This is a genomic window from Caenimonas soli (assembly GCF_013155545.1).
In the GTDB taxonomy this organism is placed as follows: Bacteria; Pseudomonadota; Gammaproteobacteria; order Burkholderiales; family Burkholderiaceae_C; genus Ramlibacter; species Ramlibacter soli.
The window spans coordinates 1-53,112 of the sequence record NZ_JABJVV010000015.1 but is presented as its reverse complement, the minus strand read 5'-3'; the positions used below and the strand labels follow the sequence as shown (position 1 = coordinate 53,112).

General features: G+C 66.0%; 63 protein-coding genes and 1 pseudogene (1 of these 64 only partly in view). 29 read left to right on the top strand and 35 right to left on the bottom strand.

Translation table 11 applies throughout. The features are described 5' to 3' along the window. On the bottom strand, positions 1–183 hold the 5' portion of the coding sequence (locus HNE04_RS21140; protein ID WP_172223701.1) for a xanthine dehydrogenase family protein molybdopterin-binding subunit. Its footprint begins 2,103 nt before the window's first position; only the first 183 of its 2,286 coding nucleotides appear in the window; the start codon lies at positions 181–183; its stop codon lies beyond the left edge, outside the window. Between the two features lie 80 nt (positions 184–263). Further along, on the bottom strand, positions 264–716 hold the full coding sequence (locus tag HNE04_RS21135) for a (2Fe-2S)-binding protein (RefSeq protein ID WP_172223699.1): 453 nt from the start codon (positions 714–716) through the stop codon (positions 264–266). A gap of 105 nt (positions 717–821) precedes the next feature. Here HNE04_RS21135 and HNE04_RS21130 point away from each other — a divergent pair, with 105 nt between their 5' ends. Continuing rightward, a complete protein-coding gene (locus HNE04_RS21130) occupies positions 822–2,708 on the top strand; it encodes an ATP-binding cassette domain-containing protein (RefSeq protein WP_172223697.1) in 1,887 nt (628 codons plus the stop codon). 85 nt (positions 2,709–2,793) lie between these two features. Next, positions 2,794–4,497 (top strand): phospholipase D-like domain-containing protein, encoded by a 1,704-nt coding sequence (locus tag HNE04_RS21125; protein ID WP_172223695.1) that lies wholly within the window; start codon positions 2,794–2,796, stop codon positions 4,495–4,497. 3 nt (positions 4,498–4,500) lie between these two features. Here the strand turns inward: HNE04_RS21125 and HNE04_RS21120 are convergent, their stop codons facing one another. After that, positions 4,501–5,949, bottom strand: a complete 1,449-nt coding sequence (locus tag HNE04_RS21120; protein WP_172223692.1) for an aminotransferase-like domain-containing protein — start codon at positions 5,947–5,949, stop codon at positions 4,501–4,503. A gap of 129 nt (positions 5,950–6,078) precedes the next feature. Between HNE04_RS21120 and HNE04_RS21115 the strand changes: the two genes are divergently transcribed. The 11 genes from HNE04_RS21115 (at position 6,079) to HNE04_RS21065 (ending at position 13,330) form a co-directional block, all read left to right on the top strand. Further along, positions 6,079–6,693: a LysE family translocator gene (locus tag HNE04_RS21115; protein WP_172223689.1), complete on the top strand. Its 615-nt coding sequence runs from the start codon at positions 6,079–6,081 to the stop codon at positions 6,691–6,693. Continuing rightward, on the top strand, positions 6,690–7,586 hold the full coding sequence (locus HNE04_RS21110) for a DMT family transporter (RefSeq protein WP_172223687.1): 897 nt from the start codon (positions 6,690–6,692) through the stop codon (positions 7,584–7,586). The genes HNE04_RS21115 and HNE04_RS21110 overlap by 4 nt, the downstream gene beginning before the upstream one ends. A 10-nt stretch (positions 7,587–7,596) precedes the next feature. Beyond that, complete coding sequence (locus HNE04_RS21105; protein ID WP_172223684.1) at positions 7,597–7,926, top strand: DHCW motif cupin fold protein; 330 nt, start codon at positions 7,597–7,599, stop codon at positions 7,924–7,926. 27 nt (positions 7,927–7,953) lie between these two features. Next, the gene (locus HNE04_RS21100) at positions 7,954–9,150 is read left to right on the top strand and encodes an aminotransferase-like domain-containing protein (protein ID WP_172223682.1); all 1,197 of its coding nucleotides are present in this window, start codon (positions 7,954–7,956) and stop codon (positions 9,148–9,150) included. Positions 9,151–9,154: 4 nt separating this feature from the next. Next, complete coding sequence (locus HNE04_RS21095) at positions 9,155–9,775, top strand: glutathione S-transferase family protein (RefSeq protein WP_172223679.1); 621 nt, start codon at positions 9,155–9,157, stop codon at positions 9,773–9,775. 9 nt (positions 9,776–9,784) lie between these two features. Next, positions 9,785–10,633: a PhzF family phenazine biosynthesis protein gene (locus HNE04_RS21090; RefSeq protein WP_172223677.1), complete on the top strand. Its 849-nt coding sequence runs from the start codon at positions 9,785–9,787 to the stop codon at positions 10,631–10,633. Continuing rightward, positions 10,630–11,310 carry a VOC family protein gene (locus tag HNE04_RS21085; RefSeq protein ID WP_172223674.1) on the top strand — a complete coding sequence of 227 codons (681 nt, stop codon included), beginning with the start codon at positions 10,630–10,632 and terminating at the stop codon, positions 11,308–11,310. Before HNE04_RS21090 ends, HNE04_RS21085 begins: the two co-directional genes overlap by 4 nt. A gap of 96 nt (positions 11,311–11,406) precedes the next feature. Then, a complete protein-coding gene (locus tag HNE04_RS21080; protein WP_172223671.1) occupies positions 11,407–12,078 on the top strand; it encodes a histidine phosphatase family protein in 672 nt (223 codons plus the stop codon). A 21-nt stretch (positions 12,079–12,099) separates the two neighbouring features. Then, positions 12,100–12,468 carry a thioredoxin family protein gene (locus tag HNE04_RS21075; RefSeq protein ID WP_172223670.1) on the top strand — a complete coding sequence of 123 codons (369 nt, stop codon included), beginning with the start codon at positions 12,100–12,102 and terminating at the stop codon, positions 12,466–12,468. A 150-nt stretch (positions 12,469–12,618) separates the two neighbouring features. Next, positions 12,619–12,861, top strand: coding sequence for a KGG domain-containing protein (locus tag HNE04_RS21070; RefSeq protein WP_172223667.1), 243 nt, complete (start codon positions 12,619–12,621; stop codon positions 12,859–12,861). Between the two features lie 88 nt (positions 12,862–12,949). Then, positions 12,950–13,330 carry a hypothetical protein gene (locus HNE04_RS21065; protein ID WP_172223666.1) on the top strand — a complete coding sequence of 127 codons (381 nt, stop codon included), beginning with the start codon at positions 12,950–12,952 and terminating at the stop codon, positions 13,328–13,330. On the opposite strand, the gene cynS is transcribed toward HNE04_RS21065, so the two are convergent. The 11 genes from cynS to HNE04_RS21010 form a co-directional block, all read right to left on the bottom strand. Continuing rightward, complete coding sequence (gene cynS / locus HNE04_RS21060; RefSeq protein WP_172223663.1) at positions 13,324–13,767, bottom strand: cyanase; 444 nt, start codon at positions 13,765–13,767, stop codon at positions 13,324–13,326. The two genes, HNE04_RS21065 and cynS, sit on opposite strands and share 7 nt — an antisense overlap. An 11-nt stretch (positions 13,768–13,778) precedes the next feature. Next, the gene (locus tag HNE04_RS21055) at positions 13,779–14,657 is read right to left on the bottom strand and encodes an ABC transporter ATP-binding protein (protein WP_407926615.1); all 879 of its coding nucleotides are present in this window, start codon (positions 14,655–14,657) and stop codon (positions 13,779–13,781) included. Position 14,658: 1 nt separating this feature from the next. Continuing rightward, positions 14,659–15,522, bottom strand: coding sequence for a nitrate ABC transporter permease (gene ntrB / locus HNE04_RS21050; RefSeq protein ID WP_172223658.1), 864 nt, complete (start codon positions 15,520–15,522; stop codon positions 14,659–14,661). Between the two features lie 4 nt (positions 15,523–15,526). Next, entirely contained in the window at positions 15,527–16,891 is a 1,365-nt protein-coding gene (locus HNE04_RS21045; RefSeq protein WP_172223655.1) for a CmpA/NrtA family ABC transporter substrate-binding protein, read from the bottom strand. A 116-nt stretch (positions 16,892–17,007) separates the two neighbouring features. After that, complete coding sequence (locus tag HNE04_RS21040; RefSeq protein ID WP_172223653.1) at positions 17,008–17,667, bottom strand: response regulator; 660 nt, start codon at positions 17,665–17,667, stop codon at positions 17,008–17,010. Beyond that, positions 17,664–18,860, bottom strand: coding sequence for a sensor histidine kinase (locus HNE04_RS21035; protein WP_172223651.1), 1,197 nt, complete (start codon positions 18,858–18,860; stop codon positions 17,664–17,666). Before HNE04_RS21035 ends, HNE04_RS21040 begins: the two co-directional genes overlap by 4 nt. Before the next feature lie 45 nt (positions 18,861–18,905). Continuing rightward, the gene (locus tag HNE04_RS21030) at positions 18,906–19,373 is read right to left on the bottom strand and encodes a nuclear transport factor 2 family protein (RefSeq protein WP_172223648.1); all 468 of its coding nucleotides are present in this window, start codon (positions 19,371–19,373) and stop codon (positions 18,906–18,908) included. 364 nt (positions 19,374–19,737) lie between these two features. After that, complete coding sequence (locus HNE04_RS21025) at positions 19,738–20,247, bottom strand: CBS domain-containing protein (RefSeq protein WP_172223646.1); 510 nt, start codon at positions 20,245–20,247, stop codon at positions 19,738–19,740. Between the two features lie 127 nt (positions 20,248–20,374). Continuing rightward, on the bottom strand, positions 20,375–20,527 hold the full coding sequence (locus tag HNE04_RS27885; protein WP_207717667.1) for a hypothetical protein: 153 nt from the start codon (positions 20,525–20,527) through the stop codon (positions 20,375–20,377). A gap of 25 nt (positions 20,528–20,552) precedes the next feature. Beyond that, positions 20,553–21,257 (bottom strand): haloacid dehalogenase type II, encoded by a 705-nt coding sequence (locus HNE04_RS21015; RefSeq protein ID WP_172223643.1) that lies wholly within the window; start codon positions 21,255–21,257, stop codon positions 20,553–20,555. Beyond that, the gene (locus HNE04_RS21010; protein WP_172223641.1) at positions 21,254–22,084 is read right to left on the bottom strand and encodes a creatininase family protein; all 831 of its coding nucleotides are present in this window, start codon (positions 22,082–22,084) and stop codon (positions 21,254–21,256) included. The genes HNE04_RS21015 and HNE04_RS21010 overlap by 4 nt, the downstream gene beginning before the upstream one ends. 77 nt (positions 22,085–22,161) lie before the next feature. Between HNE04_RS21010 and HNE04_RS21005 the strand changes: the two genes are divergently transcribed. Beyond that, positions 22,162–22,971 carry a crotonase/enoyl-CoA hydratase family protein gene (locus tag HNE04_RS21005; protein ID WP_172223638.1) on the top strand — a complete coding sequence of 270 codons (810 nt, stop codon included), beginning with the start codon at positions 22,162–22,164 and terminating at the stop codon, positions 22,969–22,971. Between the two features lie 6 nt (positions 22,972–22,977). Here the strand turns inward: HNE04_RS21005 and HNE04_RS21000 are convergent, their stop codons facing one another. The 3 genes from HNE04_RS21000 to mdeB form a co-directional block, all read right to left on the bottom strand. Beyond that, the gene (locus HNE04_RS21000; RefSeq protein WP_207717675.1) at positions 22,978–23,301 is read right to left on the bottom strand and encodes a VOC family protein; all 324 of its coding nucleotides are present in this window, start codon (positions 23,299–23,301) and stop codon (positions 22,978–22,980) included. Positions 23,302–23,353: 52 nt separating this feature from the next. Next, positions 23,354–24,778, bottom strand: coding sequence for an FAD-binding oxidoreductase (locus HNE04_RS20995; protein ID WP_172223633.1), 1,425 nt, complete (start codon positions 24,776–24,778; stop codon positions 23,354–23,356). Between the two features lie 76 nt (positions 24,779–24,854). Beyond that, positions 24,855–27,470, bottom strand: coding sequence for an alpha-ketoglutarate dehydrogenase (gene mdeB / locus HNE04_RS20990; RefSeq protein WP_172223631.1), 2,616 nt, complete (start codon positions 27,468–27,470; stop codon positions 24,855–24,857). A 119-nt stretch (positions 27,471–27,589) separates the two neighbouring features. Between mdeB and HNE04_RS20985 the strand changes: the two genes are divergently transcribed. Then, positions 27,590–28,060, top strand: coding sequence for an Lrp/AsnC family transcriptional regulator (locus tag HNE04_RS20985; protein WP_172223628.1), 471 nt, complete (start codon positions 27,590–27,592; stop codon positions 28,058–28,060). 22 nt (positions 28,061–28,082) lie between these two features. Further along, positions 28,083–29,360 carry a citrate/2-methylcitrate synthase gene (locus HNE04_RS20980; RefSeq protein WP_172223625.1) on the top strand — a complete coding sequence of 426 codons (1,278 nt, stop codon included), beginning with the start codon at positions 28,083–28,085 and terminating at the stop codon, positions 29,358–29,360. Positions 29,361–29,377: 17 nt separating this feature from the next. Here HNE04_RS20980 and HNE04_RS20975 read toward each other — a convergent pair whose 3' ends face one another. The 5 genes from HNE04_RS20975 to HNE04_RS20955 all read right to left on the bottom strand — a co-directional run bounded on the left by HNE04_RS20975 (position 29,378) and on the right by HNE04_RS20955 (position 33,621). Then, a complete protein-coding gene (locus tag HNE04_RS20975; protein ID WP_172223622.1) occupies positions 29,378–30,481 on the bottom strand; it encodes a 2-hydroxyacid dehydrogenase in 1,104 nt (367 codons plus the stop codon). A gap of 4 nt (positions 30,482–30,485) precedes the next feature. Continuing rightward, complete coding sequence (locus tag HNE04_RS20970; protein WP_172223620.1) at positions 30,486–31,496, bottom strand: Bug family tripartite tricarboxylate transporter substrate binding protein; 1,011 nt, start codon at positions 31,494–31,496, stop codon at positions 30,486–30,488. Positions 31,497–31,538: 42 nt separating this feature from the next. Further along, complete coding sequence (locus tag HNE04_RS20965) at positions 31,539–32,045, bottom strand: cupin domain-containing protein (RefSeq protein WP_172223617.1); 507 nt, start codon at positions 32,043–32,045, stop codon at positions 31,539–31,541. Between the two features lie 342 nt (positions 32,046–32,387). After that, positions 32,388–33,053: a hypothetical protein gene (locus HNE04_RS20960; protein WP_172223615.1), complete on the bottom strand. Its 666-nt coding sequence runs from the start codon at positions 33,051–33,053 to the stop codon at positions 32,388–32,390. A gap of 88 nt (positions 33,054–33,141) precedes the next feature. Then, complete coding sequence (locus tag HNE04_RS20955) at positions 33,142–33,621, bottom strand: SpoIIAA family protein (RefSeq protein ID WP_172223612.1); 480 nt, start codon at positions 33,619–33,621, stop codon at positions 33,142–33,144. Here HNE04_RS20955 and HNE04_RS20950 point away from each other — a divergent pair. Then, entirely contained in the window at positions 33,620–34,063 is a 444-nt protein-coding gene (locus tag HNE04_RS20950; protein WP_172223609.1) for an SRPBCC family protein, read from the top strand. The two genes, HNE04_RS20955 and HNE04_RS20950, sit on opposite strands and share 2 nt — an antisense overlap. On the opposite strand, the gene HNE04_RS20945 is transcribed toward HNE04_RS20950, so the two are convergent. Beyond that, the gene (locus tag HNE04_RS20945; RefSeq protein WP_172223606.1) at positions 34,060–34,398 is read right to left on the bottom strand and encodes a hypothetical protein; all 339 of its coding nucleotides are present in this window, start codon (positions 34,396–34,398) and stop codon (positions 34,060–34,062) included. The two genes, HNE04_RS20950 and HNE04_RS20945, sit on opposite strands and share 4 nt — an antisense overlap. Before the next feature lie 196 nt (positions 34,399–34,594). Here HNE04_RS20945 and HNE04_RS20940 point away from each other — a divergent pair, with 196 nt between their 5' ends. The 4 genes from HNE04_RS20940 (at position 34,595) to HNE04_RS20925 (ending at position 39,018) form a co-directional block, all read left to right on the top strand. After that, positions 34,595–34,753: a DUF3309 family protein gene (locus HNE04_RS20940; RefSeq protein ID WP_172223604.1), complete on the top strand. Its 159-nt coding sequence runs from the start codon at positions 34,595–34,597 to the stop codon at positions 34,751–34,753. Positions 34,754–34,776: 23 nt separating this feature from the next. Then, positions 34,777–35,286, top strand: a complete 510-nt coding sequence (locus HNE04_RS20935) for a hypothetical protein (RefSeq protein ID WP_172223601.1) — start codon at positions 34,777–34,779, stop codon at positions 35,284–35,286. A 142-nt stretch (positions 35,287–35,428) separates the two neighbouring features. Next, positions 35,429–37,918 (top strand): response regulator, encoded by a 2,490-nt coding sequence (locus HNE04_RS20930; protein ID WP_172223598.1) that lies wholly within the window; start codon positions 35,429–35,431, stop codon positions 37,916–37,918. Then, complete coding sequence (locus tag HNE04_RS20925) at positions 37,915–39,018, top strand: response regulator (protein ID WP_172223595.1); 1,104 nt, start codon at positions 37,915–37,917, stop codon at positions 39,016–39,018. Before HNE04_RS20930 ends, HNE04_RS20925 begins: the two co-directional genes overlap by 4 nt. Here HNE04_RS20925 and HNE04_RS20920 read toward each other — a convergent pair. Further along, positions 38,996–39,427 carry a DoxX family protein gene (locus tag HNE04_RS20920; protein WP_172223592.1) on the bottom strand — a complete coding sequence of 144 codons (432 nt, stop codon included), beginning with the start codon at positions 39,425–39,427 and terminating at the stop codon, positions 38,996–38,998. The genes HNE04_RS20925 and HNE04_RS20920 overlap by 23 nt on opposite strands. Continuing rightward, a complete protein-coding gene (locus tag HNE04_RS20915; protein WP_172223589.1) occupies positions 39,424–39,669 on the bottom strand; it encodes a DUF4287 domain-containing protein in 246 nt (81 codons plus the stop codon). Before HNE04_RS20915 ends, HNE04_RS20920 begins: the two co-directional genes overlap by 4 nt. A gap of 42 nt (positions 39,670–39,711) precedes the next feature. On the opposite strand from HNE04_RS20915, the gene HNE04_RS20910 reads away from it, so the two are divergent. Next, positions 39,712–40,365, top strand: coding sequence for a TetR/AcrR family transcriptional regulator (locus HNE04_RS20910; protein WP_172223586.1), 654 nt, complete (start codon positions 39,712–39,714; stop codon positions 40,363–40,365). A gap of 138 nt (positions 40,366–40,503) precedes the next feature. Beyond that, entirely contained in the window at positions 40,504–40,710 is a 207-nt protein-coding gene (locus tag HNE04_RS20905) for a hypothetical protein (protein WP_172223583.1), read from the top strand. 2 nt (positions 40,711–40,712) lie between these two features. Here the strand turns inward: HNE04_RS20905 and HNE04_RS20900 are convergent, their stop codons facing one another. Next, positions 40,713–41,450 (bottom strand): metallophosphoesterase family protein, encoded by a 738-nt coding sequence (locus HNE04_RS20900; protein ID WP_172223580.1) that lies wholly within the window; start codon positions 41,448–41,450, stop codon positions 40,713–40,715. A gap of 128 nt (positions 41,451–41,578) precedes the next feature. On the opposite strand from HNE04_RS20900, the gene HNE04_RS20895 reads away from it, so the two are divergent. Next, positions 41,579–42,463 (top strand): nucleotidyltransferase, encoded by an 885-nt coding sequence (locus tag HNE04_RS20895; RefSeq protein WP_172223578.1) that lies wholly within the window; start codon positions 41,579–41,581, stop codon positions 42,461–42,463. Positions 42,464–42,632: 169 nt separating this feature from the next. After that, the gene (locus HNE04_RS20890) at positions 42,633–42,839 is read left to right on the top strand and encodes a hypothetical protein (protein WP_172223575.1); all 207 of its coding nucleotides are present in this window, start codon (positions 42,633–42,635) and stop codon (positions 42,837–42,839) included. Positions 42,840–42,858: 19 nt separating this feature from the next. On the opposite strand, the gene HNE04_RS20885 is transcribed toward HNE04_RS20890, so the two are convergent. From HNE04_RS20885 to HNE04_RS20880, 3 genes are all read right to left on the bottom strand, one after another. Continuing rightward, on the bottom strand, positions 42,859–43,629 hold the full coding sequence (locus tag HNE04_RS20885; RefSeq protein ID WP_172223572.1) for a glutathione S-transferase family protein: 771 nt from the start codon (positions 43,627–43,629) through the stop codon (positions 42,859–42,861). Positions 43,630–43,686: 57 nt separating this feature from the next. Further along, on the bottom strand, positions 43,687–43,809 hold the full coding sequence (locus HNE04_RS28340) for a hypothetical protein (RefSeq protein WP_268904932.1): 123 nt from the start codon (positions 43,807–43,809) through the stop codon (positions 43,687–43,689). A 108-nt stretch (positions 43,810–43,917) separates the two neighbouring features. Next, positions 43,918–44,526 (bottom strand): hypothetical protein, encoded by a 609-nt coding sequence (locus tag HNE04_RS20880; RefSeq protein WP_172223570.1) that lies wholly within the window; start codon positions 44,524–44,526, stop codon positions 43,918–43,920. An 89-nt stretch (positions 44,527–44,615) separates the two neighbouring features. Here HNE04_RS20880 and HNE04_RS20875 point away from each other — a divergent pair, with 89 nt between their 5' ends. Beyond that, positions 44,616–44,924 (top strand): GNAT family N-acetyltransferase, encoded by a 309-nt coding sequence (locus HNE04_RS20875; RefSeq protein WP_172223567.1) that lies wholly within the window; start codon positions 44,616–44,618, stop codon positions 44,922–44,924. 3 nt (positions 44,925–44,927) lie between these two features. On the opposite strand, the gene HNE04_RS28335 is transcribed toward HNE04_RS20875, so the two are convergent. From HNE04_RS28335 to HNE04_RS20850, 5 genes are all read right to left on the bottom strand, one after another. Then, entirely contained in the window at positions 44,928–45,320 is a 393-nt protein-coding gene (locus HNE04_RS28335) for a GFA family protein (protein ID WP_172223565.1), read from the bottom strand. Then, a complete protein-coding gene (locus HNE04_RS20865; RefSeq protein ID WP_172223562.1) occupies positions 45,317–45,691 on the bottom strand; it encodes a VanZ family protein in 375 nt (124 codons plus the stop codon). The genes HNE04_RS28335 and HNE04_RS20865 overlap by 4 nt, the downstream gene beginning before the upstream one ends. A 7-nt stretch (positions 45,692–45,698) precedes the next feature. After that, a complete protein-coding gene (locus HNE04_RS20860; protein WP_328700376.1) occupies positions 45,699–46,103 on the bottom strand; it encodes an FKBP-type peptidyl-prolyl cis-trans isomerase in 405 nt (134 codons plus the stop codon). A 75-nt stretch (positions 46,104–46,178) separates the two neighbouring features. Beyond that, positions 46,179–47,771, bottom strand: a complete 1,593-nt coding sequence (locus tag HNE04_RS20855) for a hybrid sensor histidine kinase/response regulator (protein WP_172223556.1) — start codon at positions 47,769–47,771, stop codon at positions 46,179–46,181. A gap of 126 nt (positions 47,772–47,897) precedes the next feature. After that, positions 47,898–49,235, bottom strand: a complete 1,338-nt coding sequence (locus tag HNE04_RS20850; RefSeq protein WP_172223553.1) for a PQQ-dependent sugar dehydrogenase — start codon at positions 49,233–49,235, stop codon at positions 47,898–47,900. Between the two features lie 37 nt (positions 49,236–49,272). On the opposite strand from HNE04_RS20850, the gene HNE04_RS20845 reads away from it, so the two are divergent. Genes HNE04_RS20845 through HNE04_RS20835 form a run of 3 tightly spaced genes read left to right on the top strand, consistent with a single transcriptional unit; the run spans position 49,273 to position 52,800 of the window. Then, positions 49,273–50,013: an alanyl-tRNA editing protein gene (locus HNE04_RS20845; protein ID WP_172223550.1), complete on the top strand. Its 741-nt coding sequence runs from the start codon at positions 49,273–49,275 to the stop codon at positions 50,011–50,013. Between the two features lie 36 nt (positions 50,014–50,049). Continuing rightward, a complete protein-coding gene (locus HNE04_RS20840) occupies positions 50,050–52,182 on the top strand; it encodes a protein-disulfide reductase DsbD family protein (protein WP_172223547.1) in 2,133 nt (710 codons plus the stop codon). A 12-nt stretch (positions 52,183–52,194) separates the two neighbouring features. Further along, a complete protein-coding gene (locus HNE04_RS20835) occupies positions 52,195–52,800 on the top strand; it encodes a thioredoxin family protein (RefSeq protein WP_172223545.1) in 606 nt (201 codons plus the stop codon). Positions 52,801–52,834: 34 nt separating this feature from the next. Here HNE04_RS20835 and HNE04_RS20830 read toward each other — a convergent pair. Continuing rightward, positions 52,835–53,112, bottom strand: a pseudogene (locus HNE04_RS20830) (IS4 family transposase); the annotation flags it as partial.

The window sequence follows — 53,112 nt, the reverse complement described above, 5'->3', positions numbered from 1 at the left end:
CGGCATCGCCAGGACCACCAAGCCGTCCGCGGTGATCTTGATCCAGCCATTGAGCGCGACATCGCCCTCGTTCGGCAGCATCAGGCTTCCAGCGCCCAGCCGCGACCGCTGAGGCATCACCCCCCAACCGACAACCAGCGCACCCGCCGCGCCCGCCGCGAGCAACCAACTACGGCGCGACATGGAGCCCCCACGCTTGTCGCCTTCTGCGCCTGCGCTGCCCCCCAAGGGGGCCTTCGCGCCTTGGGACGGCCCAGCGCCGCTCATGCCTTCGCTCCGGCAGCCCGCTTGATCGCCAGCTTGACGCGCTGATAGGTGCCGCAGCGGCAGATGTTGGTCATCGCCTCAGCGATATCGGCGTCGGTCGGCTTGGGTTTTTTCTCCAGCAGGGCCGCCGCCGCCATCAGCATGCCGCTCTGGCAATAGCCGCATTGGGGCACCTGCTCGGCGATCCAGGCAGCTTGCAGAGGATGAGGCTTGCCGGGCGCGCCCAGCGCTTCGATGGTCTGGATGCGCTTGCCCACCACGGTGGAGACCGGCGTGACGCAAGACCGCACAGCCTGGCCGTCGACGCGGACCGTGCAAGCGCCACAGGCGGCCACGCCGCAGCCGAACTTGGTTCCCGTCATGTTCAACACGTCGCGCAGCACCCACAACAGGGGCATATTGGGGTCGGCTTCGGCCGTCATGGCCTTGCCGTTGATTTGCAGTTCCACTCCGCCTCCTTGGGCTTTTCGCCAGCGTCCGGTCACTATATAGAGGCCCGCGCGGCCGCGATAGAGGAGCCTCTCCAGCGCCTACCCGGATAATCCCGTCCTCCTATGGCATTGATCACCCTTCTCAATTCGCAGCTGGCCTTCGGCCACGTTGCCCTCCTCGACCACACCGATTTCTCGCTGGAGACCGGCGAACGCGTGGGCCTGATCGGGCGCAATGGCGCCGGCAAATCGTCCTTCCTCAAGATCCTGGCCGGCCTGGAAAAGGCCGACGACGGCGTCCTGCAACTCCAGCAGGGCCTTCGCATCGCCTACGTGGCGCAGGAGCCGGTGCTGGATTCAGAAGCGACCGTCTTCCAGGCCACGCTCGCCGGCGTGGCCGACGTGATTGCGCTGATCGACCAATACAGCCACGGCCACGGCGACCTCGACAAGCTGCAGGGCGCCATCGAAGCGCAGGACGGCTGGAACTGGGAGCAGCGCGTCGAGGAGACGCTGCAGCGGTTGCACCTGGACAAGGATGCGGTGATCGGCACGCTCTCGGGCGGAACCAAGAAGCGCGTGGCGCTGGGCCAGGCGCTGGTGCGCCGGCCCGACGTGCTGCTGCTCGATGAACCCACCAACCACCTGGACCTGGACTCCATCGAGTGGCTGGAGAACCTGCTGATCGACTTCAAGGGCAGCGTCGTCACCATCACCCACGACCGCACTTTCCTGGATCGCGTCGCCACCCGCATCGTGGAACTGGACCGCGGCAAGCTGCGTTCGTACCCGGGCAACTTCACCCAGTACCAGCTGCAAAAGGAAGAACAGCTCGCTCAGGAGGCCATCATCACGGCCAAGGCCGACAAGCTGCTGGCGCAGGAAGAAGTCTGGATCCGCAAGGGCGTGGAGGCCCGGCGCACCCGCGCGCAAGGCCGGATCACCCGGCTCGAACGGCTGCGGGCCCGCCGCGCCGCGCGGCGCGACGCGCTGGGCAGCGTCCGGCTGGACGTCGCTTCGGGCCTGCCCAGCGGCAAGATCGTGGCGGAACTCACCCGCGTCAACAAGGCTTTCGGCGACAAGGTGATCGTGCGCGATTTCACCGCCACCATCCTGCGCGGCGACAAGGTCGGCCTGATCGGTCCCAACGGCGCCGGCAAGACCACCTTGCTCAAGCTCATTCTCGGCGAGCTGGCGGCGGACAGCGGCGGCGTGCGCCAGGGCGCGAACCTGCAGGTGGCCTACTTCGACCAGATGCGTGACGCGCTGGACCTGGATGCCACGCTGGAGGACTTCATCAGCCCCGGCAGCGAATGGATCGAGATCGGCAACCAGCGCAAGCACGTCAAGAGCTACCTGGGCGACTTCCTGTTCTCGCCGGCGCGTTCCGGCTCGCCGGTGCGATCGCTGTCCGGCGGCGAGCGCAACCGCCTGCTGCTGGCGCGCTTGTTCGCACGGCCGGCCAACGTGCTGGTGCTGGACGAGCCGACCAATGACCTGGACATCGACACGCTGGAACTGCTGGAAGACCTGCTGCAGAACTACGACGGCACGGTGTTCCTGGTCAGCCACGACCGGGCATTCCTGGACAACGTGGTGACGAGCACCATCGTGTTCGAAGGCGGCGGCCTGTGGCGCGAGTACGAAGGCGGCGTGCAGGACTGGTTGACCCAATCGCGCCGGTCGCAGGCAATGGCGCAGGCCGCTGCCGCGGCAGACGCACGGTCGGCCGCGCCGGCCGCGAGCCTGGCCAAACCCGCCGCGGCGCCCGCGATCGCAGCGCCCAAGAAAAAGCTGAGTTACAGGGAGCAGCGCGAGCTGGAGACCCTTCCCACCCTGATCGAAGCGCTGGAGCAGGAACAAAAGCAGATCCACGAGGAGCTGGCCGACGGGGAACTCTATGGCAACAACCCGGCCCGCGCCGCCCTGCTCGGCGAGCGCAGCGCGCAAATCGACGACCAGCTGATGGCGGCGCTGGAGCGATGGGAAGCACTGGGCAGCACGCCATAGGGGTTTGTCTGGCAGGGATTGGTGGTAACGGCTGACCTTGGGGAGCCCCTCCGGAGCAGCCCCAGGGTTTACAGTGGCCGCATCCATGGAGCCCAACACACCTGCCGCCTGCCTGACTTCACCGCCGCACCTTCGCTGGGTGTTTGTCTTGCGTTGGATGCTGGCCATCAGCCTCTGGAGCTTGATCACCGGCTGCGCGAGCCTGCCGGACAACGTGGAGCGACCGGTATCCAGCGCCTTCAACGCGCCGGACCAGACGCCGCTGGGCCAGTTGGTGCAGCAGCGCAGGACGCAGGAAGGCGCGCGCAGCGACTCGGGCTTCCGGCTGTTGGACAGCGTGGGCGCGGCTTTTTCGAGCCGTCTGGCACTGATCCAGTCGGCCCAGCGCAGCCTGGACTTGCAGTACTACGCCATCCACGCCGACGCCAGCACCGAGATCCTGTTGCAGGGCCTGCGCGACGCGGCGCGGCGCGGCGTGCGTGTCCGGCTGCTGCTCGACGACTTCAATACGGCGGGAGAAGACGCCCAGGTGTTGCGCCTGGCCTTCGAGCCCAACGTGGAAATCCGCTTGTTCAATCCGCTGCCGGGCTCGCGCGCTTCATTGATGGGGCGCGTCATCACCTCATTGAAGGACATGCCCCGCATCCAGAAGCGCATGCACAACAAGCTGTTCATCGCCGACAACGCGATGGGCATCACCGGGGGTCGCAACCTCGGCGACGCCTATTTCGGAACCGACGACAAGAGCAATTTCGTCGACCTGGACGTGCTGGCGATGGGCCGCATCGTGCGCGACATGTCGGCCAGCTTCGACCGCTACTGGAACGACAAACTGGCCTACCCCATGGAGTTGCTGGTGTCGGCCCAGGACCTGGAGGAGTTGCGCAAGCCCCCGCCGGCGCCCGCAGCCGACCCGTCACGGCTGGCCAACAAGCCTGCTCCCAACATTGCGCCTGCGACCTTGACGTCCTCCATCCTTCCCGACATCACGCCCACGGCTGTCGTCAGCGCCGAACCCACGCCCATGGACCTACGCAGGATCCCGCTGGCCTGGGCGCCGGCGCTGTTGATGGAAGACAAGCCGGGCAAGATCGGCCCGGGCGACGACGAGGTGGACGCGGGCGACACCCTGGTCGATGGCCTGTTGCAGCTGATGGATCAGGCCCGCCAGGAAGTGCTGATCATCTCGCCCTACTTCGTGCCGGGCGCGGCGATGATGGAGCAATTCGGGCGCATGCGCGCCAGGGGCGTGCGCATCCGCGTGCTCACGAATTCGCTGGCCTCCAACGACGCGCCGGCGGCCCACGCCGGCTATGCGCGCTACCGCAAGGACCTGGTGGCGATGGGGATCGAGCTGTACGAGATGCGCGCCGACCAGGAGGGGACGGTGGGCGGCATGGGCTCGACCGCCGGCTTCGGTTCCGGCCGCGCGGGCGGCTCCAAGAGCGGCAGCAGCGCTTCACGGGCCAGCCTCCACTCCAAGGCGGTGATCATCGACAAGCGGCTGGCCGTGATCGGCTCCATGAACCTCGATCTGCGATCGCAACTGAAAAACAGCGAGGTGGCGCTTCTGATCCGCAGCACCGCCGTCTCGCAGGAAGCCGCGCGCCAGGTCGATGCCACCATCGCGCAAGGCGCCTACAGGCTCGAGCTCGAGAAGAGCCAGCTGGTCTGGCGCGCGCCCCCAGGCGCCGCGTTCAAGGACGCCCGCAGCGAACCGGAGGCCAGCACCAAGCTGAAACTGCTGGTGATGCTGATCGCCCCCTTCGCTCCCGACGAGATGCTGTAGCCGCTACATCTGGCGGACCAGCTCCGAGTACTTCTTCCAGAACGCCGCATCCTGCGTGGTCGCGAAGTTGATGCGCATCAGGGTGCTGGGTTTGCGCTCCGCGTGAAACAGCGCGCCGGGCGCCAGCAGGTAGCCCTCGTCCAGCATGCGCTGCGCCAGCGCGTCGGTATCCACGCCCGTGTCCACCCAGCCGAACAGCCCGACCGGCTCCGCGGCAAAGGTGCAGCCGGCGTTCAAGGCGAGCTTCACGCTGCGGCTGCGTGCTGCTCCCAGGCGGGTCTTGATGCGCTCGGCATGCCGGCGAAGCTGGCCCTGCTCCATGCACAGGGCCAGAGCCTTCTCCAGCAGGGCCGGCGTGGTCAGCGTGGTCAGCAGTTTGGTATCCAGCAATCGCTCGATCAGCGAGGAATCGGCCGCCAGAAAGCCGACCCGCCAATTCGGCGCCAGTATCTTGGCGAAGCCGCTGACGTGGATGGTCCGCTGCAGGCCGTCGAGCGCACACAGGCGCGTCGCGTGCTCGGGTGCGATATGGCTGTAGGTGTCGTCCTCGACGATGTGGAAGTTGTGCTGGTTGGCCAGCTGCAGCATGCGGTGCGCGCTGCCCGGGGTGAGGCAGTAGCCGGTGGGATTGTGGAACACGCTCACGCTGACATAGAGCTTGGGCTGGTGCACCTCGCAATACTTCGCCATCACCTCCAGATCCGGCCCCTCGGCCCGGCGCGGCACCGGCAGCAGGCGCATGCCCATGGCCGTGAGCCGCGCGAACTCCACCGCCCAGCCCGGCTCCTCCACCATCACGTGATCGCCCGCGCGCAGCAGTGTGCGGCTGACGATGTCCAGCGCATGGGTGGCGCCCACGGTCGTGATGATGTTTTCCGGCGCGGCATGCACGCTCAAGGTCGCCAGCTTGTTGGAAAGCATGCGGCGCAGGCCGCTGTCGCCCATGGGCTCGCCGTACTGCAGTGAAAACTGCTGCAGCGACTTGGTGCTGGTCACCTTGCGCACCGCCGCCGGCATGAAGGTCGATTCCATCCATTCGGGCGGGAACACACCCATGCCGGGCTGGGGTTTGTTGCTGACCTTGTGGAACATGCCGCGGATCAGCGCCGTGGCCTCGATCGGTGCAAAAGCGCGCGGCGTGACGAATCCCGTCGCGGTCGCCCAGGCCGAGACCGGCCGGGCGCCGCTGCCCGGCTCGGGCGCGGCCTGCGCGGGCTCGCTGCGACTCTCGCGCACAAAGAAGCCGCGGTTCTTGCGAGCCTCCACCATGCCTTGCGCCAGCAGCTGGTCGTACGCGGCCACCACCGTCGAGGGACTCACGCCCTGCTGCTGCGCGCATTGCCGCACCGACGGCAGGCGCGCGCCCGGCGCCAGCAGCCGGTCGCGAATGCGCTGGGCGAAGCGCGCCGACAACTGCTCGGTCAGCGATTGCGAAGAGGCTTTCATCAGCATGGGAATGTCCTTCTGTATTGTCGGTCCGGGCAGTACAGATGACCAAACTGATATGGCCAACTGTACTGCTCGTGTATTGGCCTCAAAGATTACAGTGATCCTCATGAACAGGCAAGAGGACCTTCGAACATGAGCGCGGCGGAGCTGTTGGCCCTGCTGGCGTTTGCTACCGCGATGAGTTTCTCGCCGGGGCCCAACACCACCTTGTCCACCGCACTCGCGGCCAATCACGGGCTGCGGCGCGCCCTGCGCTTTTGCCTGGCCGTCCCCACCGGCTGGACGATGCTCATGGTGGCCTGCGGGCTCGGCCTCGGGGCCTTGGTCACCGGCATGCCGGCGCTGAACTGGGCCATCAAGATCGCCGGCGCCGCCTACATGCTGTGGCTCGCCTTCAAGTTATCCGGTTCGGCCCAGCTCACGCAAGTGGACGCAGCCCGGCTCGACGTCACCTTCATCCAGGGCGTGGGCCTGCAGTTCCTCAACATCAAAGCCTGGATGCTCGCGCTCACGCTCACCGCCGGCTGGGTGGTCAACGCGGCCGGCGCGCCGGCGGCCAACCCGGGCGAGCGGCTCGCCATCATCAGCGCCGTCATGGTGGTGTTTGCATTCACCAGCAACTTTATGTATGCACTACTGGGTTCGCTGCTGCGGCAATGGCTGTCGCAAGGCGCGCGCCTGCTCTGGTTCAACCGCGCGCTGGCGCTCGTGCTCACGGCCACCGCGGCCTGGATGCTCACCGTATGAAGCCGCAGGAAACCAGGGGCCTTTGGCTGGGCCTGGCCGGCGTGACCATTTTCGCGCTCACGCTGCCCATGACGCGGCTGGCCGTCGGCACGCCCGAAGCACCGCAGATGTCGGGCGTCTTCATCGCTTTGGGGCGCGCCGTCGTCGCGGCCTTGCTGTCCACCGTCTTCCTGCTGGTCACGCGCGCGCCGCTGCCCCGCCGCGAGGACTGGTTGCCGCTGGCCATCACCTCGGCTGGCGTGGTGTTCGGATTTCCTCTGCTCACTTCGATCGCCATGCGCCACGTCGAGGCCGTGCATGCCAGCGTGATCGTCGGCGTGTTGCCGCTGGCCACCGCAGCGGTGGGCGCCTGGCTGCACCGGCAGCGGCCCTCGGCCGGGTTCTGGGCCTGCGCCGCCCTGGGCAGTGCCCTGGTGGTGGCCTTCGCGGTACTGCGATCCGGACAAAGCGGCCTCGCCATGCAATCCGCCGACTTGCTGCTGCTCGCGGCCATGATCTGCGCCGCCGTCGGCTATGGCTGGGGGGCGCGGCTCTCGCAGCGCATGCGCGCCGAACACGTGATCTGCTGGGCCCTGGTCATCGCGCTGCCGCTCACTGCGCCGGTCGCATTGCTGACCCGCCCGCAACACGCACTGCAGGCGGCGGCCTGGTGGGGCTTCGCCTACGTGGCGGTATTCTCCATGTGGCTTGGATTCTTCGCCTGGTACCGCGGCCTGGCCCTGGGCGGCACCGTCCGCGTCAGCCAGGTGCAACTGATACAGCCCTTCCTGGGAATGCTGTTCGCCGTGCCCCTGCTGGGCGAGTCGCTGGACGCGGTCACACTGGGCTTTGCCGCCGCCGTGATAGCGACAGTCTTCCTGGGCAAGAAGATGCCCGTGCGGGCGGCGGCGTGAAGGCGACCTTATGAAGATGAACGACATTCCCTTTGCCACTTGCGACTGGACGGCCGTCGAGCCGGTAGAAAAATCCGCCGAAGCCGGACAGGCGTCCTGGCGCACACGGCAATTCGGCGATGTTCGCGTGCGCATGGTCGAATACACCCCCGGCTACGTCTCGGATCACTGGTGCGTCAAAGGCCACGTGCTGCTGTGCCTGAAGGGCGAGCTGCACACCGAACTGGCCGACGGCCGCCGCTTCACGTTGACCCCCGGCATGAGCTACCAGGTCGCGGACAATGCCGAGCCGCATCGCTCCACCTCGCCGCAAGGCGCCACACTATTCATCGTCGACTGACGCCAACCCACCACCTCGGAGAGAACCATGAAACTGAACGATCTGCAAATCACGCAATGGGTGATGGCGCGCCGAGCCGAGAAGATGAATCCCTCGGTCATCCGTGAAATCCTCAAGGTCACCGAGCGGCCCGGCATCATCAGCTTCGCCGGCGGCCTGCCCTCGCCCAAGACCTTCCCGGTCAGCGAGTTCGCCGCGGCCTGCGACAAGGTGCTGCGCGAAGACGGTCCCGCCGCGCTGCAATACGCCGCCAGCGAAGGCTATGCGCCGCTGCGCGAGATGGTCGCTGCCATGCTCCCGTGGAAAGCGGACCCGGCACAAATCCTGATCACCACCGGCTCCCAGCAGGGCCTGGACCTGGTCGCCAAGATCCTGATCGACGCGGGCTCGCGCATCCTGGTCGAAACGCCGACCTACCTGGGCGCCCTGCAGGCCTTCACGCCGATGGAACCCGAGGTGGTGAGCGTGGCCAGCGACGACGAGGGCGTGGACATCGAAGACCTCACCGACAAAGCGCAGGCGGCCCGCTTCCTCTACGTGCTGCCCAACTTCCAGAACCCGACCGGGCGCACCATGAGCGAGCAGCGCCGCGCCGCGCTTTCACGCCGCGCTGCCGAACTGGGCCTGCCCATCGTCGAGGACAACCCCTACGGCGACCTGTGGTTCGACGCGCCTCCGCCGCTGCCCCTGACCGCGCGCAATCCCGAAGGCTGCGTCTATCTCGGCTCTTTCTCCAAGGTGCTGGCACCGGGCCTGCGGTTGGGGTTCATGGTGGCCCCGAAATCGCTGTACCCCAAGCTGCTGCAGGCCAAGCAGGCGGCTGACCTGCACAGCCCCAGCTTCAACCAGCGCATGGTCGCCGAGGTGATGAAGGACGGTTTCCTGGATCGCCACGTGCCCACCATCCGCGCGCTTTACAAGTCGCAACGCGACGCGATGCTGGGCGCGCTACAACGCGAGATGCAAGGCTTGGACGTGCAATGGAACACCCCGGACGGCGGGATGTTCCTGTGGGCCCGCCTGCCCGAAGGCGTCAACGCCATCGAGTTGCTGCCCAAGGCGGTGGACAAGGGCGTTGCCTTCGTACCCGGTGCGGCTTTCTATGCCGGACAGTCGGACCCGCGTGCTTTGCGCCTGTCGTTCGTGACGGCCAGCGCCGAGCAGATCAAGATCGGCATCGCGGCCCTCGCTGCCGCGATTCGCGAACAACTTGGCAAGAGGTGAATCGATGCTCAAGATCTGGGGCCGCATCTCGTCCATCAATGTCCGCAAGGTGGTGCTGGCCGCGCAATGGCTGGGAATCCCGTTCGAGCGCACCGACGCCGGCCATGAGTTCGGCGTCGTCAAGACGCCCGAGTACCTGGCCAAGAACCCCAACGCGCTGGTCCCGTTGATCGAAGACGGCGATTTCCAGCTGTGGGAATCGAACGTCATCGTGCGCTACCTATGCGCCAAGCATTCGCCGGGCGAGCTCTATCCGCAGGACCTCGCCGCGCGCTTCGACGCCGAGCGCTGGATGGACTGGCAGCAGACCACGCTCAATCCGGCGGGACGCAATGCCTTCGTGCATCTGATGCGCACCCCGGCCGAGAAGCGCGATGCGCAACTGGTCGCGCAGTCAGCGGCGGCCACGGAGTCGCTGATGACGCTGCTCGACGACCATCTGCCCCACCGCGCCTTCATGGCGGGCGATGCGTTCACCATGGCCGACATCCCGATCGCCTGCGAACTGCATCGCTGGCGCGGCCTGCCGCTGGAGCGGCCGGCTCGGCCCCATCTCGAGCGCTGGTACCAGGGCATCCTGGCCCAGCCGGCCTCGCGCGGCGTGCTCGATCTCCCTCTTTCCTGAAGGCCTCCCATGCAACAACGCAACTTCAAGCAAGTCGATGTGTTCACAGCGACGCCTTATCGCGGCAATCCGCTGGCCGTGGTGCTGGACGGCTCGGGTGTTTCCGACGAGGAAATGCAGCACTTCGCGCGCTGGACCAATCTGTCCGAGACGACTTTCCTGCTGCCACCCGGCAGCGACACGGCCGATTACCGCGTCCGCATCTTCACGCCCGGCGGCGAATTGCCTTTCGCCGGCCACCCCACGCTGGGCAGTTGCCACGCCTGGCTGGAGGCAGGCGGCAAGCCGCGCGGCCGCGACTTCATCGCGCAGGAGTGCAAGGTCGGCCTCGTCAAGATCCGCCGGGACAATGCGCGCCTGGCCTTTGCCGCCCCGCCTCTCAAGCGCAGCGCGCCCAGCCCCGCCGTATTGGCCCAGGTGGCGGCCGCGCTCGGGTTGAAGGCCAGCCAGGTGATCGCCGCCCAGACGCTGGACAACGGGCCGGCGTGGTTGACGCTGCTGGTCGACAGCCCGCAGACCGTGCTCAAGCTGTCGCCCAACCACCTGGAGCTCAAGAACCTCGGCCACAAGGTGGGTGTTGCCGCCGCGTACTCCGGACATGAGCGGGGCACACCGGATCTGGAAGTGCGGGCGTTCGCCGCGCCGATCGGCATCACCGAAGACCCCGTGACCGGCAGCCTGAATGCCAGCCTGGCGGAGTGGCTGATAGCCGAGGGCCACATGCCCGCGCGCTACCTGGCCGCGCAGGGCACCTGCCTCGATCGCGCCGGTCGTGTGTCGATCGAGCGCGACGACAGCGGGCAGGTCTGGGTCGGCGGGGCCTCGGTCACCTGCATTTCCGGAAGCGTCGCGTTGTGAAGCCAGCCTGCCGCATCGACCACCTGGTGGTGGCGGCACGCACCCTGGATCAAGGTGTGCAGTGGTGCGAGGCCACGCTCGGCGTGACGCCGCGCGCCGGCGGCGAGCATCCGCTGATGGGGACGCACAACCGGCTGCTGCTTATCGCGACGGCTCAGTACCCCCGCGCCTACCTCGAGATCATCGCCATCAACCCGGCTGCACCGGCGCCCGGGCGCCGTCGCTGGTTCGACCTGGACGACCCGGCCCTGCAGCACGCCGTGCAGCAGCAGCCGCGGCTCGTGCATTTCGTAGCGAGCACGGGCGATGCGGGGGCAGGCCTGAGGGCATTGCGCCGGCTGGGCATAGAGCGCGGCCCGCTGGTCCAGGCAGAGCGAGCCACGCCCGAAGGAATGTTGCGCTGGCAGATCAGCGTGCGCCGCGATGGCCAGCGCCTGTTCTATGGCGGCCTGCCCACGCTGATCCAGTGGGGCGACGCGCATCCGGCCGACGCCATGCCCGACGCCGGCCTGGCGCTGCAGTCGTTGCACGTCTGCCATCCGCGGCTTCCCGACCTACAGGCCGCGCACAGCGCCATCGGCCTGCAAGGCGTGGGCGCAGACCAAGGGGCGCCCAACCTCGTCGCCACCCTGGCCACGCCCAAGGGCGCTGTGGTGCTGGAATCCGCAGGCACCTGAGCACGCTTGCGAATTGCTGACACGGCAGCGGCTGGAGAGCCCCTGACCGTCGCACGGGCGACTTCGAGGCGCGGCCACGACGGCCAGAATGACCGCATGGGAACTCTTTATCTGGTTCGGCACGGCCAAGCATCCTTTGGCGCCGACGACTACGACCATCTCAGCGACCTCGGCCATAAGCAGAGCATCCGCCTGGGCGAATACTTCGCGCAAAAAGGCATCCACTTCGACGGCCTGATCGCCGGCACACTGCGCCGGCACAAGCAGACGATGGCGGGCATCCTCCAAGGCATGAAGCGCGAGGGCGAACATTTGTCATGGGAAGGCCTGAACGAGTACGACAGCGATGCCGTGATCGCCACCATCCATCCGCACAAGCTGGAAAAGCCCACCTCGCCCGAGATGTACCGCCATCACTTCCGGCTGCTGCGCGACGGGCTCGCGCAATGGATGGCGGGCGTGGTCAGCCCCAAGGGCATGCCCAGCTACAACGACTTCGTCCATGGCGTGTCGAGCGCGCTCGATCACGTGCGCGCCAATCACTACGGCAAGAACGTGCTGGTCGTCACCAGCGGCGGCCCGATCGCAACGGCCGTGGGCTACGTGCTGGGCACCGGGGCCGACGCCACCATCGAGTTGAACCTGCGCATGCGCAACAGCTCGATCACCGAGTTCGCCTTCACGCCCAAGCGCCACATGCTGGTCAGCTTCAACGCCATTCCCCATCTGGAACACCCGGACTACGCGAAGTGGGTCACCTACTCCTGAGGTGATTGCTAAACTGGCGGAATGAAATCCTCCGCCGACGCCGCATCCCACTGGTGGGTGATCTGCCTGTGCGCCGAATGGTGCGGTGTCTGCCGCGAGTGGCGCGAGGCCTTCACGCAAGCCGCCGCCGCGCACCCCGAGCTGCGCTTTGCCTGGGTCGATGTCGAAGACGAGGCCGATGCGATGGGCGATGTGGACATCGAGACCTTTCCCACGGTGTTGATCGCGCGCGAAGGTGAGCCGCTTTTCTACGGGCCGGTGCTGCCCTCCGGCTCGCAATTCACGCGGCTGATCGCGAGCCTGCAGGACACCCCTGCCAGCGCTGCCGTATCGGTTGAAGCCGCCCCGCTGCTCGAGCGCCTCGCAGCATCGGTGCTACCGAAACGATAGCAACCAATCGTAACTGGGCAAGGCTTAGTCCTACACTGCCCTGCTTTCCTTCCTGACGAGTGTCTTTGCGATATGCACGCTCAATGTGGGCATGGCCGGCACAGTTGCTGGTCATGATTTTTTCCCCACCGTATTTTCAGGAGTTTGATCATGGCACCTAACGATCAGGGCAACCCAACCAAGAAGCAGGGCAGTTCCAATCGAGGCTTTGCCTCGATGGATCCGCAGCGTCAGCGCGAGATCGCCAGTGAAGGCGGTCGTGCCGCCCATGAGAAGGGCACCGCCCATGAGTTCACCTCCGAGGAAGCCCGGGAAGCCGGCCGCAAGGGCGGACAGGCGCGCAGCCAGAGCAACCGCTCGAATCGCGCCAGCAGCGCCGGCGGCAATCGCTGAGCTTGTCCTACAGGTGCGCGGCATCACCGCGCACGCTAGCGCAGGCGGTCGCAACGCAAGCTCCGCAATTCATAAACGGAGACTCTCCATGAATTGCTACCAACGTTTCGGCGCATGCGCCATTGCACTGGCCCTCGCTCCCGCTGCCTGGTCGGCGGGCAACAAGGCCTTGTCGCAAGCGCAGCAGCAATACAAACAGGAACGCGCCCATTGCCTGAGCGGCCAGTCGCATCAGGATCGGGCCACTTGCCTGAAGGAAGCCGGAGCTGCCTACGAGGAAGCTCGGCGCGGCGCACTGGCCGGCGGTAGCGCCTCGGCCAGCTTTTCACAGAACGCCACCGCGCGCTGCGAGGCGCAACCGCCAGCCGACCGCGAAGCCTGTGTCCAGCGCGTGATGGGCGTCGGGTCGACGGAAGGCAGCGTCAAGGGCGGCGGCATCATCCGCCAGACCGAGACCAAGACTCAATAACTCTTGTAGGGCAGGAATTTGCCCGAGAGCACCACACTCACCCGGTCGCCCTTGGGGTCCGGCTCGCGGGTGATGTCCATCGAGAAATCGATGGCGCTCATGATCCCGTCGCCGAACTCCTCGTGGATCAGCTCCTTGATGGTGGTGCCGTACACATTGACGATCTCGTACCAGCGGTAGATCAGCGGATCGCTGGGCACCTGCGTGGGCAGCGACCCCTTGTACGGGACGACCTGGAGCCACTTCTGCTCTTCTTCCGACAGGCCGAAGATCTCCCCCAGCACCTTCGCCTGCTCGTTGTTGAGCGTCATCTGCCCCAGGCAGGCGGCCGTGGTCCATTCCTTGGACAGGCCGACCTTCCTGGCCACGTCGGCCCATTGGATGCCCTTGGACACCTTCGTGGCGATGATCTTCTCGGTGACGTCGTTGCGATTCATGGGTTGGCTCCTTATGGGTTGGATTCGTGGCCGGCAAGGGCCCGGGTGACAAGGAAATCGACGATGTGGTTGCGCAGCTCGTAGTAGCCGGGCAAGTGATGCAGCTCGGCACGCTTGCGCGTCTGGGGCAGGGTGTTGCTCACGACTTCGGCAATGCCGCCCGGTGTGTAGCCAGTGGCGTTTTCGCGCCCGTTGCTCATCAGGAGGATGCGGTCGGCCAGGAGGATGGCTTCGTCCACGTCGTGCGTGATCATGAACACCGTCTGGTGCGTCTGGCGCACGATGCCCATCAGTTCGTCCTGGATCGTGCCGCGGGTGAGCGCGTCGAGAGCGCCGAAGGGCTCGTCCAGCAGGAGCATCTTGGGCTGGATCGCGAAGGCGCGGGCGATGCCCACGCGCTGCTTCATGCCGCCCGACAGCTGCGATGGCTTCTTGTCGAGGGCGGGCGTGAGCCCCACCATCGCGACGAACTTCTCGACATGCTCGGCCACCTGCGCGCGAGTCCAGTCGGGCCAGCGCGACTCGACCGCGAAGGCGATGTTTCTGCGCACCGTCAGCCAGGGCATGAGCGCATGGCTCTGGAACACCACGCCGCGCTCCAGGCTGGGTCCGGCGACCTCGCGGCCGTCCATGAAGACGTGGCCGCCGGAAGCCTGGTCCAGGCCCGCCAGCACATTGAGGATGGTGGTCTTGCCGCAGCCCGAGTGGCCGATGATGCAGACGAACTCGCCCTTGTCCAGGGTGAAGGAGACATCCGCGAAAACCGGTTTACCGGGGACGAAGGATTTGGAAAGACCTTCGATTTTCAGGAAGCCTCGATGTTCGCTCGCGTCACGTGGACCCCGGATCAAGTCCGGGGTGACAGAGAGGCCCGGGACGGCAGTACCCACCTCATTCAACATAGGTCACCCATTTCTGGAACTGCGCGAACGCCAGGTCCAGCAGCATGCCCACGATGCCGATCACCAGGATCGCGAAGATCACATTGGTGAGCGACAGGTTGTTCCACTCATTCCACACGAAGTAGCCGATACCCGTGCCGCCCACCAGCATCTCGGCCGCCACGATCACCAGCCAGGCGATGCCCATGCTGATTCGCATTCCGGTAAGGATGGTGGGCGCAGCGGCCGGCAGGATCACGCGGAAGGCCTTGCGAAGGGGCGTCACCTCCAGCGTGCTGGCGACGTTCAGCCATTCGCGCTTGACCGAGGCCACGCCAAAGGCGGTGTTGATCAGCATGGGCCAGACCGAGCAGATGAAGATCACGAACACGCCCGAGATCGACGAGTCCTTGATGGTGTAGAGCGCCAGCGGCATCCAGGCCAGCGGCGAGATCGGCTTGAGCACCTGGATGAATGGGTCGAAGGCCTTGCGCAGCAGCGGCGACATGCCGATCACGAAGCCCAGGGGAATGGCGACGGCGCAGGCCAGCAAGAAGCCCAGTGCCACACGGCCTAGCGAATGCGCCAGCTGGATGAGGATGCCCTTGTCGTTCGGCCCGTTGTCGTACACCGGGTTGGACAGGTGCTTCCAGAAAGTGGCGGCCATCTGGCCGGGCGTCGGAAAGCCACCGGCCTTCGCCGCCCCGCCCGGGTCCTTGCCCAGCATCTTCTGGTACTCGATCTGCTCGGCCGACAGGCCCGTGGCCGCACCCCCGCCAGCACCGGGCAAGGTGGCGGCGTACCAAGCCCCCAGCAGCGCCAGCAACAGCAGCAGCGACACCAGCGCCGCCCTCGCATTCAGGGACTTGCCCATCGCCTCAGGCCGCCGACTTGCTGATGGCGAAACTCTTGACGTAGTCGTCCGGCTTGGCGGGGTCGAACACCTTGCCCATGATCGTGAACTTGGGATAGGCGCCTTCCGGCGTTTTCTGGCCCAGGTCCTTCATGTGGCGCTTGGCGTCGGTCAAGAGGAAGACCTTTTCGGCGATCTGCTTGTAGTTGACGTCGCCCTTCACATAGCCCCAGCGCTTCATCTGGGTGAGCATCCAGATCGCCATGCTCTGCCAGGGAATCGGGTCGAAGTCGGCGCGGTTCGGCACGGTCTTGATGTTGCCCAGGCCGTCGGCGAACTTGCCGGTGAGCACCTGCGTGAGCACGGTCTCGGGCTGGTTCAGGTACTGGGCCGGCGCGATCACCTTGGCGATCAGCTCACGGTTCTTCGGATCGCGGGCCATGGCGGACGCCGTCAGCACGGCCCGGTAGAGCGCGGCGAAGGTATTCGGATTCTTCTGGATGAACTCGGTGGACGTGCCGAAGGCGCAGCACGGGTGGCCGTCCCACAGGTCCTTGGTCAGGATGTGCAGGAAGCCGATCTCCTCATAGACCGCGCGTTGGTTGAACGGGTCCGGCCCCAGGTAGCCGTCGATGTTGCCGGCGCGCAGGTTGGCCACCATTTCGGGCGGCGGCACCACGCGGATCTGGATGTCGGTGTCGGGATTCAAGCCATGCTCGGCCACGTAGTAGCGCAGCAGGAAGTTGTGCATGCTGTACTCGAACGGCACGGCAAACTTGAAGCCCTTCCACTGCTTGGGATCGCGCCTGTCCTTGTGCTTGTTGGCCAGCGTGATGGCCTGGCCGTTGGTGTTCTGGATGGTGGCCACGTTCATGGGCACCTGGTTGGAGCCCGCGCCCATGGAAATTGCCAGCGGCATCGGCGACAGGAAATGGGTCGCGTCGTATTCCTTGTTGATCATCTTGTCGCGGATCAGCGCCCAGCCCGCCGTCTTGACCACGTCCACGTTCAGGCCCTGCTGCTTGTAGAAGCCCAGGGGGTGCGCCATGATCAAGGGCGTGGCGCAGGTGATCGGGATGAAGCCGATCTTCAGGTCCTTCTTTTCCAGCGGGCCCTTCTCCTGAGCCATGGCCTGCAGCGCGCCCAGCGGCAGCACCGAGGCGATGGCAGCCCGCGCGGTGTTGGCGCCCACGGCGCTGAGGAAGCGGCGGCGCACGCTGTCGACCGGGAACAGTGCCTTGATCAGGCTGGCCTCGAGGTAGTTGTCCGAGTGCGCCTGGGCACTGGCGGCTTGGGCCCGCGCATGTTCACCCGGCGCATGGTCCTGGCCGCAGGCACAGCGCAGCATCAGCGGGCGATCGGCATCGTAAGCGTCGTAGGGTTTGGACATGGCGCACCTTTGGTTGAAGACGCGTCTTCACGTGCAAGGGCTGCGCCTGTTCGGACCGTTGCGGCAGTCACCGCGGGAAATCACTCACCAACGCTCTAGGGCTTGTAGGGCTGCCACTACAAGTCGCGGGTTTTCCCGTGTCTTTCGGCGTACAAAGCCAGCTCCACGTCGTTCTTGGTGCCGGTCTTTTCCAGGATGCGCGCCCTGTAAGTGCTCACGGTATTGGGGGCCAGCTGCAGTTGCGCACCAATTTCGCTCACGCTATGCCCGGAAGTGAGCAGCCGGAAGACCTGGTGCTCGCGGTGCGACAGGGCTTCGGGCCCCGTTTTGGCGCCGGCCCCGCCTACCGCGCTCGCCAGGGCTTCGGCCGTGGCCGGCGTCACGAACACGCCACCGGCGGCCGCCTTGCGCACGGCCGCCACCATATCGTCCGGATCGGCGCTCTTGTTCAAGTAGCCCGCCGCTCCGAGCTTGATGCAGCGCACCGCGTACTGCTTTTCAGGATAGGTGCTGAGCATCAGCACCGGCAGCCGCGGCCAGGCTTTGCGCAGTTCTTGCAGCACTTCCAGGCCGTCGCGCCCGGGCATGGCGATGTCCAGCACCACCACGTCCAGGCCCAGCGTGCCCTGCGCGGCCTGCACCGCATCGAGCACCTCCACCCCGTTGGTGGCCTCCGTGCAAACCTCGATGTCGGGCGCGTCGGCCAGTACCTGCTTCAAGCCCTCGCGCACGATGCGATGATCGTCACCCAGCAGCACGCGGATACGTTTCATCATCGCAGTGGCAGGACCAGCGTGAAAGCGCAGCCATGCCCGACTTCACTCGAGATGGCGATGTGGCCGCCCAGGTGGCGAGCCCGCTCGCGCATGCCCATCACCCCGTAGGCGGTGGGCGCTTCGAAGGCTTCGGCCGAAGCGCCGTTGCCGTTGTCTTCCACCGTGATGCGCAGGCGTTCCGGGTCGGCGGCGATGCGCACGGCGAGGCGGCTGGCCTGCGCGTGGCGGCCCACGTTGCTCAGCATCTCCTGGAAAATGCGGAACACCGCCATGGCAGCCGGCCCCGGTAGTTCCGGGGTTTCGCCGGGCTGCATGTCCCACTCGAGTTCGAGTTCGGCCGTCTCCACGAATTCATGGGCCTGCCACTCCAGCGCGGCCCACAGGCCCTGGTGGTCCAGGATGCTGGGGCGCAGGTCGGTGATGATGCGCCCCACGTTGTCCACGGCACGCTCGATCAGCCGGCTCATGTTCTGGCATTTGCAGCGCATGCGCTCGCGCATTGCCTGCGCCGTTTCGGCGTCGCGCCCCGGCTGCTCCGCCAGGCGCTTGTCCAGCCAGTTGACGTCCATCTTCATCGCCACCAGCAGGCTGCCCAGCTCGTCGTGCACTTCGCGGGCGATGCGGGTGCGCTCTTCCTCGCGCACGGTTTCCGAATACGCAGCCAGCTCGCGCTGCTGGGCCAGCGCCGCCGACAGCTCGCCGGTGCGCTCTGCCACCCTCAGCTCCAACTCGGCCTTGGCCTTGTGCAGCGCGTCGGCCGCGCGCTTGCGCTCGGTGATGTCCACGAAAGTGATCACGGCGCCGCGCACCTGGCCGGAGTCCACGATCGGGTAACTGGAGTACTCCACAGCGAACGCGCTGCGGTCGCGCCGCCAGAACACTTCGCTGTCGATGCGGCAGGGCAAGCCCTGACGGAAGGCGTTGAATATCGGGCAATCGGTGTCGGGGTAGTGGCTGCCGTCGGCGTGGGAGTGGTGCGTCAGGTCGTGCATGTTGTGGCCCAACACCTCGGCAGGCTCGAAGCCCAGCATCCGCGCGCCGGCGCGGTTGATGAACATGCAGTGCCCGTCCAGATCGACGCCGAAGATCCCCTCGCCCGTGGACTCCAGCAGCAGCCCGAGCTGGTTTTGCCACAGGGGCTGCGACGGAGAAAGGCCCGCTGGTGCCAGCAGGTGAAGGGCGTCGGCATGCATGGCACTGGGCCAAGCAATGGCTGTGCCAGAGTGGTGCAGAGGCCTTCAGAGCCCCAGGTCGCTCAACCCCGGGTGGTCATCGGGCCGGCGGCCCAGAGGCCAATGGAACTTGCGCTCTTCCTGGGCGATGGGCAGGTCGTTGATACTGGCAAAGCGCCGGCGCATCAGGCCCTGCTCGTTGAACTCCCAGTTCTCGTTGCCGTAGCTGCGATACCAGTGGCCCGAGTCGTCGTGCCACTCATAGGCGAAGCGCACGGATATGCGCTCGCCGCTACAGGCCCACAGTTCCTTGATCAGGCGATAGTCCAGCTCCCTGGCCCACTTGCGCTGGAGCAACTGGCGCACCTGTTCGCGCCCCACGGGAAATTCGGCCCGGTTGCGCCAGCGTGTGTCCTCGGTGTAGACCTGCACCACCCGGTCCGGGTCGCGGGTGTTCCAGGCGTCTTCGGCCATGCGCACCTTGCGGGCGGCGGTTTCGGGCGTGAAGGGCGGGAGCGGCGGCTTGCTTTCCATGTTGTCCTTGTAAGTAGGGAGCTGCGCTCCCTGCTTGCACGGACTGTGCCGTCTAGCGGCCTACCACTCGCCGACCAGGCGGACCCGCTGGTCGAGATCAGGCGGTACTTCCTGGGGTCGAGGCGCCACGGGCTGGCTGCGCGCCGCCAATTCTGGGGGCGCAGGCTGGCGCAAGAGCTGGGGAGCCGGCGCAGGGGCAGGCTGATTTGGTCGAACCACGACGGCGGCGAATCGCATGGCGGGCTCCTTATCTTGTTTCCAAGTGTAGGAAATCTCGCCAATTTGTGCTGTGATGTAACGCACACCCTCGAACGAAATATGCTTTTCGTGGGCGCCGGGCAACAGGCTGCCCGGCAACTTGGCGTCAGTGAGGCTGCTTGCGGGGTTTACCCGAGGAGCTGCCGCCGCCTGCGGAGCCGCTCGCCTTGGACTGGCTGGAGCGGTCCGGCGAGGCCGGCTCTGAAATCTCGCCCAGCGACTGGGCCACGTCCATCTCTTCGTTGTCGCTCTTGGCGGCGATGTCGCCCAGTGTGATGATGCCCACCAGGTGGTCTTCGCGGTCCACCACGGGCATGCGGCGAATCTGGCTGCGTGCCATTTCGTCCAGCACCTCGTCCACGTCCTCGTCTTCCGTGGCGCAGCGCACGTTGGTGCTCATCACGTCGGCCAGCCTCATGCTCTTGGTGTCGCCCTCTTGCGCCACGCCGCGCACCACGATGTCGCGATCGGTCACCATGCCCACCAGTTTGTCGCCTTCGCACACGGGAATCACACCCACGTTGAGTTCATCCATGGCCTGTGCAGCCAGGAGCACGGTGTCTTGGGGAGACATGCTCCGCACACCGCGGGTCATCACGTCAGCAACTGTTGTCATCTCGCGCTCCTTGGGGATAGTTGCCGGCGGGGCGCCGGCGTTCTCTCGAATCTATCGGCTGGGCACGCTCACGCTGTCGGTGCTCTCGCAAGCTGGCGTAGGACGCAGCCGATGACCCCGGCTGCGCTCAAAGAATCATCTGCGTGCAGCGGAACAGCGCGATGGTCTTGCCGGTGTCGCGATGCTTCACCTCGGCGTCCCAGCCCATCAGCCCGGGCAGATGTCCCGCGCTCATTTGGTTGAACAACGCGGCGTTGCGCTCGGGGTTGTATTGGGACATGGTTGCTTCCTTCGATGCGGCGGACCTACGAAGCGCCCAACTGGTCGGCCAGCGCTATCAAGCTGGCGGCGTGCAAGTCGTTCTCAGCCCGGGGCGACACGTCCTTGGGCTGGTTCGACCCGAGCTCGAGCGGCCGCTCGATGTAAGCGGTGCGCAGGCCACAGGCCCGCGCGCCCGCCAGGTCGTCGTGGTGCGCCGCCACCAGCATCACCTCATTGGGCGCGACGTCGAAGACTTTGGCCACACCCCGATAGGTCGCCGGGTCGGGCTTGTAGGCGCGAAACACCTCGGCGGAGAGGACGCAGTCCCAGGGCAGGCCGGCGCGCTTGGCCATGTTCGCCAGCAAGCCGATGTTGCCGTTGGACAGCGTGCAGATGGTGAAGCGTGACTTCAGCCGGCGAAGGCCCTCGACCGAATCCGGCCAGGGATCTAGGCGATGCCAGACCTTGTTGAGATGTTGTTTCTGCGCTTCGTCGAGCTGGCCAATGCCGAACTGCCGCAGCACCTCGTCCAGGATCATGCGATGCAGGTCGTCGATGAGCGTCCAGCCGAGTTCGCCGGACATCACGCGCTGCATCGCCGGCCGGTAGCCCCGGCGCCAGGCCAGCGCAAACTCGTCACCGCTCACGCCCAGATGCATGGCGTCCACTTCGCGGGAGATGCTCCCGTGCCAATCGACCACGGTCCCGAAAATGTCGAAAGCGAGGATCTTGGGGGCGGGCACGATCACGACGAGGGCCCATCCACCAGCGTGGACAGCGGCAAGGTGCTCAGCTCCTGCAGCAGCAGCGCCAGCTGTTTGCCGGCGGCATCCACAACCGCCTGGCCCTTTTCGGCAGTGGCCGCGGCGGCATTGCCGGCCGCGCCATGGGTGTTGTAGTCCTGCATCTGCCACCCCAGCTTGGCGCTGCTGCCGTTGCCCAGGATCGGGTACTTGGCCGCCCGCTCCTGCGAGGACGACTTGAAATCGCGCGCCTGCGCCATTTGCACGTATTGAGGGCGCAGCGCCAGCATCATCGAGGTTTCGATCTCGCCGGCGTGCACGCCGAAGCGGTGCTCCTGCGCGCTGAACAAGCCGTTCACCGCATCGCCCAGCGGAAGGTTCCACCAGCTGCAGCTATAGACGATGAGCTTGCAGCGCGTGCGCAGCTCGCGCGCCACGACGTCCATCAGGCTGACCTGGCCACCGTGCGAATTGAGGAGCAGCAGCTTCTTCACCCCGGAGCGGGCCACGCATTCGCCCAGCTCGACCCAGGTGGCAACCACGGTCGCCGACGACAAGGTCAGCGTGCCGGCGAAACGCGAGTGCTCGGGGCTGTAGCCTACCTGCTGGGTCGGCAGGAACAGCACCGACGCGGCGGCGGGCAACTGAGGGAGTGCCGCGGCGATCACGCTGTCCACCAGCGTCTGGTCCACCGACAGCGGCAGGTGCGGGCCATGCTGCTCAGTCGCGGCGACGGGCAGCACCGCCACGGTGGTGGCGGGATCCAGCTGCGCGAAGTCGCGGATGGTCAGGTCGGCCCAGAACCGGGAACGGGGCGGAGTGGACGTGGGCATACGCACATCTTAGAGGCAAGGCCAGGCTGGCAGGTAGGTGACTGCGTCGCCGCCCGCCCGCTGGTGTAATCGGTGGCATGCAAGCACCCGACACACCCCCGGAAGGTTCCATCGCCACCGAGCGCCGCGGCACCGTGCTGCTCATCGGCATCAACCGCCCCGCCAAGTACAACGGCTTCACGCCGCCCATGTTCCGCCAGCTGGCCGAGGCCTACACCCTGCTGGACGACGACCCGGCCCTGCGCGTGGGCGTGCTGCACGCCTTCGGCCGCCATTTCACCGCGGGGCTGGACCTGCCGACCATCGCCCCGCTGATGCGGCGCGGCGAGAAGGCCATCCCGCTGGGCCTGGTGGAGCCCACCGACCTGGGCACACCGGAGTACCGGCGCCGCACCAAGCCCATGGTGGTGGCGGTGAAGGGCATCACGTACACGCTGGGCATCGAGCTGATGCTGGCGGCCGACGTGGTGGTGGCGGCGGACGACTGCCGCTTCTCGCAACTGGAGGTGAAGCGCGGGATCATGGCCACCGGCGGCGCCACCCTGCGCATGGCCGAGCGCGCCGGCCTGGGCAACGCGATGCTGCACCTGCTGACGGGCGACGAATTCGGCAGCGCCGAGGCCTTGCGCCTGAACTTCGTGCAGCGGGTGGTGCCGGCCGGGCACGAACTGGACGAGGCGCTACGGATCGCCGAGAAGATCGCCGCGCAAGCGCCGCTGGCGGTGGTGGCCACGCGGCTGAACGCCCTCAAGGCCGTCGAGGAAGGCCCGCTGGCCGCGATGCAGGAGTTCGTGGCGACGCAGCAGCAGCTGGCCAACAGCGACGACGCCCGGGAAGGCGTGCTGTCGTTCATCGAAAGGCGGCCGCCGCGATTCAGCGGCCATTGAGCCCAGTCAGGCAATGGGTCTGCCCAGGGGCCTGGCAAAACTCAGTTCATGGCCATCGGGGTCGGTGATGTGGAAATATCGCTCGCCCCAGCTGGCGTCGCGCGGGGCGGTATCCGGTCTCAGGCCTTTTGCGATCGCCTCCTGGTACAGGGCATCGACATCGGACACGTAGAAGATCGTCCGGCCCCACCAGGACCACTCCCGCTCGCTGCCCTCGGTGGTCAGGTTCAGGCAGGCATTGCCGGCACTCAGGCTGCTGAACTCCGCGGCATCGCCGCCGTACCGCAACGGGAAGCCCAATGCCAGGTAGAACCGCAGCGCACGAGCCATGTCGTGCGTGGCCAACGTCACGGCGCTGATCGCGTCGATCGTCACGCCGCGCTCAAACGGTGGGCTTGATGTTCTGATTGACGCCAAACAGGTTTGTCGGGTCGTACTTGTTTTTCAGTTCGACCAGCCGGTTGAAATTTTCGCCGTAGGCATCGCGCACCCGGTCGCCTTCCTCCTGCGTCATGAAGTTCACGTACACGCTTCCGGTGGCAAACGGCTCGCAAGCCTTCCAGAGGCTGCGCGCCCAGGCGATGCAGGCGTCGTCCTTGGCCGGATCGGCCCAGCGGCCATGCACGTTCATCACGTACTTGCCATCGCGATGGTTGTAGGCCGTGGCGCCGCGCGGCACGCGGGTGACAGCACCGCCGAGCTGGGCGCAGGCGATCTCGGTCTGCGGATCGGGGATGCGCCGCGCATGCTCCATCATCACCTCGATCAGGCCATCGCTCGTGTCCTTGAAGTCGTGCGACTTCCAGTAGTTGCGCGCGCCCGGCGTCAGCAGCGGATCGAGCACGGTCTGCCAGGCGGTGTAGGGCATGGGCCCGATGATGTCGGCGATGGGGCGGCCGAACTCGCGCAGCGGCTTGGCGATACGCTCGCCTTCGGCAATATCGCCGTTGTAGCAAACCGCCAGAGCCAGGATTTCCTTGCCGTGCCACTCGGGCGGCAGGAACGGCAGCGGCGGCGCCTGCCGCATCACGAACCAGCAGACGAATTCGTCGGGCACCTTCTCGATGAAATCGCGGTGGAAGCGCATCACCTCCTTGGCATCGTCCAGCGGATGCACGATGAGCCCGGCCAGGACCGTCGGCCCGACCGCATGCAACTTGAACTCGAATGAGGTCACCACGCCGAAGTTGCCGCCGCCACCGCGAATGCCCCAGAACAGGTCCGCGTTTTCCTTCTCGCTCGCCCGCACGAGCTCGCCATTGGCCGTGACCACGTCGGCCGAAATCAGGTTGTCGATCGTCAGGCCCAGGGCGCGGCTCAGCCACCCGAAGCCGCCCCCCAGCGTCAGCCCGGCCACACCGGTGGTCGAGTTGATGCCCAGCGGCGTGGCCAGCCCGAAGGCTTGCGCCTCGCGGTCGAAATCGGATAGCGTGGCGCCGGGCTCGACGCGCGCGGTGCGGCCCTTGGTGTCCACCCACACCGACTTCATGAGCGACAAATCGATCAGCAGGCCGCCATCGCACACCGCATTGCCCGCGATGTTGTGGCCGCCGCCGCGCACCGCGATCAGCAAATCGTTGTCACGGGCGAAGCGCACCGAGCGCACCACATCCGCGGCGCCCAGGCATCGCACGGTGAGCGCCGGCTTTCGATCGATCATGGCGTTCCAGATCGTTCGCGCCTGTTCGTAGTCCTCCGAGCCGGGGCTGGCAATGCGGCCGCGCAATCCCTGCTGAAACGCCGCTATCGCCTCGTCGCTGAATTTTGCGACGGAGTTGGAGCGCGACCGTACTTGCAACTCGGCCATGATGATTCCTTTTCAAAGGGAAAAATCCAGACTAGGCGACGAGATGCACGCTGTCAAATGTGATGACAGCTCGGCCTCAGTGAGACGACAACGCGTGGCGCACGGCCTTCACGATGTGGGCCGCATCGACCCCAAAGAAGTCGCGCAGCACCGCGCGAGTGTCGCTGCGGCCGAAGCCGTCGGTGCCTAGCGTGAGGAAGCTTCGACCGTCGGGCAGGAAGGCTCGAACGGATTCGGCCACGGCGCGCACATAGTCCGTCGCGGCGACGATCGGGCCGGCGCCTTTGCCCAGCAATTCGCCAATGTAAGGCGCGATGTGCGCCTCGCCGCGCAGCGCGCGCTGCTCGCAGCCGACGCCATTGCGCGAGAGCTCGCTCCAGCTCGTGACACTGATCACTTCGCACGCAATGCGTTCAGCGGCCAGCTGCTGCGCCGCCTTGATGACCTCGGTGAGGATGGCGCCTGAGCCCATCAGCGTGGCCTGGGGCTCGCCTTCGCCATAAGTGCCAAACCGGTAGGCCCCGCGAATCACGCCCTCCTCCACATCCGCAGGCAGATCCGGCTGGGCGTAGTTCTCGTTCATCAGCGTGACGTAATAGAACACGTCCTGCTGCTCGACCAGCATCTCCCGCATGCCGCGATCGATGATCACGGCCATCTCGCCGGCGAACGCCGGGTCGTAGGCCTTGCAATTGGGGATGGTCGCGGCCACCAGATGGCTTGAGCCGTCCTGGTGCTGCAGGCCCTCGCCGCCCAGCGTGGTGCGGCCGGAGGTGGCGCCCAGCAGGAAGCCGCGCGAGCGCTGGTCGGCGGCGGCCCAGATCGCGTCGCCCACGCGCTGGAAGCCGAACATCGAGTAATAGATATAGAAGGGCAGCATGGGAACGCCGTGCACGCTGTAGCTGGTGGCCGCCGCCGTCCAGCTGGCGATGGCGCCGGCCTCGCTGATGCCCTCTTCCAGGATCTGGCCGTCCAGCGCCTCGCGGTACGACAGCACTGAGCCGATGTCCTCCGGCTCATAGCGCTGGCCCACGCTGGAATAGATGCCCACCTGCTTGAACAGGTTGGCCATGCCGAAGGTGCGCGCCTCGTCCGCCACGATGGGCACGATGCGCGGACCCAGCTCCTTGTCTTTCAGCAGGTTGCCCAACAGCCGCACGAAAGCCATCGTCGTAGACATCTCCTTGCCGGCCGCATCGGTGGCGAAGGCCGCATACGAAGCGAGTGCAGGCACGGGTACCGCCTGCGAGGTGGATTGCCTTTTGGGCAGGTAGCCTCCGAGCTTCGCGCGCTGAGCATGCAGGTATTGCATCTCGGCGCTGTCTTCCGCCGGTTTGAAGAATTCGAGGTTGGTCGCCTGCTCGTCGGAGAGCGGCAGATTGAAGCGGTTGCGAAATTCGATCAGCGCCGCGCCGTCCAGCTTCTTCTGGCTGTGCGTGGTCATCTTGCCCTGGCCGGCCGCGCCCATGCCGTAGCCCTTCTTGGTGTGGGCCAGGATCACCGTGGGACCGCCGCTGTATTTGGCGGCCGCGGTGTAGGCGGCGTGGATCTTCACCAGGTCGTGGCCGCCGCGCTTCAGGCGGTCGATCTGCTCGTCGGTCATACCCTGGGCCAAGCGCTTGAGTTCCTCGTTCTGGCCGAAGAAGTTGTCGCGGTTGAAGCGGCCATCCTTGGCGGCGAAGGTCTGCATCTGGCCGTCCACGGTATTGGCGAAGGCGCGGGCCAGGGCGCCGGTGGTGTCGCGGGCAAACAGGCCGTCCCAGTCGCTGCCCCAGACCAGCTTGATCACGTTCCAACCGGCGCCGCGGAACAGCTTTTCCAGCTCGTCGATGATGCGGCCGTTGCCGCGCACCGGGCCATCGAGCCGCTGCAGGTTGCAGTTGACCACCCAGACCAGGTTGTCCAGCTTTTCGCGCGAAGCCAGCGTGAGCGCGCTCATGCTCTCGGGCTCGTCCATCTCGCCGTCGCCGAACACGCCCCACACCTTGCGGCCTTCGCAGTCAAGCAGGTTGCGGTGCGTGAGGTAGCGCATGAAGCGCGCGTGATAGATCGAGCTGATGGGGCCTATGCCCATCGAGCCGGTGGGGAACTGCCAGAAATCGGGCATGAGCCAGGGGTGCGGGTAGCTGGAGAGGCCGCGCGCGCCGTCGCGTGGCGCCGTGATCTCCTGCCGGTAGTGCGCCAGATCAGCTTCCGTCAACCGGCCTTCCAAATAAGCACGCGCATAAACCCCCGGCGCGCTGTGCGGCTGGAAGAACACCAAGTCGCCGCCCTGCTGTTCGTTACGGGCCTGGAAGAAATGATTGAAGCCCACCTCGAAGAGATCGGCCGCGCTGGCGTAACTGGCGATGTGGCCGCCCAGCTCGCCATAGGCCGCGTTGGCGCGCGCCACCATGGCCAGCGCGTTCCAGCGCATGAGAGAACCCAGGCGCTCCTCGATGGCCAGGTCACCGGGAAAGGCGGGCTGCTGGTCCACCGCGATCGAGTTGACATAGGGCGTCACCAGCTCGGGCGACCAGGCGATGTGCGGGCCGCGCGCCAGGGCCGCGATCTCGTCCAGGATGAAGCGGGCCCGCGCCGGTCCGTGCGTCGCCACCAGCGACAGCAGCGCCTCGCGCCATTCGGCGGTTTCCACCGGGTCGATGTCGCCGCTGTCGTTGGCCAGGAAACGGGTGAGGCTGTGGTCGGTCATATCGAAACTCCAATGCTCCCACTGTAGGCAAAAAGCAGCGGAACAGGGTTTCGGAAAATATGCCATTAGCCAGACTCATCAGCATAAAATGCCTTGAATCCACAGTTTTGAAGCTTTTTATGCACCTGGATAGCGTGGATCTGAGAATCCTGGCCGAACTTCAGCAAGACAGCTCGCTCACCAACGTGGAGCTGGCCAAACGCGTTCACCTCTCGCCCTCGCCCTGCCTCACGCGGGTGAAGGCGCTGGAGGCGAATGGCGTGATCGACCGCTATGTGGCGCTGGCCAACCCCAAGGCGCTGGGCTTGGGACTGAACGTGTTCATCAACATCAGCCTGAAGGAACAAGCCAGGGAATCGCTGGCCGAATTCGAGCGCCGCATCGCCGAGCACGACGAGGTGATGGAGTGCTACCTGATGACCGGCGACAGCGACTACCTGATAAGAGTGGCCGTGGCCGACATCGGAGCGCTGGAGAAATTCATCTTGAACCAGCTGACGCCGATTCCGGGGATCGAAAAGATCAGGAGTAGTTTTGCGTTGAAGCAGGTGAGGTACAAGACGGCGCTGCCGTTGCCGGCGACCCGATAGTGCAATGCTGCACAATGCGCCCGTGAAAACGGCCAACGGCAAGAACGACGCACTGATCAGCTCGCGCGACGCACTCGCGATGCTGGGCGTCAAGCCGCAGACTCTGTACGCCTACGTAAGCCGGGGACTGATCCGCGTTGCTCCGTCGTCGGCGGACGGGGCGCGGATGTACTTCCGCCGCGATGTCGAAGCCGTCACCGCCAAGGGCCGCAGCACGCGCGCCGCCACCAGTGCCGCGGAACGCAGCTTGAGCTGGGGCGGTGCCACGGTGATGCACACCGCGATCACCTTCGTGGGTCCGGGCGGTCCGGTCTACCGCGGCCAGCCCGCCTTGGACTTGGCGCGCGCCGGCCGCACCTTCGAGGAATGCGCGGAGCTCCTGTGGAACGGCGCGCTGCCCAAAGAAGTGCCGATGTGGTCGGCGCCGGCGGTGCCCCAGGCCTTCACTTCTTATGCGCGTGTGATCTGTGACGTGGCGCCGAACAACACCTCGCGCCACCTGCTCGCCTTGGTCGCCAACGCTTACATCGCGACCGTGGAACGCGACGGCCCCGGCGAGCCGGGCCGGCATGAGCGCGAAGCCCGTCAGCTGATCCAGGTGCTGGCGTCAGCCTTTGGCCTGTTGCGCCCCAAACCGCGGCTGGTGCCGCCTGCGGCGCCGGACTCGATCGCCACGCTGGTCGCCAAGAGCAGCGGCATCACCGCAAGCAGTCCTGTAATCGCTGCGCTGAATGCTTGCCTGGTGATCACCGCCGACCACGAGTTGACGCCGTCCACTTTCGTGGCGCGGATCGCGGCCTCTGCCGGTGCCGACTCCATGTCCTGCATCACCAGTGCACTGGCCTCCTTCGAGGGCCAGCAGAACGGCCTGGGCTGCGACGAATGCGAGCAGGCTCTGCTCGGGGCAGGCTCGCGCAAGGCTTACCTGGCCACCATTGCGAGGAGCCTGGCCGAGCGCAGGCCGGTCGCCGGCTACAACCACTTCGTCTACCCGAATGGCGATCCGCGCGGCGAATACCTGCTGGAGATTGCCTCCGCGCTGGCTGGCAATCGGGCCGACACCGCCTGGATGGTTGCCTGGATCGCGACGGCCCGCGAACAGCTTGGTGTGCGGCCCACCGTGGTCGCCGGGCTGGTCGCGGTGTGCGCGGCGCTGGGCATGCCGCGCCGCAGCGCCGGCGCCCTGATGGCGCTCAGCCGCACGGCAGGCTGGCTGGCCCACTCCGCTGAACAGCGCTTGAGCGGGGTGTCGGTGCGGCCCCGCGCGCGCTACATCGGCGTCAGCGCGCCTGAGCGCTGAACGCCCCCCGGCCCGCCTCAGGAGTGCGCAGCCGCATTCCAGCTGCGCAGGCTCTCCATACCGGCTACGCGCGCGGCCCACTTCTTCTGCGCAGCGGGGTTCTTGCAATGGAGCGGCGGCAAACCCGCCAGCACGCGGCGGATGTTTTCCACCGCCGCGGCGCGCAACGAATCGACGTTCTCCTTGGTGTAGCCCACCGCGTGCGGCGTCAGGATCACGTTGTCCAGTCTGCGCAGCGGGCTGTCCATGGGCAGCGGCTCGAGGGCAAAGGTATCCAGCGCAGCGCCGGCGATGCGGCGCTCCTGCAGCACGCGCACCAGCGCCGGCTCGTCGATGGCGTCGCCGCGGGCAACGTTGACCAGGTAGGCCGAGCGCTTCATCAGGCCCAGCGTGCGTTCGTTGACCAGCTGGCGGTTGCTTGGCGTCACGGCGATGCAGATGCACACCAGGTCGGACCGCGCCATGACTTCGTCCAGGCTGGCCAACTGCACCCCGGCGGGGACGCTGTCCGGGTCCGCGTGCGGGCTGTACGCCAGCACCTTGACGTCGAAGGGCTGCAGCAGGCGGGCTACCGAGCGGCCGATGTTGCCCAGCCCCAGGATGCCGATGGTCTTGCCGCGCAGCGTGCGGGCATGCACCTGGTCGGGTGCCGGCCGGGGCCGGTTCTCGCGCAGGTGCTGCTCGGTGGTCCGCAAGCCGTAGAACAGGTTCAGCATGAACATCACGGCGGCCTCGGCCATGCCGATGTAGTTCTCTGGCGTGGAGCCGTTGCCCACCAGGATGCCGAGCTCGCCCGCGGCGGCGAGGTCCACCGTCTCCACCCCGATGGTCGGGTTGACCACGGCGCGCAGACTCGGTGCGCACGCCGCCAGCATCTCGCCGGTGCACAACGAGCGCGAGCTGAACATGGCGACGTCGGCCTGCAGCAGCCGCTCCATGTACGAAGGCGGCAGCACGCTTGGCTTGTCGCCGGGCTTGCTGGAAGGGCCGCGCAGGACGTCCACGCCGTTGCGTTCGAGGTCTTCCACGATGCCGTCGAACAGCGGTTCCAGCATGTGGTCGTGCACGGCGAACACGCGGGGCGTGCGTCCGGCGGAGGCGGAGTTGGACAAGAGGGTCATCCGGTTACTTGAGGCGGCCGGTCTGCACGTAGAACGTGCGTTCGGCGCGGGCCAGCCGCTCGAGTTCGGCGGTGACCTTGGCCGGAGTGTCCAGGCCAGGATCCTGGATTCCCCCCTGCTTTTCCAGCTCGGCGATCAGCTGAGGGTCCTTCATCACCTCGTTGAACGACGCGACGAGCCAGGCCCTGCGATCCGCGGGGATGCCCTTCGGCGCGACCACGTAGCGCCACATCACCCAGTTGATGTCGTCGGTGTTGAACACCGAATTGAAGGTGGGCACGCCGGGCACCGCGGCAACAGGCTTCTGGCTGGCGACGGCGATCGGCCTCACCTTGTCGCCCAGCCCCTTCACTTCGCCCAGAAAACCGAACGAGATGTCGATGTGATCGCCCATCAGCGCGGCGATCGAAGGCTTGCCGCCGTTGAACGGCACCTTGTTCAGGCTGACCGAAGCCTTCTGCTCGACCTGCTCCGCCAGCATCTCCAGCAAGGTGGCGGCAACGGTGCCGACTTTCACACCCCCCCGATCCTTCTTCGCCTCCTTCACGATCTCGGCCAGCGGCTGGTTCTTGAACCGTCCGGTGGACGAGGTAAACCACAGCACGGGTTCGTAGTTGATGAAGGCCAGGTTGTCGGCGTCCCGGTACGACCACTTGTTCTCGGCGCGCAGCAGCGAGTCGCCGATGATGATGTTGTTGCCCACGCCGACCGCATAGCCGTCCGCCGGCGCCTGCGTGACCACCCAGCGGTGGAACACCAAGCCTCCCGCTCCCGTGCGGTTGTTGATGATGATGTTCTCGCCGGTGTATTCCTGGAACTTGTGGGCCACGAGGCGGGCCACGACGTCCATGCCGCCGCCGGCGGCGAAGCCGACGCTCAGTTCGATGGGACGGGTGGGATAGTCGGCGGGCTTCATCGCCTTCAGCCGGGCCTTGACTTCAGGGCTCTGCGCGCAGGCGGCGGCCGCGGCGAGGCCGAGGAGCGTCGCAACGAGGATCTGCTTAACTTGTCTCATGAGGTGTCCTTGGATTGTTGGCTATTGCGGGTCGGCTGGGCTTCAGGCGGCAACCGCGGGAAACCACTTGCTGGAAAGCACCGGCGTAACCTGCCGGTTCTCGGTCGAGTTGGCGGGCAGCGGCTCGCCGTCGAGGCGGATGCGGGCGAAGATGTCCGATCCTGCCTCGGCGCATCCCACGCGCAGCATCACCAGCGGCACCTCCCCGCTGGAGATGAAGCGGTAGAACGTGCCCGCCGGCAGCACTACGCCGTCATACGGGTCGGCGATCTTGAGTTCGCCGCGCGGTCCGTAAAAAGAGGCCTGGCCCTGCAGCACCACGAAGACGTGGTCTTCGTGCGGATGCGCGTGGATCTCGTTCTCGCCGCCTTCCGCGTACGACTTCAGGATGACCGTCATCCGCTCGGTGGCGGCGATGGGCACGTCGCTGCGGCCGGCGGCCGGGAGTTGCGTGCGCAGCTTGAAAAACGAGGGCACGCCAGGGCGAATGCTTTCCTTGAGTGCTTGCAGGATTTCCTCTGGGGCGAGGAGGGGTTTGATGTCGGCCATGGTGTCTCCGTAATGGGGGTGGGTGTCGCCGGATCGCCGTGTGGGTCCGGTGCTCACTGCCGATCGTAGGGGGTACGTTGATTTTGTCTAGATTGATCGTCAATCAACGTCTGGTCGTGCGAGGCCTTCTGATGCGCGCTTAGCGCCCCGCACCGCTCATCGGAGGGCGTGCTCATCGGCTGCGAAGCACCGTCCGACATGCAAGGCGGAAAAGGCGAGCGGATTGCGGCTTCGCCGACCAAAGTCATTTCATCCTGCGCTTCAATTGCGCGACGGCCGCTACACCGGCGCAATGGCTAAAGCAGATGCGCAGCTAGCTGAGCGCGCGCGCTCAGCCGCCCATCACTTCGCCGCAAAGCAATAGAACAACCCCAACCCGCCCACCCGCTGCAGCGACGGCATGTCGCAGCCCGGTGTGATGTGCGAGGAATTCCACGACACACTGGCCGCTGGGTCGGGGCTGGTGCCGGCGCGGTTGTGGTGGCCCACCATGGCGCCGCCTGTGCTGCTGCTGGTCCAGTTGCTGCAGGTCGCATCGGGGCCGGCCGGCATGGCGGTGCCGTCCGGTTGCGATCCGGTCATGATGTCGTGGGCGTTCACGGGGTCGGGCCGCGCGGGCACGACCTCGCCCTTCTCGGTGAGCGCGGTTTCCTTGTTGATGTTGTTGGTGCCGTGCAGCTCGGCCAGGTTGCGCGCGATGACCACGCCTTTGGCATTGGTCCACGGCCCTTTGCCGATCCGATCACGCGCATTCACGACGGGCGCGCCGCCCACCGCTTGTGTGCTGAGGTAGGCGCGCCAGTTGCGGCCGCCCACGCCGGCTGCAGCGGCGAGTTTTTCGCAGGTCGCATCGGCGCCGGACAGGCCGCCAAGATTGCCGCTTTGCGCGGGATTGGTGCTGGTGATGAAGAAGGTCGTGGGCGGGCCGCTCATCGTGGCACAGCCTGCGAACACAGCCGCGGCGATGCCGCCGGCCACCACGATGCGCGAACTTGTTCTTAGCTTCATGGGATGTCCTTGTCGTTGGGGAGCCTGCTGCGGCCATTATGGGTACGCCGTTCGACGGCGATGCCCGGGGAATCCCCATGAAACCGGACTACGAAACGACCCAGCTCATCGCATCGTCCCTGCTGGAGAACAGCCGCAGGTCAAGGCCGCCTTTTTGAGCTTCCGCCTGCACGACGCCGGTGATCTTCTCCGCCTGGATGACCAGGGCGACTTTTCGCATTTGCGCCAGATGAGTTGCCATCAACGCACCGACCGCCTTCCGCTCGGGCACGCCCAGCCACCCTACCAATCCGCCCAGATCGACCAGGAGGCGGTCGCTGCGGCTGCCGCTGATGGCAGCGTTCAGCTCGCGCAGCGCCTGGTCCCACGCTTCGAGCGACACCAAGCCGGCCAGGCGCGCTATGACCGGGCCGTCTTGCGAGAGAATGCTGACCTGTAGCATGAGTTGTTGTCGGTGTATCGCGAGAGTTGGAGCCAAAGCATAGTTCAGATTGATTTGTCGATTCCGGCCATCGTCGATCGTCGTGGTTGCAGAGGGCCTTCCTCTGCTTTTTCGGGAACTGATCATGTCCACCAATACCGTCCGACTTCACCGTGTTCTGCGTGCGCCGCCCGATCGCATCTATCGAGCGTTTCTGAATGCCGATGCAATGGCCAAGTGGCTGCCGCCGAATGGCTTTACCGGCAAGGTCCACCAGATGGATGCCGAGGTGGGCGGCAGCTGGCGAATGTCGTTCACCAACTTCGCGACGGGTCACCCCATCAGCTTCGGGGGGAAGTACCTCGAGTTGGTCCCTGGCGAACGCCTTCGCTACACGAGTCGCTTCGACGATCCGAACCTGCCTGGAGAAATGCAGACCACCGTCTCGCTGGTGGCGGTGTCCTGCGGCGCCGAGCTCACGGTCGTGCAGGAAGGCATTCCCGCCGTCATTCCCACCGAAGCCTGCTATCTCGGCTGGCAGCAATCGTTGACGTTGCTCGCGCAACTCGTCGAAGCCGAGGCGCCCTAGCGATCGAGGCCGGCACGCACCTCGGCCATGCACCGCTGCTCAGCCTGGTCGAGCCACGCATTGACGACCGCGGCCTTCTCGTCGGGCAAGTCGCATTCGGCATGGCCATCGGCCTGGCCTTGGGACGCCTGACCGACTTGGGTCATGCAGGCCGCGGCCCAGTGCACGTCGAAGGCCATCCGTTCCGCCTTCTGGCATTCCTCGACGATGGCTCGGCGCTCGTCCGCTTGCCTCGCGGTGCTTTCGCTGTAGCGATAGAAAGCCCCGGCGCCGGCGAGCAGCACCGCCACCAGGATAGATACCTTCAGCCACTTGTCCATACGAGCCACGAGCATCACGCTTAAACATAGCACGGCATCAAGGCGCCGTGTCAGGCCTTTGGAGCAGTCCTACGCCTTGTAGGTGCGCACGAGGCGACGCTGTCGGTTTTGGATGACTCGCTTGTGTTCGTCACCGCACCGAGTTTGCTCGACCGTACTGCTAGCCTGTACTCACAGCGCGCATCGGGCGCGGTGCAACAAGGAAAACTTCATGAGTCTCGGAACCATTCTGCTGATCGTCCTCATCCTGATGCTCGTCGGCGCCATCCCTTCGTGGCCGCACAGCCGCAAGTGGGGCTACGGGCCCAGCGGCGGCCTGGGTCTCGTGGTGTTGATCCTTGTCGTGCTGCTGTTGATGGGGCGGATCTGACACCCTTCAAGGCCGGGGCCTGCGTGGCGCTGTTGCTGTTTGCAGGCGCGGCGCTAGCCGTGGTCACTACGCCGGACGCAGGGTCGGCGCCCGCAGTGCGCGGCGAGGGTCGGGCGGGCCGGGAAGCCTCGGAGGCCGCACGAAGCGCGGCATCGGCGATCGACAGCGCTTTGCACCATGCGGAGGCCGCCGCTCGCGATACGTCCGCCGGCCTGGCGCAGAAATCTCGGAAGGCTTCGCGCCGGGCCGCCGACGCCATGCGAAACGCCCACCGCAAGATCGCCGCCGCGCAATTGACTGCCAAGGGAGAAGGCAAGCAGTTCGCGCTGAGCGCCGAAGAAGCGTCGCGCAGGGCTGTGCAAGCGACGGACGTGGCCGCCGACAAGGCCGATCTGGCAGTGCAGTCCGGGGCACGCGCGGGGAAGGAAGACGCCACCGCCGCTGCGCAAGAGGCACGCGCCGCCCTGCGACAGGCCAAGCTGGCCGCCACCGAAGCGGCGACGGCTGCGAACGAAGCGGCCAAGCGGCACTGACCGCGCCGTCTCCAAAAAACCGCCAACGGCCTTTCGCTCCTGTCGCAATACGCTATATTGCGAGCAAAGTAGTTGAAGGAGGATCGGGCGGGCCTGATGTCGTGCCGTGCAGCGGCAAGGCGCATGCTGTGGCCCATGACCGATGCAAAGCAGCAACTCGCCTTTCCTATCCACGCTTAGCCCAGGCCACGGCGCACGCCGGCTCGCACTGGTGGTGGTGCTGGTTTCACTGGCTGTCTTCCTCGTCGCCGCCCCCTTCGCAAAAGTCCCGCTCCCGCAGCTTCCGGCATTCCTGCCGGTCTACCAATCCGCCCTCGTCGTCTTCGACGTGATCACGGCCATCCTGCTATGGGGGCAGTACGCCATCCTGCGGTCACGCGCACTGCTCATACTGGCCGCCGGCTACATGTTCAGCGCGCTGATGGCCGTGGCGCATGCCCTGAGTTTCCCTGGCCTGTTCGCCCCGGGCGGCCTGCTCGGCGCCGGCCCCCAGACCACTGCCTGGCTCTACTTCTTGTGGCACGGCGGCTTTCCGCTGTTTTTCATTGGGTATGCGGTGCTCAAAGGCAAGGAGCCTGCTGCCGGCGCGGAACCGGCGAACGTGCGCCGGGGAATATTCGGCAGTGCTGTCGCGGCATTCGCGGTCGCCGGTGGATTGGCCCTGCTTGCCACGGCAGGACACGGCTTCTTGCCGCCCATCATGGCGGGCCACACGGATGCACCGACAAAGGTCTTTGTCGCCGGTGCCACATGGCTGTTCGGCCTCGGCGCATTGATAGTCCTGTGGCGGCGCCGGCCGCATTCGGTGCTCGACCTGTGGCTGATGGTCGTGATGTGCGCCTGGGCGGCCGACAGCGCCCTGGCCGCGGTGTTCAACCATGCCCGGTACGACATCGGCTGGTACGCGGGCCGCATCTACGGGCTGCTGGCCAGCGGCTTCGTGCTGGTGGTTCTGCTGCTGGAAAACGGCATACTCCACGCCCGGCTTGCGCAGGCCCACGGACAGCTGGCCGAGAAAAACGAGCAACTGGCGCAAGCCACCAAGCTGAAATCGGAATTCCTTGCCAACATGTCCCATGAGCTGCGCACGCCGCTCAACGCCATCATCGGGTTCTCCGAAATCCTCAAGGACGGGTTGGTGGGCGAACTGGCGGCGGGGCAGCGCCAATACGTCGCCGATATCCACTCCAGCGGCCAGCATCTGCTGTCGCTGATCAACGACGTCCTCGATCTCTCCAAGATCGAGGCCGGCCACATGTCACTGGACCTGGAGCCCACTGCAGCCGCGGCGCTGTTCGAGCATTGCCTGTCGATCGTCAAGGAAAACGCGGCCAAGCGGCGCGTGCAACTGGACCTGGATGTGCCGGAGCTGGGCACGCTCCTGGTGGATCCCCGCAGAACCAAGCAGATCCTCTACAACCTTCTGTCCAACGCGGTGAAGTTCTCCACCGGGGGTGGCAAGGTGACGCTCAGCGCCCGCAGAGTCGGTCGCGGCGATGTCGAAGGCTGGAAGGAGGACGCCGCCACACTCCTTCAGATGCCGTTGCCTGCCGCGCCCGGCGCCGAATACCTGCAGATCGTCGTCGAGGACACCGGCATCGGCATCGCTCCCGGGGATGCGCAGCGGCTGTTCCGGATGTTTTCCCAGCTGGATTCTTCGCTGGCGAAGGAAGCCGAAGGCACCGGCCTGGGCCTGGCGCTGGTCGAGAAACTGGCGCAGCTGCACGGCGGCAGCGTCGCCGTGGCCAGCACACCCGGGCAAGGGAGCCGCTTCTTCGTGTGGCTGCCATGGCGGGAGGCCCGCGTGGCGGCCGGGGCGACGCCACTCGCGCCGCGCCAGGGTCCGGCTTGGGCCGGGCGGCCGCTGGCCCTGGTGATCGAGGACAACGACCATGCCGCCGAACTGATGCGCGTGCAGCTGGAGCCGGAGGGGTTCGAGATCGTCCGTGCGGCGTCGGCCCGGCACGCACTCGAGCTGCTGACGACGCGGCTTCCCATGGTCATCATCCTGGATCTTCTGCTGCCGGACATGGACGGCTGGGACCTGCTGGCGCTGCTCAAGCTGCCGGATGCCCCTTCGGCCCACATCCCGGTAGTGATTGTCTCGATCGTGGCCGACGTGCAAAAAGGTTTTTCGCTGGGCGCCAGCGCCGTGCTGCAAAAACCGGTCAGCCGCGTTGAACTGCTGGGGGCATTCGACGATGCGGGCATGACCGGAGCCAGGCCGGTCACCCGGGTGTTGATCGTTGACGACGATCCGAAGGCAGTGGAGTTGCTCGCCACTTACCTCCAGGGGCCGCACTATCAGGTGTTGCGGGCTCATGGCGGCGGGGAAGGCATAGCGATGGCGCGGCGCGAACAGCCGGACCTGATCGTGCTCGACCTGATGATGCCGGAAGTCAGCGGCTTCGACGTGGTCGAGATGCTGAAGGACAGCCAGGATACCGCCGCGATCCCGGTCGTGGTGGTCACGGCCAAGACGTTGACCGCGCAAGACAAGGCCACGCTCCACGGCCTGGTCGCGGCGGTGCTGCAGAAATCAACGTTCGATCGCGGCCGCTTTGCCAACGAGGTCCGCCGCGCCATTGCGACGAGCCCGCCGGTGCTGCCGGAGGAGGTCGCCGCGTCATGAGCGATCCACTGGAATCGAGCTTGCCTGTGGTCCTTGTCATTGACGACAAGGAATTCAATCTCCGCCTCATGCGCGCTTACTTGCAGTCCGAGCCCTACCAAGTCATCACCTGCAGCGATCCGAGGCAAGCCCTCCAGCTGGTTGCGGACAACCCGCCAGACCTGGTACTGCTGGACCTGATGATGCCGGTTCTGGACGGCTTTGCCGTGCTCGACTTGCTCAAGAAGGCCGTGCCCCAGGTTCCCGTGGTGGTGATCAGCGGCCTGGACGAGCGCGACACCAGGCTGCGCGGACTGGCAGCGGGGGCCCGGGACTACCTGACCAAGCCGGTGGACCGGTTCGAGTTGTTGATCCGCGTGCGCAACCTGGTCGCCTTGAAGCAGGCCGGCGATGCGCTGGCTCGCGCCGTCGGGCAGCTCGAATCCGCGAACCGCGATCTCAATGCGTTCGCGGGGGGATTGGCGCACGACCTGCAACAGCCGATCACGACCATCGCGTCCTTCGCCCATGTCATCCAAAAGCGCAGCGGGCATCTGCTGCCTGCTGACGACGTATCGCACCTGAAGCGAATCATCGGTGCCGCGGGGACGGCCCATCGCATGATCCGCGGGCTGCTGGAATTCGCCCGCCTGGGCCAGAAAACCATAGAGACGGTTCCCGTCGACCTGAACCAGGTCGTACAGGAGGCCCGCAGCGCATTGGGCCACGAAGTCCAGGGCCCCGCGATCACCTGGACGGTCGCGCCGCTTCCGCCGGTGCGCGGTGACCCGTCGCTGCTACTGCTCGCCTTCATCAACCTGCTGTCCAACGGCATCAAGTACAGCGGCACGCGCAACCAACCGGCGATCTGGATCGACGGGCAGGCCGGCCCGGGCACAGCGCGCGCGATCCGCATACGCGACAACGGCGTCGGTTTCGACATGGCGCACGCCGACCGCCTGTTCAGCCCCTTCGAGCGCCTGCACAGCGCCGCCGAGTTCGAGGGCACGGGAATGGGCCTGGCCAATGTGCGCCGCATCATGGAGCGGCACGGCGGGTCGGTGCATGCCGAGTCGGCCCCCGACCAAGGGGCGACGTTCACCTTGCTGTTTCGTGCCTGAGCTGCGTTCGCCGATTCGGCCCGATGAAAGTCGCCACCAAATCCGGATATCTGAGCGCCAGCCCGGACCACATCACGGCGGCCACATAGACGCCGAACAGCACGTGCGTTGCAAGCGGTGAGCCGATGCGATAGTGCGTGGCGACCGCACCCCCCAGAAAGCCTGTCAGGTAAATGGCCCCGAGCACGGATGTCCTGGGGATGGCGTACAGCACGACGCCGATCACCAACAGCACACCCAGCGGGATGACGGCGGTTGGCGGCCATCCCAGCTCGACGGTCCCCTTCATGACCGGCTCGATTTGCATCAGCTTGCCGCTCGCATCCAGGATAAAGAACAGGATGGCGAGCAACGACAGGGCGATGCCGGCGCGTTTTCGCCACGTGGAAACGGTGACTGGATGATTCATCGATTGCGCTCCTTCTGGGTGGTTTTTGGGGCCAGCGGAATCCAGCCGTTGCGCCGGAACGCCTCCCACACGGCCATGGCATGCCCATGGCCGAGGCCCGAGCTGCCTTTGAGCCACGAGACAAACTCCATGGTCTTGGTGTCCGGCCGCAGCACGCCGCTGCGGACGGCCTCTTCGAAGAAATCCTTGGGTTCCTTGCCAGTCTTGGCCTCGATGTTCCTGATGTAGGCTTCGAACGTCATTCCACAGGTCCTTTCATTTGACTATAGCGTACTATATTTAATATGGCAACCTCTAGCAAGCGAGCCTATCGCTCGACCAGCCGCCCCGAGGGCGCCAATCGCACCCGCGCCAAAGTGCTGGAAGCGGGGAGACACCTGTTTTCGCGCAAGGGAATCGACGCCACCACCATCGCCCAGATCGCGGAGCGCGCGGGCGTATCGGAGGCCACGGTGTACGCGACCGTGGGCTCCAAGTCGGGGCTGCTGGATGCGCTGATGCGTGAAGCGCTGTTCGGCCCGCGCTTCAAGAGCGCCCAGGACAAGCTGGAGGGCGTCGCCGATCCCGTGCAGCGGATCGCGCTGACCGCCCACATCGCGCGCGCGATCTACCAGGCCGAGAGCGCGGAGCTCAGCCTCCTGATGAAGGCATCAGCGTTCTCGCCGGAGCTGCGCAAGTCGCAACAGGAATTCGAGACCCTGCGGCGAGACATGCAGCGCGAACGTATCGATGCCTTGTTCAAGGCCGGCCGCGCCAGGAAAGGACTGACCAAGGAAACGGCCGCCACGCTCATGTGGATGTTCACCGGCAGGGAGATCTATCACAAGCTGGTGCACGAATCGGGTTGGACGCCCGACCGATTTCAGGATTGGCTGGAACGCACACTGTTGGAGAGTTTGACCGACACCGTCACTCCGGCTGAGCGCTCACTTTCCTGATCGCGCCGACACCGACGTCCTACGCCTGTAGGCGTGCGCGACCGTTCGAGATCGGTATTGGCCGAGGATTCCTTTCGACTTGAGCTGATAGTGCACAGCGTGCAAAAGGCCGATAGTTCATTCATCAGGAGATCCCAAATGATCGATTCGACCCAACACCAATTCGAACTGCGTTTTCAGTCATTGTTCGACTCCGGGCGCGGATTTTCATTTCCCTGCGACCCCACGGGACAGGTCGATCTCGATGGCCTGAGCGAGCGGGCTCGCAACAACTACCTCTACGCCCGGGCGATGGTCGGCCGTGAGCTGGCCGTGCCGGCACTGCGGCCCAGCGGCATGCACTGAAGTTATCGCGGCAACTCGAACAACAGGAAAGGCGGCTGGTCCGGCCGGCTCCGCTGCAGCAGAGGCTTCGCCACGTTGTACACCGGCACACCGCTGATCGTCTTGCTTTCCAGCGTGCCACGATGCGCGTGGCCGTGGAACACGGCGTCCACCGGGTAGCGCAGCAGCGGCTCCTCCAGGCGGCTGGAGCCCAGGAAGGGAAAGATTTCCAGCGGCTCGCCTTGCAGCGTGCCGGCGATCGGTGAGTAGTGCAGCATGGCGATGCGCCGCGGCGTGCGCAGCTTGGCCAGCGCCGATTCCAGCTTCATCGCCTCGTTCAAGGCCTCCTTCACGAACAGCTTGATCGCGGGCTCGCCCCAGGCGCCCAGCGAGCCCCGGCCGAAACCGCCGGCAAAGCCCTTGGCGCCCGCGATGCCCACCCCTTCGATCTCGCAGGCCTCGCCATCGAGCACGCGCACACCGGCGTGCTTGAGCGTGTCGGAGACGATCTCCGGCGTGCCGGACTCGTAGTCGTGGTTGCCCAGGATGGCGACGATGGGCACCTTGACGGCGGCCAGTTCGTCGACCAGCACATGGGCTTCTTCGGCAGTGCCGTAGTCGGTGAGGTCGCCGCACAGCAGAAGCACGTCGGCGGCTTCGGAGGCCTGGGCGAAGAAGGCGCGCAGGCTACCGGCGGAATCCTTGGTCACATGGATGTCGCCGACAACGGCGAAGCGCACGCTGGTGGAGGATTTGGACATGGCAGTCGTTGAGGTGGAACGTTCACATGCTGCCGCGTGCGGCGGCAACCGCCTGTAGGCGGACGCTGACACTGCATGAGGTCCCTCGCCCCTGGGTTCGGCCGGTCCAGCGAGGTTACGCTGGCGCCATGCCCTCAGCCGCCCTTGCACCGTCCCTGGAGGACGAGGTCCCGCTCGAAACCGCCGCCTTCTTTCGGCGCGCGCTTCGGGTGCTGGTCGATGCCCAAGTGCCCTTCCTGGTAGGCGGGGCGTTCGCCCATGCCTGCTTCACCGGCATCCGTCGCTCCACCAAAGACCTGGATCTTTTCATCCGCCGCGAAGATTACGAACGCGTGGCCTTGCTGATGCAAACCGAAGGATGGCGCGCCGAACTCACCTACCCGCACTGGCTGGCCAAGGTCTATGCGGGCGACGACTTCATCGACCTCATTTTCAACTCCGGCAACGGCATCGCGCCGGTGGACGAGCGCTGGTTCCGCAACAACGCGCAGGCCGAAGTGCTGGGCGTGCCGGTGCTTATAGCCAACCTGGAGGACGGGCTGCTGTCCAAGGCCTTCATCATGGAGCGCGAGCGCTACGACGGCGCCGACATCGCCCACCTGTTGCAGGCCAACGCCGAGCACCTGGACTGGCCCGGGCTGCTGGAGCGATTCGGTACGCACTGGCGCGTGCTGCTTGCCCACCTCACGCTCTTTGGCTACATCTACCCCGGCGAACAGCATCGAATTCCGCGCTGGGTGATGGAGACGCTGCTCGGTCGCCTGACCGCCGAGCTTCGCCAGCCGCCCACCGACGACTTTCATGTTTGTGCCGGCACCTTGCTCTCGCGCGCGCAATACCTGCACGACGTGGAGCGACTCGGTTATGTGGATGGCCGTCTCACGCCGGCCAGCACCATGACGCCCGAGGACGTGGCCGTATGGACCGAAGCCATCCCGGCCCAGCAAGCGCAGACCGGCGGGAACGGTTGCTCGCCGAACCTCGAAGATTCGCATGACCCGGCCCGCCCCTGACCCTACTGATGAGTTGATTCGTGAAGAACTGCTCGGAAAGACGGCCTCCGGACGAAACACGCTAAAGAAACGCCTTAGCGCACACGGCATCAATGGCTTATGCGCGCGGCGGCGTGCCCACCCAGACTTCGCTCCATGGAGCCGCGCATCCCGGCTCCAGGAGAATGAAATGTTCGAGCCCACCATGAATCAATTCCAGCTGTGTTTCCGGTCGTTGGTTGACAGCGCGCGGGCCTACGCGTTCCCATGCGATCAGCACGGCCGGGTCGATCTGGACTGCCTGAGCGAACGCGCGCGCACCAACTACCTGTTCGCCCGCGCCATGGTCGGCCGCGCGCTAGCCGTCCCGGCCGTCGAAACGAACGCGTTGCATTGAGGCTGCGAAAGGAGTCCGCTCAAAGCGAGAGCGGCGACTCCAGATGCTCGGCGTACATCATGTCCCGATGCCCGAGCAAGATCGGATCCAGCGCCGCTTCGGTCTGCGCGTCACGCGTTTCGAAAGCCGCCCTGGTGGCCGCGTCCATGTCGCACAGCCTTGCCGGCAGCGGCACGAACATCGCCATGACCGTGGTGCTGTAGATATCGACGGCAGTCAATGAGTCGCCAACGTAGTAGCGGCTGCCCGCTTCGCGCTGCGCCCTGAGCCGGGCCGCGAGCATGCCTAGCAGCTGCGCCACCCGCCTACCGGATGCGGCGCCCGCCTCGGGGCTGTATCCGTACTTCTTGGCCAGGTACTTGGCCGCGCGTTCGGGAAAGCCGCCGGCGTTGTGCAGGCCGGCGTGCACCAGCTGTAGCCGGCGCGACCAGCCCAGGCCCGACTCCCCGCAGATCTCGTGCGACAAGCCGAAAACGACGGCGCGTTGATATGCATCGGCAGGCAGCAGCGCGGGTGTGGGCGCCAGGCGCTCGGCCAACAGGAGTATCTCGGCCCAACCGGCGCGCGGGCGTTCGTCGTCGTACATCGCGATCGGCCCGTTTCGCTGCCCAGCCCAGTCCTTCAAGGCCTCGCTGTCGTAGGCCAGGCGCACGGCAACCCAGTCGATGCGCTTGATGTGCAGGATGCCCTTCGCGGCCTCGCCCCAGGGACTGGGCACGCCGCCGACAACCACCATCCGCAGGCCGCGGCGCTGGATCGCCTCTTCCACACTCACGAATTGAAAAGTCATGCTGCTTGGTATCCCAGCTTCGGATACCAACTATATGCCGCCTCGAAGGCGCTGTGCTTACTGGGCGTGGAACTGTGCCACCGCCCTTTCGAACGCGCGCTCAGCCACCTCGGTGCTGGGCCTGCGACGCAGAGTTACGGCAGAAACGATCTTGGCAATGACGGCAAGTGCGAATCGCATCAGGGCTCTCCTCTACTGCCGAGAGTCTAGGGTTTTAGCAGCCGGCCGGGTAGTACGTGGGGTTACCTATTGCTGTGACAAATGCACAAGTCGCACCCGCGTGGCTGGCTAGCCCGCAGCGACCAGCGCGCAGTACGCTGCCCGCGTAGACGGGGCGACGGATGCGACGAGCTGGGCATAAGGCGTCTTGTGCCGGGCCAGCATCCGTGCCGAGGCGACGGTCTTGGATTTGCAGAACCAGTGGCAGGTGTGCTGCATCAGGAACAGCTCGGCCGACATGGTGAAGGCCGTTTCCTTGGGCGACGCATGTTCACTGCCCTCGACGGCCTGGGCGATCCCGCGTGCGTGGATGGCCAGCGCCTGGCGCATGTCGAAGCAGTAGTTGGGAAACAGCCTGGCGGCAAACGGGATGTAGATCGGCAGCTTGCTCACCCGCGTGTCGGCCTCTTCGGCGCGAGAGAAGTCAGCGGCAAAACGCTTGAACTGGCTGCACAGCTCCTGCTCGATGGAGCGCAGCATGTTCCAGATCGGCTCGCTGCGCTGCGGATCGTCCGCGCCCAGCGCTCGCAGGTAGCCCTGCGTCAGCGTCTGCATGTGCTTTTCGATCTGGTACTTGGCGAGGTAGCCGCCCAGCAGCGCGACCCGGCGGCGCTGATCCCGGGCCTTGAGGATCCAGGCTGCGATGACGACGAGCGCCGCCAGCAAAAACAATTCCATTGCTGCGTTCAGGTTCACGAAGTGGAAAGATCGCAGAGTGTGCCACGCGGCGTAAAGTCTCCCTTTTTCAGCAAGGAATCACCCGCGTCATGGATGACCTCATGTTTTCAGACAACCCGGATGAACACCGCTTCGAACTGCGCAAGGGCGGCGTGGTGGCCGCTTATTCGCAGTACAATCTGCTCAAGGGCGCGGTGCTGTTCACGCACACCGAAGTGTTGCCGCAGTTCGAGGGCCAGGGGCTGGGCTCGAAGCTGGCCAAGTCAGCGCTCGGCGATGTGCGCGCACGCGGCCTGAAAGCCATCCCCGTTTGCACCTTCATGGCGGGTTACATCCGCAAGCACGCCGAGTACCTCGACCTCGTTGCCGAAGAACACCAGCGGGCGTTCAAGCTCTGACGGCTACGGCCGCGCCTGCGCATGCCGCGGCAGGCCGTCGTCCACATGCACCCAGCTCAGTTGGCTCGACACGAAGGTGTGGTCCTGCGGCGGCGCGGCTTCGGGATCATCGAGGCTGCAGACGGTCACGTCGATTTCCTGCTCGGCATCCAGCCTGAAGGTGAGCTGCGTGCCGCACACTGGGCAGCACGTGCGCTGCGCCTTGGCGCTGGAGCGGTAGCTGGCGGGTTGCCCGGCCGTGAAGGCAAAGTCCGCCAGCTTGACGCTGAACCACGCCACCATGGGCGCGCCGGCCGAGCGGCGGCAGATACTGCAGTGGCACACGGTGCGCTGGTGCGGCGCGCCGTGCGCCTCGTAGCGGATGGCGCCGCAAAGGCAGCCACCGGTGAGATTCACGGCTGGTCCTTCGGTATTGGAGGCACAGGCCGTGTACGCCACAACAAGCGCGTGAACGTCCAGCCGACGACCAGCCCCACTGCGTCAGCCACTACATCCAGCGTCTCGGCGGTGCGGTAACCGGTGAAGGACTGAAGCAGCTCGATCAGCCCGCCGTATGCGAGCAGGCCCAGCAGCACCTGGGCCTTGCGCTCGGGGTAAGCGCCGCACCCCAGCATCGCCAGCACCGCGAATGCCACCGCATGCTGCACCTTGTCCCAACCCGTGGGGGGCACGATGGTGTGCGGGGGCGCGAGCGCTGCGACCAGCACCACGACCAGGCATACCGAAAATGCCCAGCGGCTGTAGGCGCGTCGGCGTTCTATCGGCATGCCCGGCTCAGCGGCGGACGGACAAGAGTTCGATCTCGAACTGCAGCGTGGCGTTCGGCGGTATCACGCTGCCTGCCCCGCGTTCGCCATAGGCGATGGCGGGCGGACAGGTCAGGCGGGCCTTGCCGCCGGGCTTCATCATCTGCACGCCTTCGGTCCAGCAGGGGATGACGCGATTGAGCGGAAACTCGGCCGGCTGCCCCCGCTTGTGCGAGCTGTCGAACTCGCGGCCATCGGCCAGGGTGCCGCGGTAATGGACGTTGACCGTGTCGGTCGCGCCGGGGGATGCGCCGGTTCCCTCCTTGAGCGACTGGTAAACCAGCCCGCTCTTGGTGGTGACGGGGCCCGCGGTCTGCGAGATCGCAGTGCAGGCAACGAGGGACAGCGCCGCAGCGCAAAGCAGGATACGCACCAGAAACACTCCTTGATTTGGCCGCATCGGCAGGACACCGGCGGCTCGACCCCCCAATTTAGCGTGTTTTCAGCGCTACGTTCCGATTTCGGCCAGCAGCGCCACCAGCTGGGCCGGGTCGACCGGCTTCACAAGGTGGTGCCGGAAGCCGGCCGCCAGCGCCGCCTTGCGATCCTGCTCCTGGCCGTATCCGGTGACGGCGATCAGCACCGAGTGGGCGGTTTCCGGCTGCGTGCGAAGCCGGTGCGCCAGCTCGTTGCCGTCGATTTCCGGCAGGCCGATATCGAGCAGGCATACATCCGGGGATTCCGCGCGGGCACGTTCCAGGGCCTGGGGCGCGCCATGCTCCACCATCACTTCGTGGCCCGAAGCTTCCAGGAACATGGCCAGCATCTCCGCCGCATCCGCGTTGTCATCGACGACCATGACGCGCAGCGGTTTCGATGTTTGGGAGGGCCTGTTCGCCGGGCGCGGCGGGACCACTTCGGTTGGTTGCTGCATCAGGGGCAGGCATACCGTGAACTTGCTTCCCTTGCCCCGGCCTTCACTCGCGGACTGCACGGTTCCGCCATGCAGTTCCACCAGGCTTTTCACCAGGGCAAGCCCCAGCCCCAAGCCCCCAAAGCTGCGATCGGGCGTGCGCTCGGCCTGGGCAAACAAGTCGAAGACGCGGGCCACCAGCTCCGGCTCCATGCCGATCCCGTCGTCGGTCACGCTGAGCAAGACCCTCTCCCCGCGCACCTCGCTCGCGAGCACGATATGGCCGCCCTCGCGTGTGTATTTGGCGGCATTGTTCAGCAGATTCGCTATGACCTGAACCAGCCGCTCCGGGTCGCCGAGCACCATGGCTGCGTCCGGGCTCAAGTGCAGTGCCAGGTGATGGCGCCGGGCCCGCACCAGCGGGTTCACCTGCTCCACCGCGTCGGTGACGATCTGCCTGATGTCCAATGGCTGCATTTCGAGTTGGACCAGCCCTCGGGTCACGCGCGATACGTCCAGCAGGTCATCCACCAGGCTCGTCATGTGGACGACCTGCCTGGCTATGATTTCGCTGGTCTTGTGCACGCGGTTTTCGTCCAGCTTGGCGATGCGCAACAGCTCGGCAGCTGCACGGATGGGAGCAAGCGGGTTTCTCAGTTCGTGCGCCAGCATGGCCAGGAACTCGTCCTTGCGGGCGTCGGCGTCCTTCAGCTTTTGAACCGCCTGGCTCAGCTCTTCCTGGACACGCTTGATCTCTTCTTTTTCCTCGACGCATCGCTCGAGCAGCTTGTGTTCGGTCAGGTCCACCGTGACCTTCGAAAACCCCACGTGCCGGCCCGAATGGTCGCGCAGCGCGGTGAGTGCGGTGCGCGCCCAGAAAAGGCTTCCATCTTTGCGCTTGCGCCAGGTTTCTTCCTTGTAGAAGCCATGCTCCCTGGCCTGGTCCAGGTTGTGTTGGGGCCAGTTGCGGGCCCTGTCCTTCTCGGTGTAGAGCAGCGACAGGTGGCTGCCAATGGCTTCCTGCGCGGTATAACCCTTCATCTCCTCGGCTGCGCGGTTCCAGACGGTGATGATCCCCTGCGGGTCCATGAAGAACACGGCAACTTCCTCGATCTCCTCGCTCATCAGCCGGTGAAGTTCGGCAACCTGGTGATCCGGCAGTGACGTTGCCAGATAGGGGTTGGGCACGGTTGTTCTCCTTCCGTGAAGCGTGCAGCCTCGTCTCGAAGGAATAGATGGTGCGGCGAACGCCCGGCCCGCCGTGTCGGACAAAGCCCAGCCCGGGCAGTTATCGAAAGCTTCAGCGTTTGTGGGTCAGCGCCTGTCGGGCGCCACCCGCCAGATGACATTGCCGACATCGTCCGCCACCAGCAAGCCGCCGTGCTGGTCGAGTGCTACGCCCACCGGGCGGCCATAGGCCTTGCCGTCGGAGCTGAGAAAGCCGCTGAGGAAGTCGATCTTGCGCCCCGCGGGCTTGCCCTGCGCGAAGGGAACGAAGGTCACCTTGTAGCCACTGAGCGGCTGACGGTTCCAGGAGCCGTGCTCGCCGATGAAGGCGCCGCTGGCAAAGGGCGCAGGCATGCGCGCATCGGAGAACGCCAGGCCCAGCGGCGCGACGTGGCTGCCCAGCGCGTAGTCCGGTGCCAGCGCTTTCGCGACCAGATCGGGGCGCGGCGGCTGGACCCGCTCATCGACATGCCGGCCCCAGTAGCTCCACGGCCAGCCATAGAAAGCGGTGTCCTTCACTGAGGTCAAGTAGTCGGGCACGAGATCGCTGCCGAGCTCGTCGCGCTCATTCACCACGGTCCACAGCGCGCCGGACGTCGGCTCCCAACCCAGGCCATTGGGGTTGCGCAGCCCGCCGGCGAACAGGCGCTTCTGGCCGGAAGCGCGGTCGATCTCCCAAATTGCCGCGCGGCCTTCTTCGATCTCCATGCCCTTCTCCGCCACGTTGCTGTTGGACCCCACGGTCGCATACAGCTTGCTGCCGTCGCGGCTGGCGATGATGTTCTTGGTCCAGTGATGGTTGATGCCGGCCGGCAGGTCCGTCACCTTCACGCCCGGCGCGGTGATCTGCGTCTGCCCGGGTGCGTATGGGAAGCGCAACACCGCATCGGCATTGGCCACGTACAGATCGCTGCCGACCAGGGCCATGCCGAAGGGCGAATGAAGCTTGTCGATGAAGACGCTTTTAGCTTCGGCGACGCCATCGCCATCGGTGTCGCGTAGCAAGGTGATGCGGTCGGCGCTGGGCACCCCGGCCCCGGCGCGCTGCGTCACCATCTTCATGATCCGGGCCTTGATGCCCTTGGGTTCCTGGTCCGGCGGCGGGGCGGGCTTGTTGCTCTCGGCCACCAGCACGTCGCCATTGGGCAGCACATGGACCCAGCGAGGATGATCCAGCCCGCGCACCAGCGCAGTCACCTTGAACCCGGCGGGCGCCTTCGGCATGGCGCCATCGGGCCAGCCCTGGGCGGGCGCTATGTTGACGGTGGGGATCAGGCTCTTGACGGGCGGCGGCAGCGTGGGGTTGGGGCCTTCGCCCGCCTCGGGCGGCAGGCGCGCGATATCGCCGCAAGCTAGAAGGCTGGCGCAGGCAAGAACTATCACTAGCCGCAAAACCATGGCCTCTGGAGTCTGGAATTGGCTCATCCGGGCGTCTGTAGGCCGAAACCGCCAAAATACGCCCATGACCCAAGAGCTCTTCCGTGAAAACGCCTACCTGAAGGAATGCGCGGCCGTCGTCGCTGCCATCGGCGACCAGGGCATCGTGCTGGATCGCACGGTGTTCTATCCGCTGGGCGGCGGCCAGGCCGGCGACAGCGGGGTGCTGGTGCTGGCGGGCGGTGAAGAACTGGCGATCGCCGACACCCGCAAAGGCAAGGATGCCGAGGGCCGGCCGACCGCTGAAATCTGCCACCTTCCCGGCGCTAACCAGGAGGCGCTGCTGTCAGCCCTGAAACCCGGCGACAGCGTCACGGTCCGCGTGGACTGGGAGCGTCGCCACCGGCTGATGCGCTTTCACACCACCACGCACCTCTTGTGCAACCTGGTGCCGCAACTGGTGAACGGCTGCTCGATCACGCCCGACTACGCGCGGCTGGACTTCAACATGACCGACCCCTTGGACAAGGAAGCGCTGACGCAGGGCATCGCCCGCCTGGTCGCGGCCGGCCATCCGGTGGTCGTCAGTTCCATCACCGACGAGGAGCTGGACGCCAACCCCGCGCTGGTCAAGAGCATGTCGGTGCAGCCCCCGCGCGGCACCGGGCGCATACGCACGATCCGCATCGGCGGCGACGACCAGATCGATTTCCAGCCCTGCGGCGGCACCCATGTCGCCAACACGGCCGAGATCGGCGCGGTGGTGGTGACCAAAATAGAAAAGAAGAGCGCTACCACCCGCCGCGTGGTGCTGGGCTTTGCCTGAGGAACTTTTGCGCTACCGCTGAGCTCCCATACCTTGATGATTCCTACCCGCTTGCTGAAGGCCATCGCCTTGATGGCCGCCTTTTTGCTGCCGTGCGCGGCCGGCGCGCAAATGGGCGCCAAGAGCGTCGTGACCACCGAGCGCGTGCGCGCCGAACTGATGGCGCACGCGCCCGAGGGCGTTGAACCCGGCAAACCGGTCTGGGTGGGCCTGCAACTGGCGCACCAGCCCGAGTGGCATACCTACTGGAAGAATTCGGGCGACTCGGGCCTGCCCACCCAATTGCAGTGGACGCTGCCGCCGGGCGTGCTGGCCGGCGACATCGCCTGGCCGGTGCCCAAGAAGATTCCGATCGGCACGCTGGCCAACTACGGCTACGAGGGCACGGTGCTGTTGCCGGTGCCGCTCACCATCACGCCCGACTTCAAGCCCTCGCTGCTCGGTGGCGACATGGAGGTCAAGCTCAAGGCCAGTTGGCTGGTCTGCAAGAAGGAATGCATCCCCGAGGAAGGCGAGTTCGCGCTGAAGATCCCTGCGCGCAGCACCACGGCGCTGAATGGGCCGGCCTTCCAGGCCGCCTTCGATACGCAACCCCAGCCGCTGGCCGGCGCAAGCAAGGCGCAGATCGAAGGCAACGCACTCAGGATCAGCGTCGCGGGCCTGCCGGCCGCGCTGCTCGGCAAGACGCTGGAGCTCTTCCCCGAGACGGGCGAGGTGATCGAGAACGCCGCCCAGTGGACGCAGGCCTGGCAGGGCGACACCTGGACGGCGCAGGTGCCGGTGTCGCCCCAGCGCAGCCAGAGCCCCGCTGTCATACCGATGGTGCTGGCCTCGGGCACGCAAGGCTGGCGGACCGAGGCCAAGGTCCTGGGCCAATGGCCGGCGGTCGCCGTCGCCGCGGCAGCCGGCATATCGCCGGCGCTCGAGGCCGCGCTGCGCACCAATGCGGCTGCAGTTCCCGCACCGTCGCTGACTTTCGCCGCCGCGTTGCTGGGCGCATTGTTCGGGGGGCTGCTGCTGAACCTGATGCCCTGCGTGTTTCCCATCCTGGCGATCAAGGTGGTGGGCTTCACGCGCCACGCCGACGACCGCCGCGGACATCGCCTGAGCGGACTAGCCTACACCGCCGGTGTGGTGGTCTCTTTCGCGGCCCTGGGCGCTTTGATGCTGGCGCTGCGCGCCGCCGGCGAACAGCTCGGCTGGGGTTTCCAGTTGCAGTCGCCCGCCGTGGTGGCGGCGCTGGCCGCGCTGTTCACGCTGATCGGCCTGAACCTGGCGGGCTTGTTCGAATTCGGCGCGTTCCTGCCTTCCAACCTGGCTTCGCTGGAAGTGCGCCATCCCGTGGTCAACGCCTTTCTCTCGGGCGTGCTGGCGGTGGCGATTGCCTCGCCTTGCACGGCGCCCTTCATGGGCGCTTCGCTCGGCTTCGCAATCGGCTTGCCCGCGGTGCAGGCCTTGCTGGTGTTCGCCGCCATCGGCATCGGCATGGCCTTGCCCTATCTCGCGGCCAGCTGGGTCCCGGCGATCGCGCGGCTGCTGCCGCGGCCCGGGGCCTGGATGGTGACGTTCCGCAAGCTCATGGCCTTCCCGATGTTCGCCACGGTGGCCTGGCTGGTGTGGGTGCTGGGCCAGCAAAGCGGCATCGACGGCGCCGGTGCGCTGCTGGTGCTGCTGGTCGCCATGAGCATGCTGGTCTGGGCCCTGACGCTGCACGGCCGGGCTCGAACCATCGTTTCGGCGATCTCGCTGGCCTCGCTCGCATTGCTGGGATGGACCGCGGGTCCGAGCGTCACCAAGATCCCGGCCCAGCAAACAGCCGGCATCGAGGCGAATGGGTGGCAGGCATGGGAGCCCGGCCGTGTCGATCAGCTGTTGGCAGCGGGCCAGCCGGTGTTCGTGGATTTCACCGCTGCCTGGTGCGTCACCTGCCAGTACAACAAGAAGACCACGCTGGTGGATGAAGATGTGCTTGCCGACCTGACGGCCAAGAAGGTAGCCTTGCTGCGGGCCGACTGGACCCGGCGCGACCCGGCGATCACGGCCGCGCTGGCGCAGCTGGGCCGCAATGGCGTGCCGGTCTATGTGTTCTACAGGAAGGGCAGCCCCCCGGTGGTGCTGTCCGAAGTGCTGGGGGTCGAGGAAGTTCGTTCAGTCATCGCCAACCTGTAGGAGACGATCATCATGTTGCTGCGCCGAACAATTCTCGCCCTCGCCGCTTTCGTCGCCGTGTCCGCCCAGGCTGCGCCCGCCATCGGCCAGAACGCACCCGACTTCACCCTCCAGGACACCAGCGGCAAGACCGTCAAGCTGAGCGACTACCGCGGCAAGCATGTGGTGCTGGAGTGGACCAACCCGGGTTGCCCGTATGTGCGCAAGCACTACGACAGCGGCAACATGCCCGCCACCCAGAAAGAGGCCGTCGACAAGGGCGTCGTCTGGCTGTCGATCAACTCCACCGAGAAGTCTTCCTGGGAATACATGGGGCCCGCCAAGCTCGTAGCCTGGCAGAAGGAGCGCATGGCCCAGCCCAGCGCGGTGCTGCTGGACGAGGAAGGCACGGCCGGCAAGGCCTACGGCGCGCGCACCACGCCCCACCTGTACATCGTCGATCCACAAGGGCGGCTGATCTACGCCGGCGGCATCGACAGCATCCCTTCCAGCAATCCCGACGACATCAAGAGGGCCGTCAACTATGTGCGGCAAGGCTTGAACGAGGCGCTGGCGGGCAAGCCGCTGACGGCGGCCAGCACGCGGCCCTACGGCTGTTCGATCAAGTACAAGAGCTGACTGGCTGCTTGGCTGTCATTGCGGGCTTGACCCACTACTGTCCGGAGATATTTTCAAATAGTGAAAACTGCTGAGAAGCCTCGATTTCGTCGTCGAGATCGACGGCTTTGAGCAGGAGCACATCGATCGGTACCCGATCAAAAAGTGACAGGCTCAGTACCTGCAGGATGGTGTGTAGCGTGGCGGTGAGTTGGAGCCGCTTCTTCACGATCGCCACCAGCACATAGGTAGCGATTGCGATCCAGATTTGCGTCTTCACGGCGTTGGCGCTGTTGCCCACAAATGCCTTGATGCGCAGGTTCTGTTTGATCC

Excerpts from the sequence above, each read along its gene's own strand:
- cynS (WP_172223663.1), bottom strand. The coding sequence starts at position 13,767 with ATGAATCGCAACGACGTCACCGAGAAGATCATCGCCACGAAGGTGTCC.
- HNE04_RS20845 (WP_172223550.1), top strand. The coding sequence starts at position 49,273 with ATGACCCAAGAGCTCTTCCGTGAAAACGCCTACCTGAAGGAATGCGCG.
- HNE04_RS20880 (WP_172223570.1), bottom strand. The coding sequence starts at position 44,526 with ATGGAATTGTTTTTGCTGGCGGCGCTCGTCGTCATCGCAGCCTGGATC.
- HNE04_RS20840 (WP_172223547.1), top strand. The coding sequence starts at position 50,050 with ATGATTCCTACCCGCTTGCTGAAGGCCATCGCCTTGATGGCCGCCTTT.
- HNE04_RS21005 (WP_172223638.1), top strand. The coding sequence starts at position 22,162 with ATGCAAGCACCCGACACACCCCCGGAAGGTTCCATCGCCACCGAGCGC.
- HNE04_RS21115 (WP_172223689.1), top strand. The coding sequence starts at position 6,079 with ATGAGCGCGGCGGAGCTGTTGGCCCTGCTGGCGTTTGCTACCGCGATG.
- HNE04_RS20945 (WP_172223606.1), bottom strand. The coding sequence starts at position 34,398 with ATGCTCGTGGCTCGTATGGACAAGTGGCTGAAGGTATCTATCCTGGTG.
- HNE04_RS20930 (WP_172223598.1), top strand. The coding sequence starts at position 35,429 with ATGCAAAGCAGCAACTCGCCTTTCCTATCCACGCTTAGCCCAGGCCAC.
- HNE04_RS21110 (WP_172223687.1), top strand. The coding sequence starts at position 6,690 with ATGAAGCCGCAGGAAACCAGGGGCCTTTGGCTGGGCCTGGCCGGCGTG.
- HNE04_RS21100 (WP_172223682.1), top strand. The coding sequence starts at position 7,954 with ATGAAACTGAACGATCTGCAAATCACGCAATGGGTGATGGCGCGCCGA.
- HNE04_RS20905 (WP_172223583.1), top strand. The coding sequence starts at position 40,504 with ATGATCGATTCGACCCAACACCAATTCGAACTGCGTTTTCAGTCATTG.
- HNE04_RS21035 (WP_172223651.1), bottom strand. The coding sequence starts at position 18,860 with ATGCATGCCGACGCCCTTCACCTGCTGGCACCAGCGGGCCTTTCTCCG.
- HNE04_RS21070 (WP_172223667.1), top strand. The coding sequence starts at position 12,619 with ATGGCACCTAACGATCAGGGCAACCCAACCAAGAAGCAGGGCAGTTCC.
- HNE04_RS20970 (WP_172223620.1), bottom strand. The coding sequence starts at position 31,496 with ATGAGACAAGTTAAGCAGATCCTCGTTGCGACGCTCCTCGGCCTCGCC.
- HNE04_RS20985 (WP_172223628.1), top strand. The coding sequence starts at position 27,590 with ATGCACCTGGATAGCGTGGATCTGAGAATCCTGGCCGAACTTCAGCAA.
- HNE04_RS20910 (WP_172223586.1), top strand. The coding sequence starts at position 39,712 with ATGGCAACCTCTAGCAAGCGAGCCTATCGCTCGACCAGCCGCCCCGAG.
- HNE04_RS20920 (WP_172223592.1), bottom strand. The coding sequence starts at position 39,427 with ATGAATCATCCAGTCACCGTTTCCACGTGGCGAAAACGCGCCGGCATC.
- HNE04_RS21120 (WP_172223692.1), bottom strand. The coding sequence starts at position 5,949 with ATGCTGATGAAAGCCTCTTCGCAATCGCTGACCGAGCAGTTGTCGGCG.
- HNE04_RS21105 (WP_172223684.1), top strand. The coding sequence starts at position 7,597 with ATGAAGATGAACGACATTCCCTTTGCCACTTGCGACTGGACGGCCGTC.
- HNE04_RS21045 (WP_172223655.1), bottom strand. The coding sequence starts at position 16,891 with ATGTCCAAACCCTACGACGCTTACGATGCCGATCGCCCGCTGATGCTG.
- HNE04_RS21000 (WP_207717675.1), bottom strand. The coding sequence starts at position 23,301 with ATGGCTCGTGCGCTGCGGTTCTACCTGGCATTGGGCTTCCCGTTGCGG.
- HNE04_RS21040 (WP_172223653.1), bottom strand. The coding sequence starts at position 17,667 with ATGATGAAACGTATCCGCGTGCTGCTGGGTGACGATCATCGCATCGTG.
- ntrB (WP_172223658.1), bottom strand. The coding sequence starts at position 15,522 with ATGGGCAAGTCCCTGAATGCGAGGGCGGCGCTGGTGTCGCTGCTGCTG.
- HNE04_RS20850 (WP_172223553.1), bottom strand. The coding sequence starts at position 49,235 with ATGAGCCAATTCCAGACTCCAGAGGCCATGGTTTTGCGGCTAGTGATA.
- HNE04_RS20835 (WP_172223545.1), top strand. The coding sequence starts at position 52,195 with ATGTTGCTGCGCCGAACAATTCTCGCCCTCGCCGCTTTCGTCGCCGTG.
- HNE04_RS20965 (WP_172223617.1), bottom strand. The coding sequence starts at position 32,045 with ATGGCCGACATCAAACCCCTCCTCGCCCCAGAGGAAATCCTGCAAGCA.
- HNE04_RS21065 (WP_172223666.1), top strand. The coding sequence starts at position 12,950 with ATGAATTGCTACCAACGTTTCGGCGCATGCGCCATTGCACTGGCCCTC.
- HNE04_RS20885 (WP_172223572.1), bottom strand. The coding sequence starts at position 43,629 with ATGACTTTTCAATTCGTGAGTGTGGAAGAGGCGATCCAGCGCCGCGGC.
- HNE04_RS28340 (WP_268904932.1), bottom strand. The coding sequence starts at position 43,809 with ATGCGATTCGCACTTGCCGTCATTGCCAAGATCGTTTCTGCCGTAACT.
- HNE04_RS21090 (WP_172223677.1), top strand. The coding sequence starts at position 9,785 with ATGCAACAACGCAACTTCAAGCAAGTCGATGTGTTCACAGCGACGCCT.
- HNE04_RS21030 (WP_172223648.1), bottom strand. The coding sequence starts at position 19,373 with ATGGAAAGCAAGCCGCCGCTCCCGCCCTTCACGCCCGAAACCGCCGCC.
- HNE04_RS20940 (WP_172223604.1), top strand. The coding sequence starts at position 34,595 with ATGAGTCTCGGAACCATTCTGCTGATCGTCCTCATCCTGATGCTCGTC.
- HNE04_RS20865 (WP_172223562.1), bottom strand. The coding sequence starts at position 45,691 with ATGCCGATAGAACGCCGACGCGCCTACAGCCGCTGGGCATTTTCGGTA.
- HNE04_RS20950 (WP_172223609.1), top strand. The coding sequence starts at position 33,620 with ATGTCCACCAATACCGTCCGACTTCACCGTGTTCTGCGTGCGCCGCCC.
- HNE04_RS21080 (WP_172223671.1), top strand. The coding sequence starts at position 11,407 with ATGGGAACTCTTTATCTGGTTCGGCACGGCCAAGCATCCTTTGGCGCC.
- mdeB (WP_172223631.1), bottom strand. The coding sequence starts at position 27,470 with ATGACCGACCACAGCCTCACCCGTTTCCTGGCCAACGACAGCGGCGAC.
- HNE04_RS27885 (WP_207717667.1), bottom strand. The coding sequence starts at position 20,527 with ATGTCCCAATACAACCCCGAGCGCAACGCCGCGTTGTTCAACCAAATG.
- HNE04_RS21025 (WP_172223646.1), bottom strand. The coding sequence starts at position 20,247 with ATGACAACAGTTGCTGACGTGATGACCCGCGGTGTGCGGAGCATGTCT.
- HNE04_RS20875 (WP_172223567.1), top strand. The coding sequence starts at position 44,616 with ATGGATGACCTCATGTTTTCAGACAACCCGGATGAACACCGCTTCGAA.
- HNE04_RS20895 (WP_172223578.1), top strand. The coding sequence starts at position 41,579 with ATGCCCTCAGCCGCCCTTGCACCGTCCCTGGAGGACGAGGTCCCGCTC.
- HNE04_RS20960 (WP_172223615.1), bottom strand. The coding sequence starts at position 33,053 with ATGAAGCTAAGAACAAGTTCGCGCATCGTGGTGGCCGGCGGCATCGCC.
- HNE04_RS21075 (WP_172223670.1), top strand. The coding sequence starts at position 12,100 with ATGAAATCCTCCGCCGACGCCGCATCCCACTGGTGGGTGATCTGCCTG.
- HNE04_RS20900 (WP_172223580.1), bottom strand. The coding sequence starts at position 41,450 with ATGTCCAAATCCTCCACCAGCGTGCGCTTCGCCGTTGTCGGCGACATC.
- HNE04_RS20890 (WP_172223575.1), top strand. The coding sequence starts at position 42,633 with ATGTTCGAGCCCACCATGAATCAATTCCAGCTGTGTTTCCGGTCGTTG.
- HNE04_RS20975 (WP_172223622.1), bottom strand. The coding sequence starts at position 30,481 with ATGACCCTCTTGTCCAACTCCGCCTCCGCCGGACGCACGCCCCGCGTG.
- HNE04_RS20915 (WP_172223589.1), bottom strand. The coding sequence starts at position 39,669 with ATGACGTTCGAAGCCTACATCAGGAACATCGAGGCCAAGACTGGCAAG.
- HNE04_RS21125 (WP_172223695.1), top strand. The coding sequence starts at position 2,794 with ATGGAGCCCAACACACCTGCCGCCTGCCTGACTTCACCGCCGCACCTT.
- HNE04_RS20925 (WP_172223595.1), top strand. The coding sequence starts at position 37,915 with ATGAGCGATCCACTGGAATCGAGCTTGCCTGTGGTCCTTGTCATTGAC.
- HNE04_RS21010 (WP_172223641.1), bottom strand. The coding sequence starts at position 22,084 with ATGCCCACGTCCACTCCGCCCCGTTCCCGGTTCTGGGCCGACCTGACC.
- HNE04_RS21130 (WP_172223697.1), top strand. The coding sequence starts at position 822 with ATGGCATTGATCACCCTTCTCAATTCGCAGCTGGCCTTCGGCCACGTT.
- HNE04_RS20995 (WP_172223633.1), bottom strand. The coding sequence starts at position 24,778 with ATGGCCGAGTTGCAAGTACGGTCGCGCTCCAACTCCGTCGCAAAATTC.
- HNE04_RS21095 (WP_172223679.1), top strand. The coding sequence starts at position 9,155 with ATGCTCAAGATCTGGGGCCGCATCTCGTCCATCAATGTCCGCAAGGTG.
- HNE04_RS20955 (WP_172223612.1), bottom strand. The coding sequence starts at position 33,621 with ATGATCAGTTCCCGAAAAAGCAGAGGAAGGCCCTCTGCAACCACGACG.